Genomic DNA, 51,659 nt, shown 5'->3' with positions numbered 1-51,659 from the left:
AGACGTGAGCGACGAAGCGGCAGCGCGGCACACGGCGGCACTGGCGGAACGCGAAGTTGCAGAGCGGGAAACCGCGGAACGCGAAACCGCGGAACGCGATGCGGCGGCGCGGGAAGTCGCGCAACGCGTGGCAGCGGAGCGCGAAGCGGAAATTCGCGCGGCGGCTGAGCGGGAAGCGGCGGAACGTGAGGTTGCGGAGAGAGAAATCGCAGAGCGCGCAGCGGCAGAGCGAGCTGCGCCAGAAACCGCAGCAACGCAGCAAGTTGCTGCCGAGCGTGTGCATGCAGAACGCTCAGCGGTAGACGAAGCAGCGCGGGAGCCTGCGGCTGCAGAACCTGCCGCCGAACACGCTGCGGAACAACGCGAAGTCGCCGAGCATCAGCTGCACACGGCCCTGCCCGTACTCGACCTCAACACGCCTCAGCACGCCTCGCACGAAGGCCACGCGCCGGCATCTTTCGAATCTGCGCAACCGAACGCGGACACCTTAACGGCTGCCCAAAGCGGGACCACGTCGGAGCCGCTTCCCGCCGCTCATCACGAAAACCTCGACGGAGCTACCACGGCGGCGAGCCTTGCAGCCGCTGGGGAACTCGGTGCCGACGCGTTGCCGCTGACGTCGCTTGAACCGGTCGATGAGACCTTCCAGCAGGAGGTGCCGCCGCACCGTCTGCAATGGGACGACGAACCGGCGCCGATCGCGGCCACCGAACCGCTGGCACAACAAGACACTACCCACGTTGAACCGACGCATCAGCCGTTTGATGAGTCGCAACCGCATCCGGAATCACATCAGCAAGCCGACACCGCTACGCCAGATGGCGCATCGGAATTCGAGCCGGCACCCATCGCGCAAACTCACCCCGCGCTGTCCGTTCCGACCGAGTTCCCGCGCGACGCCGTCGATGCATTCAGCAGTCTGGACATGCCATTGCCGCCGCGAGTCGAATCGACCGACACAGCGGTGAGCCCCCTCGCATCACTGTCGACACAACCGGTTGCATCCCCGGAAACCATCGCGCAGCAAGCCGTAGCGCCGCACGATCCGGATGACGCTCCGCACATCGCCGATGAAATCTCCGCCGGCACCGCGGGCCATGCAGCCGTCGCGGGCCTGGGCGCGGTCGGCTTCGGTGCGCTGAAGCTCGATTTCGACCTCGAGTTGCCGCCGAGTCCGGCTCAGCCGCTGCCCGCCTTCACGCAGGCCGATCTCACCCGCATCGCCCGCAACAAGCTCGATCTGGCCGCCGAATATATCGACCTCGGCGATCTGTCCGGCGCGCGCGTGCTCATCAACGAAGTGATCGAAGCGAACGATCCGGCCACGCGCACCGAGGCCCGCGCGCTGCTCTCGACGCTCGCACCGTTGTCGTGAAGCGTATTGCGCTAGGCGTCCAGTACGACGGTTCGGCATTCTGCGGCTGGCAGTCGCAGCCGCACGGCAAGACCGTGCAGGACGAGCTCGAACGGGCGTTGCGCGAGTTCGCGCAAACGCCCGTGCAAACCGTTGTGGCTGGCCGTACGGATACCGGCGTGCACGGCCTCGGCCAGGTCGTGCACTTCGACACCGAACTCGATCGCACGGACTTTTCGTGGGTTCGCGGCACCAACGCCTTTCTGCCGAAGACGATCGCCGTGCAATGGGCCAAGCCGATGCCCGACGCGTTCCACGCGCGTTTTTCGGCGTTCGAGCGGACTTATTACTACGTCCTGTACGTCCATCCGTTCCGCTCGCCGATGCAGGCAACGCGGGCCGGCTGGGTGCACACGCCGCTCGACGTCGACGCGATGCGGGCTGCCGCCGCTCACCTGATCGGCGAGCACGATTTTTCGGCGTTCCGTTCGTCGCAATGCCAGGCGAAGACGCCGGTCAAGCATCTGTATCAGATCGACATGCGGCAACAGGGCGACTTCATTCATTTCCGCTTTCGGGCGAACGCGTTCCTGCACCATATGGTGCGCAACCTGATGGGTTGTCTCGTCGATATCGGCCGGGGACGCCATCCGGCCGAATGGATGGCCGAGGTTCTCGCCAGCCGCGATCGCGACTGTGCCGCGCCGACTTTCATGCCTGACGGCCTGTACCTGGCCCAGGTGGGCTATCCTGAGCAATTCGCCGTGCCCGCGCCGCAGACAGGCAGCGTGCCGTGGAATACCGTATGGACCGAGCAAGTGCAAACATGAAAGCAACCGAAAACCTGGCAGCCGAAGCTCACGCAGACGCATCGCAGCACGCCGCGCCGCATCGCACGCGTATCAAGCTGTGCGGCCTGTCGAAGCCAGAAGACGTGACGCAGGCGATCGACCTCGGCGCCGACGCGATCGGCCTCGTGTTCTATCCCCCGAGCCCGCGTTCGGTGAGCGTCGCGCGGGCCGTCGAGCTAGTGCATGACGTGCCGCCGTTCGTGTCGGTGGTCGGCTTGTTCGTCAACGCAACGCAGGACTGGATTCGCGAAGTCGTCTGCAATGTCGGCCTCACGCTGCTGCAGTTCCACGGCGACGAAACTGCGGAGCAGTGCGAATCCCTCGCCGGCGTTGCGGGTTTGCCTTGGTTGCGCGCCTTGCGAGTCGCAGCGGATACTCAGCCGGCAGATTTGGTAAAATCAGCGCTTAACTATTCAGCAGCCAGCGCCCTCCTGTTCGACACCCATGTCGAAGGCTATGGCGGCGGCGGGAAGGTTTTCGATTGGTCACTTATTCCAGCAGAGCTCGCGCGTCGGGCCGTTTTGAGTGGTGGGTTGAACGCGCAAAACGTCAGTGATGCGATCCATCGCGTGCGCCCGTACGCGGTCGATGTCTCGAGCGGCATCGAAGTGCCGGGCGCCAGGGGCGTGAAAGATCACGCCCGGATGGCAGCGTTCGTACGCGCAGTGCGTGCAGCGGACGCTGAATGATTCAGGCGGTGCGGTTTTCTCATATGAAAACCGTGCGCCACACTGAGAAGAGTGATCACCATGTATAACTTGCCTGACGAAAGAGGCCATTTCGGCCAATATGGCGGCGTGTTCGTCGCCGAAACGCTGGTTCACGCACTCGACGAGCTGCGTGCCGCGTACGAGAAATATCAGAAAGACCCGGAATTCGTCGCTGAATACGAGCGCGAACTGAAGCATTTCGTGGGTCGTCCGTCCCCGATTTATCACGCACAGCGCTGGAGCGAAATGCTCGGCGGCGCGCAGGTTTTCTTCAAGCGTGAAGACCTGAATCACACCGGCGCTCACAAGATCAATAACGTGATCGGCCAGGCGCTGCTCGCGAAGCGCATGGGCAAGCCGCGGGTGATCGCGGAAACCGGCGCGGGTCAGCACGGCGTGGCGACCGCGACCATCGCGGCGCGCTTCGGCATGGAATGCGTGGTCTACATGGGCGAGGAAGACGTGCGCCGCCAGGCTGCGAACGTGTATCGGATGAAGCTGCTTGGCGCGACCGTCGTGCCCGTGGTGTCCGGCTCGCGCACGCTGAAGGACGCGCTCAATGAAGCGATGCGCGACTGGGTGACCAACGTCGAAAACACGTTCTACATCATCGGCACGGTGGCGGGACCGCATCCGTACCCGATGATGGTGCGCGACTTCCAGCGCGTGATCGGCGACGAGTGCAAGGTGCAGATGCCCGAGCTGGTCGGTCGCCAGCCGGATGTCGTGATCGCGTGCGTTGGCGGTGGTTCGAATGCAATGGGTATCTTTTACCCGTACATTGAAGACGCTTCGGTGCAACTGATCGGCGTCGAAGCAGCGGGCGACGGGATCGAATCTGGCCGTCACGCGGCTTCGCTGATCGGCGGCAGCCCGGGCGTGCTGCACGGCAACCGCACGTATCTCCTGCAAGACGAAAACGGTCAGATCATCGAGACACATTCGATCTCGGCGGGTCTGGACTACCCGGGCGTCGGCCCTGAGCATGCGTGGCTAAAAGACACCAATCGTGCGCAATATGTCGGCATCACCGACGAAGAAGCGCTCAAGGCGTTCCACGATTGCTGTCGCATCGAAGGCATTATTCCGGCGCTGGAATCCAGCCACGCGCTGGCCTATGCCGCGAAGCTCGCGCCGACGCTGCCCAAGGACAAGATCCTTCTGGTCAATCTGTCGGGCCGCGGCGACAAGGACATGCACACGGTCGCTGAGCGATCGGGTATCCAGTTCTGAGCGCCGCGACGATGCGCGACGAGTTCGACGAGCCGCAACCGGCGCTTGAAACCGCCCCGGTCGCCGAGGTAGTGGCGGCCGAGGCGCCTGCACCCTTGTTACCGCAGGTGCCCGCCGGTATCCGGCTGTTGAACCGCGATTTTCTGACCGATGTGGCGAACATCCCCGACGGGTCGATCGACCTGATCCTTTGCGATCCGCCTTATGGGCTCGGCAAGGATTATGGCAACGACTCCGACATGCGCTCCGGCGATGATTTCCTCACCTGGACGCGTGGCTGGCTCGAACTAGCTATTCCGAAGCTCAAGCCGTCGGGTTCGCTGTATATCTTCTGCACGTGGCAGTACGCGCCGGAAATCTTCAGCTTCCTGAAGACAAAACTTACGATGATCAACGAGATCATCTGGGACCGGCGTGTGCCGAGCATGGGCGGAACCGTGCGCCGTTTCACTTCGGTGCACGACAACATCGGCTTTTTCGCGGTGTCGAAAGATTATTTCTTCGATCTCGATCCCGTCCGCATCCCGTACGATGCAGTCACGAAGAAGGCGCGTTCGCGTAAATTGTTCGAAGGCAGTAAGTGGCTGGAGCTTGGCTATAATCCGAAGGACGTCTGGTCGGTATCTCGGCTGCATCGGCAACACGCCGAACGCGTCGATCATCCGACCCAGAAGCCTCTGGAAATTGTCGAGCGGATGGTGCTGGCAAGTTGTCCGAAGGGCGGGCGCGTGCTCGACCCGTTCATGGGCAGCGGCACCACCGCAGTCGCTTGCGCCCGGCAGCAGCGCGAATTCGTCGGCTATGAGATCAATGAAAGTTACTGCGCAATAGCGCGCGAACGCGTTAGCGCTGCCGCGTCGGTGCCTGTCGCTCGCAAAACCCGCAAGGCTGCGGCCAAAGCTGAACAGCAAACCGAGGCGCAATAAGCGCGCAGTAGCTCAAAAATCCGAGAATATTCCATGTCCCGTATCAAGAACACGTTTGCCGCGTTGTCCGCCCAGGGTAAGAAAGGCCTGATTCCGTTCATGACGGCCGGCGACCCGGATCCGGCGCGCACGGTCGAATTCATGCACGCGCTCGCCGCCGGCGGCGCCGATGTGATCGAACTCGGCGTGCCGTTTTCCGACCCGATGGCCGACGGCCCGGTGATCCAGCAGTCGTCCGAACGCGCGTTGGCGCATGGCGTGTCGCTGCGCCATGTACTGGCCGACGTGAAGCGTTTCCGCGAAACCGACGACAAGACGCCGGTAGTGCTGATGGGCTACGCCAATCCGATCGAGCGCATGGGCACCGAAGCATTTGCCAAGGCGGCGAAAGACGCTGGGGTGGACGGCGTGCTGGTTGTCGACTACCCACCGGAAGAGTGCGTTAACTTCGCTGAACAGATGCGATCTGCTGGCATCGATCCGATATTTTTGCTGGCGCCTACCTCGACGGATGAGCGCATCGCGGAAGTCGGCAAAATCGCTAGCGGCTACGTCTATTATGTGTCGTTGAAAGGCGTGACCGGCGCGGCAAATCTGGACGTTTCCAGCATCGCGAGTAAAATCCCGGCCATCAAGTCGCGCGTACCCCTGCCGGTGGGCGTCGGTTTTGGCATCCGTGACGCGCAAACGGCGCGTTCGGTGGCGGAAGTTTCCGATGCCGTCGTGATCGGCAGCCGTATCGTGCAATTGCTCGAACAAGCGGCTCCCGAAACCGCTGCCGAGACGCTTATGCGCTTCATCGCTGAAGTGCGCGAGGCGCTCGATAGCGTCGCGACTGCCCGATAACAGTTATTTTTGTCGTCTGTAGTGTGAACGGCGGGTTCGTCCCGCCGTTTGCGCAACCGCTGACCCCAGAAGGATTCAATATGAGCTGGCTCGATAAGCTGCTGCCGCCGAAAATCAAACAAACCGACCCGAAGAACCGCAAGGGGATTCCGGAAGGCCTGTGGATCAAGTGCCCGTCGTGCGAAGCCGTGCTGTACCGCAATGACGTCGAGGCCAATCTGCATGTTTGCCCGAAGTGCGACCATCACATGCGCATCGGCGCGCGTGAGCGGCTCGACGGCCTGCTCGATCCGGAAGGCCGCTACGAAATCGGTCAGGAAATCGTACCGGTCGACGCGCTCAAGTTCAAAGACAGCCGCAAGTACCCGGAACGCCTTAAAGAGGCGATGGACGACACCGACGAAACCGACGCAATGGTCGTGATGGGCGGTGCAATCCACACGCTGCCGGTGGTGGTCGCGTGCTTCGAGTTCTCGTTTATGGGCGGCTCGATGGGTTCGGTGGTCGGCGAACGTTTCGTGCGCGGCGCGCAGAACGCGCTCGAACAGAAAGTGCCGTTTATCTGCTTCACCGCTTCGGGCGGCGCGCGGATGCAGGAAAGCTTGCTCTCGCTGATGCAGATGGCGAAGACCACGGCCATGCTGACCAAACTCGCTGAAGCGAAGCTGCCGTTCATTTCCGTGCTGACCGATCCGACCATGGGCGGCGTGTCGGCGAGTTTCGCGTTCCTGGGCGACGTGGTGATCGCCGAGCCGAAGGCACTGATCGGTTTTGCCGGCCCGCGCGTGATCGAACAAACCGTGCGTGAAAAGCTGCCGGAAGGCTTCCAGCGCGCCGAGTTCCTGCTGACGAAGGGCGCGGTCGACATGATCGTCGACCGTCGTAAGCTGCGTGAAGAGATCGCGCAATTGATGGCGCTCTTGAGCCATCAGCCGGCTGACGCAGTCGCGTAAGCCTTCGCATCGATGCCGCGGCGCGCCTGAAAGCGCGTGGCCGTTGTCAGAAAGCAGTCAAAAAAATAGCGCGCCGCGAGAGTCATCAAGCGGCGCGCTGTCATTTCCGGGATAATCACGGTCTCGCAACGCAGCACAGATTCACTCGATGACCACATTCCCCACCCTCGACGCGTGGCTCACGCACCTTGAATCCGCGCATCCGGTCGGCATCGACATGGGTTTGGACCGTATCTCGCAGGTACGTGACGCGATGCAGTTGTCGTTCGCGTGCCCGATCATCACGGTCGGCGGCACGAACGGCAAGGGTTCGACCTGTGCGATCCTCGAATCGATTTTGCTGCGCGCGGGCTTCACGGTCGGCTGCCACACGTCGCCGCATCTGCTGTCGTTCAACGAACGGGCGCGCGTGAACGGCGAAATGGCGAGCGACGCAGACCTGCTGCCGCATTTCGAAGCCGTCGAAGCCGCGCGCCTGAGCCTCGCCGAACCGGTCACGCTGACCTACTTCGAATTCACGACGCTGGCGATCATGAGCCTGTTTGCATCGCGCGGACTGGACGCAGTGATCTTCGAAGTCGGCCTGGGCGGCCGCCTCGACGCGGTCAACATCCTCGACGCGGACTGCGCGATCATCACCAGCATCGATATCGATCACACCGAGTATCTCGGCGACACGCGCGAGAAAATCGCTTTCGAAAAAGCCGGCATTTTCCGCCCGGGTAAGCCGGCGATCTGCGCCGATCCGGTGCCGCCGCAAACATTGATCGATCACGCCGAAAAGATCGGCGCCCAATTGTGGCTATTCGGCCGCGATTTCCGCTACGAAGGGCAGGCAGGCAGCGAGCGCCAGCAATGGAGCTACGTGGGCCCGACGATGCGCCGTCCCGCGCCCGCCTATCCGGCGTTGCGCGGCGCGAATCAGTTGATCAACACGTCGGCGGCACTTGCCGGTCTTGAAGCGCTGCGCGACCGGTTGCCCGTGTCGGCGCAGGACATCCGGCTCGGCCTCGCCAACGTCGAATTGCCGGGGCGCTTCCAGGTGTTGCCCGGCAAGCCGGCCATCGTGCTCGACGTCGGCCACAATCCGCACGCCGCGGCGGTGTTGGCGCAAAACCTCGGCAACATGGGCTTTTTCCCGTACACCTACGCCGTGTTCGGCGCAATGCGCGACAAGGACATTGCGAGCGTGCTGGCGCACCTGAAAGGCGAAATCGACCACTGGTGCGTGACCGATCTGCCGACCCCGCGTGCGGCTTCGGCGCAAGAACTCGAAGCGGCTTTGCGCGAGCAGGGCGTGAGCGACGGCAATGACAGCAGCGTGACGCGCTACGCAACACCGGCAGAGGCTTTCCAAGACGCGCTAAAACGAGCGTCAGAGAATGATAGAATCGTGGTTTTCGGCAGTTTCTATACGGTAGCAGGCGTGATGGCCTACCGTAAATCGCAGCAACACTGAACGGGCGCCAGGCTCGAACCAAGCGATTCATGGGAATTTTCTCGTTCGGCAAGAAAGACGGCGCGCCTACCCGGCGTGGCGCAAATACCAGTTCCACTCGGGCCGCTCGTGGCGAGCGTGTGGAGCGGCGAACCCGCCGCACGGAGCGCACCGTGGATGCCGATGCGATGCTGCTCGACCCTACGTTGCCTGAAAAGCAGCGTGCGCGGCGCAGACTCGTCGGCGCGGTCGCGCTGGTCGTCGCAGCGGTAGTGATCCTGCCCATGGTGCTGGATTCACATCCGAAGCCCGTCACGGACGACATCTCCATCGACATTCCAAGCCGTCCCGCGCCGAAGGTCGCCAAGACCGACGAAGACACGCAGGCCGGCGTCGCACCGGATAACCCAGCGCCTGACGCGGCACTTGCCGCTTCCGGCCTTGCGCCGACAACGGCAGCCACGCAAGGCCAGTCCGGCGCCGCTAAACAGCCGAGCGCAGCGCCCGCAGCCAAGCCGGCTGTGAAACCGCAAGCGCCCGCCGTCGCCGCCAATATGGCACCCGCGGCACCTGCAGCGCCCGCCAAACCGGCCAAACCGACCAACGCGCCCGCCACGCAAAGCGCGGCGAACACGCCAGCACCGAGCGAAGACAGCGCGACTACCGCCGCCGCAGGCGCGGACGCCAATTCCGGCACGCCGGCATCGCCGCCGGGCAGCCGTTTCGCCGTCCAGCTAGGCGCATTTGCGAACGACGCCAACGCGCGTAGTTGGGCCGCCAAGTTGAAAGCGGGCGGAGTGCCCGCATATACCGAACATCGGAAGCAGGCCGACGGCTCGATGCTCACGCTATTGCGAGCCGGTCCGTTCGCCGACCGTGCAGCGGCGACCGCCGCGATTGCGAAGGTTCGTGAGGCCGGCTTGACGTCGGGCACGAACAGCGGCGCTGCACAGTAAGCGAGCGATGTTCACTGCCTTCGACTACGCTGTAATTGCGGTGATCGGTTTGTCGGCCTTGCGCGGCACATGGCGCGGCTTTTTGTCTGAGATATTCGGGCTGATCGGCTGGATCGCGGCGTTTTTCATTGCTTGCCGCTTTGTCGGTTATGTCGTGCCGTTTATCCCTGCCACGTGGCCGGGCGGCGCGCTGACCCAGTGGCTTCTGGCGTTCGCGCTGGTGGCGATCGGCGTGGTGCTGGTGGCAAGCGTGCTGAACGCGTTGCTGAGCCGCATTGTGCAGGCAACCGGCTTGAGCGGTGTGGACCGTTCGCTCGGTTTGATGTTCGGCCTCGTGCGCGGGGTCGTTCTGGTGCTGGTTCTGGTCGCCCTCGCAGGCTTGACCGAACTGCCCCAACAGGAATTCTGGCGCAACGCCTTGCTTCGACCCTATGCGGTCGAGGGCGTGCACGTAATGAAACCGCTGCTTCCCGAGACGCTCGCTGCCTACGTCCGCGTGTGACGATCAGGCGGGCGACCACGGGAAGTTCGCAGGACTCCGGCGCAATCCGGTTGCCTCTATGCACCGTCGCGTACCCTCGCGCAGCATCTTTGGCACCGGCCGTCGTTACGAATTTCGTACCTTTGAAGGACATGCCATGTGCGGCATCGTAGGCGTAGTTTCCCATTCTCCGGTCAATCAGCTGATATATGACAGCCTGCTGCTTCTGCAGCACCGCGGTCAGGACGCCGCCGGCATCGCGACAGCGAACGGCAGCAACTTCCACATGCACAAGGCCAACGGCATGGTGCGCGACGTGTTCCGCACGCGCAACATGCGCAGCCTGCCCGGCAATACCGGCATCGGCCAGGTCCGTTATCCGACCGCCGGTTCCGCGTCGAGCGAAGAAGAAGCCCAGCCGTTCTACGTGAACGCGCCGTTCGGCATCATCCTCGCGCACAACGGCAATCTGACCAACTGGCAGCAGCTGAAAGACGAGATGTTCCGCATCGATCGCCGCCACATCAATACCAATTCCGACACCGAAGTGATGCTCAACGTGCTCGCGCACGAATTGCAGCTGTCCAGTTCGAGCCTGCAACTCGATCCGGCTGCGCTGTTCAACGCCGTGTCGGGTGTGCATCGCCGGGTGCGGGGTTCGTACGCGATCGTTTCGTTGATCGCCGGCTACGGTCTGCTTGCTTTCCGCGACCCGTTCGGCATCCGTCCGCTGTGCCTCGGCAAGCAGGAAACGGCGGAAGGCGTCGAGTGGATCCTGGCATCGGAATCGGTCGCGATCGAAGGTATCGGTTTCGAGTTCGTGCGCGATGTGGCGCCGGGCGAAGCGATTTTCATCGACCTCGAAGGCAATTTGCACTCGCAGCAATGTGCGACGAATCCGAGCCTGAACCCGTGCATTTTCGAACTCGTGTACCTCGCGCGTCCGGACTCGGTGCTCGACGGCGTGCCGGTCTACAACGTGCGTCTGCGCATGGGCGATTACCTCGCCGAGAAGATCAAGCGTGAATTGCCCGACGTCCCAATCGACGTCGTGATGCCGATTCCCGATTCGTCCCGTCCGGCTGCGATGCAGGTCGCGAAGAAGCTGGGCGTCGAGTATCGCGAGGGCTTCTTCAAGAACCGTTACGTGGGCCGCACCTTCATCATGCCGGGCCAGGCGATGCGCAAGAAGTCGGTGCGCCAGAAGCTGAACGCGATGGGTATCGAGTTCAAAGGCAAGAACGTGCTGATCGTCGACGATTCGATCGTGCGCGGCACCACCTCGCATGAAATCGTGCAGATGGCGCGTGACGCGGGCGCGAACAAGGTGATCTTCGCCTCGGCGGCGCCGCCGGTGAAGTACCCGAACGTCTACGGTATCGATATGCCGACGCGCGGTGAGCTCGTCGCCCATGGCCGCACAGACGAAGAAGTCGCGCGCATGATCGGCGCGGACCATCTCGTTTATCAGGATGTCGACGCCTTGAAGCAGGCGGTGCGCGATATCAACCCTGCGCTGAAGGAATTCGAAGCCTCGTGCTTTGACGGTAATTACGTCACGGGCGATGTCACCACCGAATACCTCGACCGCATTGAAACCGCGCGGCTCGCACCGTCCTCGCAATCGGACCGCGACGCCGCGAGCGACGCGATCGACGGCGCAGGCGCGCCGGCGCGTTCGCAACTGCATCTGCAATTGTCGGTCGGTTGAGTGATAGCGCTCACGGCGTGGCCCGCTGCACGCCACGCCGTGAGCGTGTTAGCATGATGGCTTGCGTCGATTTGATCTCAGCTTGCGGACGCGGGGCAACCCAAAACAGCTAAAGCGAAGGGTGGAAAAGCCGCAGTCATCCGCCTCCGCTCCAGCTTTCCCCCGCACATGAAGCCCGCTTATGCCGACGCAAAAGCGGGCTTTTTTGTTGCTGCCGTTTGGCGTGATGCGCTCCTCTCACTTGAGCCGTTGATGCTGAACCCAGCCATGGAACATTGGAAACCAGAACTAACATGGACGACTCCCTGAACTTCGATACGCTGGCAGTCCGCTCGGGCACAGTGCGCAGCGACTTCAACGAACATTCGGAAGCGATTTTCCTGACCTCGAGTTTCGTCTTCGCGAGTGCCGCGGACGCCGCCGAAAAATTCAAGAATTCCGAAGACAACTACACCTATTCGCGCTTCACGAACCCGACCGTCACGATGTTCCAGGACCGTCTGGCCGCGCTCGAAGGCGGCGAAGCGTGCATGGCCACGGCTTCAGGGATGGCCGCGATCATGTCGGTGGTGATGTCCACGCTGCAGGCCGGCGACCATCTGGTCAGCTCGCAGGCGCTGTTCGGTTCGACGCTCGGCATGTTCTCGCAGATCTTCAGCAAGTTCGGCATTACGACGACCTTCGTCGATCCGACCGATCTGGACGCGTGGAAAAACGCCGTGCGCCCGGAGACGAAGATGTTCTTCCTCGAAACGCCGTCGAACCCGCTGACCGAAGTCGCCGATATCGAAGCGATCAGCAAGATCGCGGAGGCGGCCAATGCGATCTTCGTGGTCGACAACTGTTTCTGTAGCCCGGCGTTGCAACAGCCGCTGAAGCTCGGCGCGGATGTCGTGATGCATTCGGCCACCAAGTTCCTCGACGGCCAAGGGCGTGTGCTCGGCGGCGCGCTGGTCGGCTCGAAGAAGTTCATCATGGAAAAGGTGTTCCCGTTCGTGCGCAGTGCCGGGCCGACGCTGTCCGCGTTCAATGCATGGGTGCTGCTCAAGGGCATGGAAACGCTTTCACTGCGCGTCGAAAAGCAGTCGGAGAACGCGCTCGAAATCGCTCGCTGGCTGGAAACGCATCCGGCCGTGAACCGCGTGTTCTACCCGGGTCTTGAATCGCATCCGCAGCACGCGCTGGCGATGCGTCAGCAGAAGGCGGGCGGCGCGATCCTGTCGTTCGAACTGAAGGGAGATACGCCTGAGCAGATGCGCGCGAATGCCTGGCGCGTGATCGACAACACGAAGATCTGCTCGATCACCGGCAACCTCGGCGATACGCGTACCACCATCACGCATCCGGCTACGACTACGCATGCTCGAGTAACGCCTGAGGCGCGTGCGGCGGCGGGGATCAGCGAAGGCTTGATCCGTCTCGCAGTGGGTCTGGAAAACGCCGGCGATATCCGCGGCGATCTGGAGCGCGGTCTGGCGGGTTGATCACACCAGGCACTAACAGCAGGAAACGCGAGCCGCCTGTTCAGGTGGCTCGCGAGTTGCACAAACGGGTTGTACAAACTCAATGGCGCAGCGCCCGCCATTGACCGGGCGCCAGCCCGAAACGCCGCGTGAAAGCGTGGGTGTAGGCGCTCTGATCGCCAAAGCCGATTTCCAACGCGATATCGCTGAGCGATAAGCGTGGATCGGACAGCAAACCAAGAGACGTATCGAGCCGCAGACGCTGCAAATAGCGATGTGGCGTTTCGCCGAAGGCGTCGATAAAAAGCTGATGAAAGCGCCGCATGCCGAAGCCGCAGTGCGCGGCAAGGTCGGCGATACGCAGCGGCTCCGACAGATGCGCGCGCAGCCAGCGGTCGATGCGCGCGAAGTCGAGGCGGGCGCCAGATGCCTGCGCCTCGGCAACCGTGCCGGTATCGGCCACCAACGCAGCACCCAATCGTGCGGCTGCATCCCATTGAAAACGCCGGGTGTCCAGATCGTCGGCCTGCGCGCCGCCTGTGGCGTGCGCCGCAATCCGATGCACGAGTTGCGTGAGCGAGGCATCTACCGTCACTGCCCGCGCGCGGTCGAACAGACGCTCCGGCACGGCCAGCGAGGCGGCCGGCAGATCCAGCACCAATTGCCGGTTCTCGCCGACGCCCGCGTAATCGTGCCGCGCCCCGGCCGGGATGAGCCAGGCGGAGCGGGCGTCGATCTGATGCGCGACGCCGTCTACCGCCATCACCATCGCGCCGTCGAGTCCGAGCACGACTTGGTGAAAGTCGTGCACGTCCGATGCCTCGACCGCGCCATAACGGCGCAGCGAAACGCTAGGTGCGGTGACGGCGGAGTGGTCCATTGGCGAAGCCCGATTACAAAATGCAAAACAGCGCAGCGAAAAACTTAGACGCCGAGCAGTTCGACTTCGAACACGAGCGTTGCATTCGGCGGAATCACGCCGCCTGCGCCACGCACGCCGTAGCCGAGTTGCGGCGGAATCGTCAGCTTGCGCGTGCCGCCGACCTTCATGCCTTGCACGCCTTCGTCCCAGCCCTTGATGACCATGCCGCCGCCCAGCACAAACGCGAACGGGTCGTTGCGGTCCTTGCTCGAGTCGAACTTCTGGCCGTCGGTCAGCCAGCCCGTGTAGTGCACGCTGACGGTCTTGCCGGCCACCGCTTCGGCGCCGCTGCCTTCAACGATATCTTCGTATTTCAGGCCGGATTCGGTAGTCACAGTCGACATGTTTCGCTCCTTAGGTCAAAACGTAAAAACCGACATTGTAGGCGTCTTGGCGTCGCATCGCCGAGGATTGCCGCGTGGCATGCGGTTTGCGCCCACGTTGGCCGTCCGGCCAGGCTGGCTGCGCTGGGCGGCATGCCTATAATGGGACTTCTTTTAACATTTTATGCACCGCCTGAGAGGGCTCGATCGTGACAACGTCTTCCGCCGGGACCGCCGGCGCGCAGCCGGTTCTTTCCGGCTTTGCCGTCTCCGAACGCACTGCATATCTGCGCGCGGAGACCGCGCTGTTCATGCGCGACCACGTGCTGTCGCTGGTGTCGCATGATCTGCGTGGTCCGCTGAACGCCATCCATAGCTGGGCGTACGTACTCGAGCGCAAGCTCGATGCGAACGACCCCAACTCGCAGCGCGCCGTCACCGGGATTCGTAACGGCGTGGACCAGCAGGTGAAGTTGCTGGAGACGATCGTCGACGCCACGCGCGCCGAGACCAAATCGCTGCCGTTAGCTTTTGCCCCGTTTCCGCTGCATCCGCTACTCGATGAAACCGTTGAAGAAGTCGGCTCCGGATTGGCCCGCGCGCGCGGCGTCGAGGTCGCGGTTGAGTCGCAACTCGCGACCGAGCAGCTCAATGGCGACCGTGAACGCCTCGCCGCCGCGCTGTGGGTGATGCTCACGTTTGCCGTCGAAGCGAGCACGGCGGGCGCCGTAGTCACGCTGGCCGCGTACGCGGATGCCACCAGGTGGCACGCCACCGTCACCTTCAATCAGAACGCCGCTGCACTGGACGATCCTTCGCTGCCTCATTTGCTGGAAGCTTTTGCCCGCAAACAGGCGCGCGAACCGCGCGAAGCCAAACGGGTCGCGTGGGTGTTCGCGCTGTGCAAGCGCGTCGCGGAAGCGCACGGCGGCAGTTTCGAGCAAAACAACGCACCTGAAAGCGAAACGGTTACGCTCGCGCTGCATGTGCCGCTGAGTGCGACGACAGCAACGTGAGCGGCGGCTGTTGGCGCACGTTCCTGTTCGCGATTGACTTTCGGCTTGCTTTCACCCTCTATACTGACAACTTTTGTTGCCGGAGCTCTTCGCTTTGATCCAGGTTGTCGCCCTTATCGGTGCGTTGTTTCTCGTTGCCCTCAACGGTTTTTTTGTCGCCGCCGAATTCGGTCTGGTGAAGCTGCGGCAGACGCGCGTGCAGAGCCTCGCGGCCAGGCATGGCATGCGCGGGCGTTTGCTGGCGAAGGTGCACGGACGGCTCGACGCGTATCTGTCCGCCTGTCAGCTCGGCATAACGCTGGCGTCGCTCGGGCTCGGCTGGATCGGTGAGCCGGCGTTCGCGGAACTGCTCACGCCGGTTTTCAGCCTGCTTGGCGTGGAATCGGAGAAGCTGATTCACGGCATCTCGCTGTTCTTCGCGTTCTCGTGTATTTCGTTCCTGCATATCGTGGTGGGCGAGTTGGCACCGAAGTCGCTGGCGATTCGCGAAGCGGAGAAGGTCTCGTTGTGGGCCGCCACGCCGCTGTACGGTTTCTACTGGGCGATGTATCCGGCGATCTGGGTGCTCAACACGAGCGCCAACGCGGTGCTGAAGCTCGCGGGCCTCGACGCGGACCACGGCCACGATTCGCATTACTCGACAGACGAACTCAAGCTGATCCTCCGCGGCCGCCACGCCAGTGTCGCGACTGAGCTCGGCTCGCCGGATGGCGCATACAGCCAGGACGAGTGGAACACGATTGCGCATTCGCTGGATTTTTCGCGCATGACCGTCTCGGATCTGATGCGACCGTCCTATGAAATGGTCGGCCTGCGGCGCGATTTGCCGTTGCGCGAAAACATGCAGGTGGTGGCGCGGCACCGCTTCAGCCGCTATCCGTTGTTCGAGGACGCGTCGGGCGAGCGCGTGGCCGGCATGATCCATTTGAAGGATTTGCTGTTGGCGCGGCACGCGGGCAGCACGCTCGACGATCTCTCCAAATATGCGCGGCCCGTGCAGTATGTGAAGCCGGACATGCCGGCACTCGAACTGTTTCGCCGCTTCCGCAAGGGCGCGCCGCACTTGGCGCTGGTTGGCCATAAGAACTCGAAGCCGATCGGCTTTCTGACGCTGGACAATCTGCTCGGCGCACTGGTTGGGCAGATCCACGACGAATTCCGCCAGGGCGACGCCGACTGGACGCGCATGGACGATGGCACATTGATGGGCAAGGGCAGCTTGCCGGTGGTGTCGTTGGAACGCGCGCTCGGGATCGACATCGACGAAGGCAAGGCTGAATCGGTCGGCGGCATTGTGATCCAGGCGCTCAACGATCTGCCTACCGAAGGGCAGCGCGTTGAGTTCGATCGCTTCGACGTGGTGGTCAAGAAGATGAAGGGGCCGCGCATTGTGCTCGTGCGCGTTTATCCGAAAATCTTCGACGATGAAGGCGGTTGAATGGCTTATTTGCTGAGTCCGTCTAAGGTCCACTGAAACATCGCTCTGTATGCGATCTTCAAAAGATCTTCTAAAAATCGCGGATCAACTGCGTGGCACGCCGTCCTCCACCAACACCGCGATAGGCATCGCGCCCAACGCATCGCGCAGATACAGCAAGCCGTTGTCATCGACCTTAGGCGCCGCCGGACTCAACCAGTCGAACAGCGCCCGCGCGGCCAGATCCGCAGGCATTTCGATTGCCGTATCGCCCCATTTATCCGGATCGATCATCGGCAAATCGCCGTCTTGGCCAAGCAAGCCGGCAGCAAGCCGGCTCGCCACCACCACAGCCCACGCATTCCCATGCCGCCGTGCAAACGCGATCACATTCGACGCATGCGCACCGCGCACCTCGAGCGGCAGATATGCGCTCTGACTCAGCAACTCCGGCAAATGCGCACGCAACGCCAGCACGCGTTGCACCACCGCGAGCTTCACCCGACCATCGCGCCAGCTCGCCAGAAACTCCGAAGGCGGTGTGTGTGTCAGCCACGCCTCACGTTTGGCGAAATCGACGGGCCGGCGATTGTCCGGATCGACCAGACTGAAGTCCCACAACTCAGTGCCCTGATAAAGATCGGGAATCCCAGGCGACGCCAGCCGCAACACCGTCTGCTGCAAACTATTGAGAGCACCCGCGCGCCCAACCCGCGCCACGAACGTGGACAACTCGCGCAAGAACCCATCGCGCCGCTGCGGCGCCAGGATATCGAACAGGAAATCGCGGCAGCCGGCCTCATAGGCTTCGTCGGGTGCGAGCCAGTTGGTCTGCAGCTTCGCTTCCCGCAGCGCCTTCAATTGCCATTGCGCGACGCGCTCGGCCAGTGCCTTGACGCCGGCTTCATCGTCCGGCTTTAAGTCCGGTGGCCAGCAGCCCACCAGCGTCTGATACAGCATCGCTTCGGCGGCGGGGCCTGGCGCCCAATCGTAGCTTGTGTCGTGGCTGACGCTGCTGATCGGCTTACCGTCGACGGCGCGGCGATGCGGCGCATTCAACGTCGACCACGCGCGTAACCTGGTACTCCACTCGTCAGCGATTTCGCTCAACACCGCAAGCCGCGCGCGCACGTCTTCGCCACGCTTGTGATCGTGCGTGGCCGTGGCGAGCATCGCGTGAGGAAAGCGCTGCGAGCGCTCCAGATTCGCCGCATGGAATTGCCCGACCGACAAAGCAAACTCGCCCGGGTCCGAGCCGACTTCGTTGCGTGACAGCAAACGCCCATAGCGATAGCACGCCGTATCTTCGATCGCTTTCGCGGCGACCGGCGCGGTCAATTGCGAAAACAGCGTCTGCGCGGTGCGTCGTGCCGAACCTGCATGACTCGGCGGTGCGCCATTCGGCCCCTGCTGCTGCGATTGCGCATTGCCGCGTGCGTTCGGCACCTCTTCGGCGCTGCCGCCAAGCCACGCGTTCACGCGGTCGAGCACCACATAGGCCGCGCGCGAAAGCGTTTGTCTCGCGCCCGCCAGCGCCTGCTCGAAATACACGTTATCGGCCGCGCTGCGCAGCCCGTTCTGTGGATAGATCCGATACACAGGAAAGTGCACGACCAGTTCGGTCAGCACGCGCCGCAGCGCGGTGAAGGTGAAATCGCGCGTCGTCAGCGAATCGCGGGCAATGCGATGCAACGCACGCGCTGCACGGTCTAGTTCCGCCGAGAGGTTCTCCGCGACAATCTTGCGTCGCGCGGCCAAGGCCTCGTCGGTGAAACGCGGGCTGCGGCCGGTGAGTTCGGCCCACGTCTGCGCGAGCGGCTCGGCGCCGGCCGGGTCGTGCAGCAGTGCGCCCACGTCGTTCATGAAATCGTAGCCGGTCGTGCCGTCCACGGGCCAATCGTCGCGCAGTGGTTCGCCGCGGCCGAGAATTTTCTCGACGACCACATACGGCGCGGTGTCGCGCAATTCGGTGAGGCGCTGCCGCAGACGCTGACAGTACTCACGCGGTTCAGCCAGACCGTCCACGTGGTCGATCCGCAAACCGTCCACCACGCCCTCCTGATACAGACGGAAAACCAGCGCATGCACGGCCTCGAACACTTCGGGCCGCTCCACGCGCACGCCCGCCAGCGCCGATATGTCGAAGAAACGCCGCCAGTTCACTTCGTCCGAAGCGGTGCGCCACCACGCGAGACGGAAGTGCTGCCGTTCGATCAATCGATGCAACCGGTCACGCGTCACCGGATCTTCGGGCGCATACGCTTCCAGCACGAACTCGATAGCCGAGGCGCCGTTTTGCGCGACGAACTCGCGCAGCATGTCGCGTCCTTCGGCGGCGCGCGGCTGATCGGCCGGCTGCGTCGTCAGGCCCTGGAAACGTTCGGCCAGTGCGCTGAGATCGGCGCGGTCGGCGCTTTGCAGAATCGCCGCGTAGTCGGTTGGGCACACCGGAAACATATGTGGCCCATAGCCGATATAAAAGCGCCCACTGTCGGCCGCAAAATGCAGCGCAATCCGGCCTGCCGCGAGTTCTTCGCCGTACGGCGCGCCGAGTGTCGGCGCCAGCACTTTGCCGCGCAAGGCCGGATCGGGCGAATGCCAGTCGACATCGAAATGGCGCGCGTACGCGCTGTGCCGGCCCCATTCGAGGATATCGAGCCACCATGCGTTGCTCGAGCCGCCGACGCCCATATGGTTCGGCACCACGTCGACGATCAGCCCCATGTTGTGCGCGTGCAGTTTATCGACGAGGCGTTTCAGGCCCGCCTCGCCGCCGCATTCGGCGTTGACCTGGGTGTAGTCGACCGTATCGTAGCCGTGCGTCGAGCCCGGCTCAGCGGTGGTGATGGGCGACGCGTACACGTGACTGATGCCGAGCGCGGCGAAGTAGTCGACATGCTTCGCGGCATCGTCGAAGGTAAAGCCTCGATGGAACTGGAGGCGAAGCGTGGAGCGCGGGACGGTCATGGCGTATCAGGCTCCGAAGAAGCATTGGAAGAAGAAGCAGGAACCGTTGCGCCGCGGCGCGCGCGGTCGACGGCCAGCAGGCGATCGCTGAAGGTGTCGTCCTCGAACAACTCGTCGACGGGCAAGCTCACGCGGCGGCGCCAGTTCGGATGCTCGTCGATCGAGCCGGGCAGATTCGGCTGCTCGACGAGCGCGAGCAAATCTTCAAGCGGGAAAATGACGAGCGGCCCGGGCGTAGCGGCGACGAAGGCGAGCGCTTCATCCACGGGCGCCTCGTCGGGCGGCGGCGCTTCCACGTCTGGCACGGCGACGCCGGCTTGCTGGAACGCGCGCCATAACAGAGCGCGATCGGCGGCGCGTTCTTCCTGCGCCACTTGCTCCGCGTCGCGGCCATCGGCGCGTGCCATCGTCTGACCAATCCTGTTGCGCCACGTAATGTCGCTGCCGCGCCACCAGCCCGCCACGGTCGGCAAATCATGGGTGGTCGTGGTGCCGACAGCGTTGCGGTCCCACGCGTGCGGCGGCTTGAAGCCCTTGCCGCCCTCCGCGCCTTCGAACCACAGCACGCGAATGCCGGCGAGACCATGCTCGTTGAGCCGCTCGCGAAAACCGGGCGGCACGGTGCCGAGGTCTTCGCCGATCACGATCGCACGATGCCGCCACGATTCGAGCGCGATCAGCCGCAGCAAGTCTTCGAGCGGATAGCGCAGATAGGCGCCGTTACGCGCGCTCTCGCCTTCGGGCACGAGCCATAGGCGCCGCAAGCCGAGAATGTGGTCGATGCGGATGCCGCCCGCATGCGCGAACGCTGCGCGCAGCATGTCGATAAATGCGGAGAAGCCCAGCGCGCGCATCGCGCGCGGCGAGAAGGTGGTGAGTCCCCACGCCTGGCCGGCCTGGTTGAACAGATCGGGCGGTGCGCCTACTGAAATGCCTTGCAGCATGTCGTCGCGGTACGACCATGCATGGCTACCGGCACTATCGCACCCAACGGCCAAGTCGGCGATCAGGCCGACGGCCATGCCGGCATCGGTCGCTGCATGCTGCGCGTGCGACAGACCCTTGGCGGCGAGCCATTGCAGAAACAGATGAAAATCGACCTCATGCCGATGCGCTTCGGCAAAGGCTTCAACTTCCGGGCTGCGCGGATCGCGCAACGCCTCAGGCCAGTTGCGCCAGTGGCCATTGCCGCCCGCTTGAGCCAACTGCACCGCCCGCAGCGCTTCGAAACGCGCGTGATCTTCGAGCGCGCGGCCGGCACGTTCGCAGAAGCCATGAAATTCGAGCGCGCGCGGCGTGTCGTGCGCGCGTTCCTGGGCGCAGAAGTTCTCGTACAGCACGCGTAAAACCTTCAGCTTCAGCACGACCGCGTTCGGCCAGTCGATCAGCGGCAAGTCTTCGAGTGCCGACCATGCATCGGTGGCTTGCGCGGCCTCGAGCGCGGCGCGCGCGGCGTCCGCGCCGAACACCGCAGCAGGATCGATATGCGTGACGTTCAGCCACAAACGCGACGACGGCGAATACGGACTGAAACGATTCGGCTCGGCGCTGAACATCGCGTGCGTCGGACTGACGGCGAGCGCATGCGCGCCACGCTTCGCACTTTCAATAGCCATCTGCGCGAGGGCCGTATAGTCGCCGATGCCGCCATCGCCCGAGCGGCGCAAGCCGTACAACTGCGCGGCAATGCCCCACAGCGGCGGCGTTTGCGCCGTGGCGCCGTCGTGCAGCGTGCGCCATGCATCCGCGACGGTATAGCAGCGTGACGGCGCCACGGCCAATGTCATGTGTTGCTCGTTGATCACCAGCGTGTGATAGCCGGGCTCGTCGATCGGTGAGAGCAACGCTTCCTCGCCCTTAGGCGCCGTGAAGCGGCCGTCGATGATCGAGCCGCTTTCGAGTTCGATCCGATAGTGACTGCCGGATTTGATCGCCGCGGCAGGCAGCGCGATGCCGCGCTCGACCTCCGCGGTCATCAGTGGCGGCAGTTTGCGGCCGGACAGTTCGGCTTCGAGCGCGGCCGCGCTGTGCCGGATTTGCGTGGCGTTACCGCATGGCAAACCCATCCGTTCGAGCAGCACGGCGAGCGTGCTCTCCGGCACATGCTGCGTCGTATGGTGCGCATCCCGCCACTCGACCTCGAAGCCGGCGCGCGTGGCAAGGGTAACGATCGTATCGTTTGAACGGCGGGTAGCACTCACGCGTGGCGCTCCTGTTGGCTCACGATGCGAGCATCGTGGCCGATGGCATAGTCGCAGACGTCGCCGGTCATCCACGCGACAAACGCATACGACGGCAACATCTTGGCGTCGACCTGCTCGCGCACGCGCGGCGGCGTTTCGAAAATCACTTTGCCGGCGGGCAGATCGGGGAACGCCACGTTCTCCTTCGAGAGATTCAACGCGATCGACAAGGTTTCGCCGTCGCAGAGTTTCCAGCGGGCGATCAGCGCATTGGCGTCGTCGCCGTTTGCGGCGCTCAGTACGGTCGAGCCGAGCGCTTTGGAATGTTTCAGGCGCGGTGTAATCAGCTTCGCCCGCACCGCGAGCGCGGATTTGTAGAAGTGCATCCAGTCGAGGCGGTCTTTCGCGTTGTCATCCGCAGCGGAGCCTTGAACAGGCTCTGGCGGTGAGGAGGCCGCAAAGGTTTTCACGTCGTTCGGATCGGGAATCTGCGCGCGACGCTGTTCGTCGCTGAACGCCGAAAAGCGTGCGAATTCGCGGCGCCGTCCTTCGCGCACGGCGTCGGCGAGCTCGCCGGTGTAGTCGGTGAAGAAAAGGAACGGCTGGGTCGAGCCGTATTCCTCGTCCATGAACAGCATGGGGATTTGCGGCGACAGCAGCAACAAACCGGTGGCGGCACGCAAGGCATCGTCCGACGTCAGCTTGCGCAGGCGCTCGCCGAATGCGCGATTGCCGATCTGATCGTGATTCTGCAAGAACATCACGAACGAGGCGGGCGGCAGATGCTTGCTCGATTCGCCACGCGGCTCGCCGTCGTGAATCGGCGACGGGTCGCCCTGATACGCGAAGCCTTCCGACAACACGCGCGCGAGGCGGCGGATCGGCTGATCTTCATAGGCGTGGTAATAGCCTTCGGTTTCGCCCGTCAGCAGAACATGCAGCGTGTTATGCGCGTCGTCGTTCCATTGCGCGTCGAAATGCGTTTCCAGCAGGCTCGCACTGTTGTGCTCGTTTTCCAGCACCAGATGCACATGCCGCCCGTGCTGCACTTTCGCGCGGATATGGTCGGACAATTCGCGCAGCCACGCATGATTGTCGATGGCATGCACCGCATCGAAACGCAGGCCGTCGATGCGATATTCGTTAATCCAGTAGATGGCGTTGTCGATGAAGAAGTCACTCACTTCACTGCGGTCGAAATCGATCGCGGGGCCCCACGGCGTGTGCGTGCCTTCACGGAAAAACGAGCGGGCGTATTCGTGCAGATAATTGCCGTCCGGTCCGAAGTGGTTGTAGACCACGTCGAGAAATACCATCAGGCCGAGGCCGTGCGCGGCGTCGATCAGCGCTTTCAGTTCTTCGGGGCGACCGTACGCGGAATCGGGCGCATACGGCAGCACGCCGTCGTAGCCCCAATTGTGCTTGCCGGGAAAGTCGTTCAACGGCATCAATTCGATGGCCGTCACGCCGAGTGCGACCAGCGCGGGCAGACGTTTCTGTACGCCCGCATAACCGCCCATCGCGCCGACGTGCAACTCGTACAACACCGTTTCTTCCCACGGGCGGCCGTGCCAGTTCGTATGTTCCCAGCGATACGCGCGCGGGTCGATCACTTCGCTCGGGCCGTGCACGTCTTGCGGCTGGAAGCGCGACGCAGGATCGGGCACCGCCTGCTCGCCATCGAGCCGGAAGCGATACAGCGTGCCCGCGCCGCCGTCGACGGTTGTTTCGAACCAGCCGTTGCCGGTGGACGTCATGTCGTGCGCGCCTTGGGCCGGTCCGTTTTCGATTTCCACCTGTACTGTCTTGCACGAAGGCGCCCAGAAACGGAACCGGGTGCGCGGCTTCGCGCCCGTAGCGCCCAGCAACTGCGCGCTGAACGGCAGGCAATGCGCGTGATGATGCGCGTGGGGATCAATCGGACTTTCGGACATGATTCATCACCATTCGGTTTTGCTTCTCGCCTACGTGGTCGGCGACGTATCGCCGCTCGGCGGATGCGCACCCGGATCGGGCGGCAGCGCGGTCAACAGCCGCGGCCCGTGCTGCGCGCCGGCCTTCCAGCCCGCCTGCCAATCCGCTTCGCCGACGGGTTGCGCCGCCAGTATCACGAGACTATGCGCGGCCACTTCGACCTCTGGCACCGCCAACCGGTGCGACGCGCTTTCCGGCTCAGCAGTGTCTAGCAGAACATGCCATTCCAGGTGTGGCGCGGGCGGCGCGAAACGCAGCATTTCCTCCGCGGCGTTGAGCATCATCAACAATACTTCCGTTTCGCCATTCAAGCCTGGGCCCGCACGACGCAGCGTGAACGCGCGGCCTTCAGGATCCTGCCAGGCTTCGATGGTAAGCGGATCGCCGTGTTCATCGAACCAGCCGACATCGAACAGGCCCGGCAGCACTTCGCGGTCGCCGAACAGAAAACGCGTTTCGCGAAGCAGCGGATGCTGTTTGCGCAGCGCGATCACGCGCGCGACGAAGGCGGTCATCTGTCGGGCGTCGAGCGACTCCGCGCGCTCCCAGTCGAGCCATGATAGTTCGTTATCCTGGCAGTACGCATTGTTGTTGCCATTCTGCGTGCGCAGCGATTCGTCGCCAGCCAGCATCATGGGCGTGCCGAGCGCCATCAGCAGCGTGGCGATCAGCGAGCGGGCCACGCGCTTGCGGGTTTCGAGGATGACCGGATCGTCGGTCGGGCCTTCTACGCCCCAATTGCGACTGCAGTTTTCATTGTGACCGTCATTGTTGTCTTCTTGATTGGCCTCGTTATGCTTGTGCTCGTACGCGGCGACATCGGCAAGCGTAAAGCCGTCATGCGACGTGACAAAGTTGACCGATGCCCACGGTTTCCTGAAACGCCGGTTGAACAGATCGGCGGAACCGGTCAGACGCGCGGCGAGATCGGGGCGCAGGCCCGCGTCACCACGCCAGAAGCGGCGTACCGTGTCGCGGAAACGGTCGTTCCATTCGGCGAACCCTGGCGGATGATTGCCGAGTTGGTAACCGCCTGGGCCGATGTCCCATGGCTCGGAAATCAGCTTGCGTTGCGACAGGATCGGGTCCTGGCGCAATGCGTCGAAGAAACCGGAGCCGGGATCGAAACCGTGTTGCTCGCGGCCGAGCGTTACGCCGAGATCGAAACGGAAGCCGTCGATATTGAACTTCGTCGACCAGTAACGCAGCGAATCCGTCACCATCTGCAGTACACGCGGATGCGGCAGGTTCACAGTATTGCCGCAGCCGGTGTCGTTGATATGGTGGCGTTCGTCGCCGGGAATCAGGCGGTAGTAGCTCGCATTGTCGAGGCCGCGCCACGAGACGGTTGGCCCCATCTCGTTGCCCTCGCAGGTGTGGTTGTAGACCACGTCGAGAATCACTTCGATGCCGGCTGCGTGCAACTGACGCACGGCGATACGCATTTCGTCGAGCCGGTGCGTGCTCAGATACGACGGATCCGGTGCAAAAAATGCCGCGGTGTTGTAACCCCAGTAATTGCGCAAGCCGCGCTCCACCAGAAAGCGGTCGTTCAGAAACGCATGCACGGGCAGCAATTCGACGGCGGTCACGCCGAGCTTCAGCAAATGCTCGATGAATTCCGGTGAGGTCAGCGCAGCGAACGTGCCGCGTTCGTGCTGGCGCAAATCGGGGCGCAACATCGACACGCCGCGCACATGCGCCTCGTAGATGATGGTTTCGCCCCACGGCACATTCGGGCGCTTGTCGTGCGACCAGTCGAAGGCTTCGTCGATCACGACGCACTTCGGCATGGCCGGCGCCGAATCGCGGCGGTCGATCGAAAGATCGGCACGATTCGAATGCACGCGATAGCCGAACAGCGCGTCGGACCAGCGAAACTGCCCGACCAGTTTGCGTGCATACGGATCGAGCAACAGCTTGTGCGGATTGAAGCGATGCCCATGCTGCGGCTGATACGGCCCATGCGCACGAAAGCCGTACGCCGTGCCGGGGTGCGCGTTGGGCAAATAGCCGTGCCAGACTTCGTCCGTGCATTCGGGCAGCGTGAAGCGCCTGAGTTCCTTGCGACCGGTGGGATCGAACAAGCAAAGCTCGATTTTCTGCGCATTCGCCGAGAACACCGCAAAATTGACGCCGAGGCCATCCCAGCTGGCGCCGAGCGGATAGGGCGAACCGGGCAGAAGCCGGTCGGGCATTGCATGCGACATGATTCCCCTTCCTTGTTCTGTTTTATGAACGCTATCGTGGGACTTCATGCGACGAGCGCGCGGCCTTCTGGCCGCGCGCTCGCCTTACAACCCATCCCTCAATCCGCGCGTAAAACGATCGTCGCCAAAGGCGGCAACGTCAGCGCAGCGGAATTCGGCCAGCCGTGGCTTGGGATGTTGTCGGTATGGATCAGCCCGCCGTTGCCCATGTTCGAGCCGCCGTATACGCCGGCATCCGTATTCAGCACTTCCACCCAGCGGCCGCCGCGCGGCATGCCGATCCGGTATCCGACCCGAGGCACCGGCGTCATATTGCACACGACGACGAGTTCGCGGCCCTCGCCATCGGTGCGGCGGTAGGCGTACACGCTGTTGCCGCTGTCGTCGCCGACCAGCCATTGGAAGCCGCCCGGCTCGCTGTCGAGCCGATGTAGCGCAGGCTCCTCGTTGTACAGATGGTTCAGGTCGCGCACGAGCTTCTGCACGCCGTGATGGTTCGGATCGTCGAGCAGATGCCAGTGTGGTGACGTGTCGTGGTTGAACTCGGCCATCTGGCCGAATTCGCCGCCCATGAACAGCAGCTTCTTGCCGGGATGCGTCCACATGAAGCCGAAGTACGCGCGAAGGTTGGCGAACTTCTGCCACCGGTCGCCGGGCATCTTGCCGAGCAGCGAGCCTTTGCCGTGCACCACCTCGTCGTGCGAGAGCGGCAGCACGAAGCGTTCGGAATACGCGTACACCATCCCAAACGTCATCATGTGGTGGTGGTATTGGCGGTGGATCGGGTCCTCTTCCATGTAGTGCAGCGTGTCGTGCATCCAGCCCATGTTCCACTTGAACTGGAAGCCGAGGCCGCCGTCTTCGACCCGCGCCGTCACGCCTGGCCACGCGGTCGATTCTTCTGCGATCGTGATCGCGCCCGGTACGCCCGGCACATAGCCGACTTCATGATTCAGCCGCTTCAGAAACGCGATCGATTCAAGATTTTCGCGCCCGCCGTAGATATTCGGCACCCACTCACCGGGCTCGCGCGAATAGTCGCGATACAGCATCGAGGCGACCGCATCCACGCGCAGGCCGTCGACGTGATAGCGCTTCAACCATGCGAGGCCCGATGCCACCAGGAACGCGCTCACCTCGTTGCGGCCGAGGTTGTAGATCATCGTGTTCCAGTCCTGGTGATAGCCTTCGCGCGGATCGGCATGCTCGTAGAGCGGCGTGCCGTCGAAGTCGACCAGGCCATGCGCGTCGTTCGGAAAGTGCGCCGGCACCCAGTCGAGAATCACGCCGAGGCCGGCCTCGTGCGCCTTGTCGACGAACATGGCGAATTGTTCGGGCTTGCCGAAGCGCGCGGATGGCGCGAACTGTCCGAGCGGCTGATAGCCCCACGAACCGCCGAACGGATGCTCGGCAATCGGCATGAATTCGACGTGCGTGAAGCCCATGCTTTTCACGTAAGGAATCAGCCGCTCGGCGAGTTCTTCCCAGGTGAGGCCGCGCTGACCTTCTTCGGCGACACGCAGCCACGATTCGGCATGCACTTCGTAGATCGAGATCGGTGCGCGCGGGGTTTGTTTGGCGGCGCGCGACTGAATCCAGTCGTGGTCGGTCCACGCAAACTGCTCGATCTCGTCGACATGCGCGACCACCGACGCAGTGCCTGGCGGCTTTTCCGTTTGCATGGCGCACGGATCGGCTTTTAGCGGCAGCGGATGGCCGTCACGGGCAAGCATTTCGTACTTGTAGCGCGTGCCCGGGCCGACGCGCGGCACAAACAATTCCCATACACCGGCCTGATGACGCAGCCGCATCGGATGGCGGCGCCCGTCCCACGAATTGAAGTCACCGACCACCGACACGCGCCGCGCGTTCGGCGCCCATACGGCAAAGCGCACGCCTGGCACGCCGGCCACTTCCATCGGGCGCGAGCCGAGGCATTCGAGCACCGCGTATGGGTCGCCGCCGGCGAGACGTCCCAACGGCTCGTCGCCGAGAATGGGGCCGAACGAATACGTGTCCTCGATTTCCTGCACCGTGCCGTGCCAATCGATGCGCAGGCGATAGGGCGCCACCGACGTGACGCGACCGGCAAACAGCCCCTGCCTGAGTTGTTCTAGTTCGCCGAGCGTGGAGCCATCCGCGCGGGAAATCACAGTGACATGCGAGGCGTTGGGCAACAGCGCGCGCACCACCGGACCCGTATCCGTCTGATGCATGCCGAGCTGTGAGAAAGGATCGGGATGACGCGCTTCAATGAGCGCGTCGATATCCAGCGGTTGGAGGCCTGCGGCCGGATCATGCTCACTCATAGTCGCCCTCGGCCGGATCAGGCGATGCGTGGGTTGATGGATCGTGCTGCGAGTGGCCGGTGTCGCCAAGCAGCCGGCTGGTGAGCGCGGCGAGGCCGCGTACCGGCAAACTGAGCCACGTCGGACGATTGGCCGCTTCGTAACGGATTTCGTAGGCGGCTTTCTCGATCAGGAACAGATCGAGCAAGGCCTGTTCGGCTTCGGGCGCCACCAGCGGCGTCGGCGAATCCGCGACGGCTGCGCGGTATTCCTTCAGGAACGCATCGGTCGCGTGCGCGCGGAAACGCTCGAAGAGCGTGCGCTTGCGATCGGCGGTCTGCGGCGGCGCGCTTTCCATCGTGGACTGCGCCGCGGCGCTCGCATAGGACAGTGAGCGCATCAAACCGGCCACGTCGCGCAACGGGCTCGATTTCTGGCGCCGCTCCTCCAACGTGCGTGCGGGCTCGCCTTCGAAGTCGATCAGATACGCGTCGCCCTGCGCGACCAGCACCTGGCCCAGATGGAAGTCACCGTGAATGCGCGTGCGCAACGCCCCCGCGTCGCCGGAGACCAGCTTGTTGACGGCTTTAACGAGCGCGGCGCGGCGGTCGATCAGGCTTTGCGCCAATGCCTGGGTGTCCGGGTCGCTCATCTGCTCGATGCGCGGCGCGAGCAGATCGAGCGCGCTGGCGAGCATCGATTGCGTGCCGTCGACCCACGCCTTCACCTGTTTGGCGCTGGCGGGTTCCGGCGCGAACGCCGGGTCGTCGGAGGGCGACGCGAGCGCCACGTGCAATTCACCCAACCGCTTGCCGATGGTGCCGGCCAACGCGCTGTAGCCTTCCATGAGAATCGCTTCGTCGTCGCGGTCCGCCGCTTGCGCTTCCGTATCGACGGCGATGGCGAGTTCGTCCACCGAGCGGCGCAGATAGTCGAGCGACCAGTTCCAGGCGTCTCCCTGATTGTCGATATAGCCTTGCAAGATTGCGAGTGTATGCGGCACGCCTTCGGGATCGACGCGCACCACTTCACCATACAGCGGCGCAGTGTTCGCGTAGCCGAGCTGGGTCAAATAACGGCTGATTTCCGCTTCCGGATGAATGCCGCTCACCAGACGCCGCACGAGTTTGAGCACCGCGGCATCGGCAATGATCAGCGAGCTGTTGCTTTGCTCGGCCGCCAGCCAGCGGACCTCGGGCCGCTCACCGAGATCATCGAGTTCGGAGAAACGTTCGGTCGGTATGAACCTGATTTCGCTCTTCTGTACGGTCGGAAAAACAGCGCGTTCGCGCAGCTTGCGCAATACGCCATGCGCGAAGATCGGCAGTGCAAACGCGTCGGTCAAGTGGCCGACGTTGCGGCCACGGCGCACGCGCGCGAGTGCCAGTTGCATAAACAGCGGCGTCGTGGTTTCGCCGCCCCACGTGATTGCGATTGGCACGACGTACCGTTCAGTATGATCGCCCACGTCCGCTTCGATCTCGGTGAACGCGAAGCCGCCGTTGGGGATCGTCGTCAACGCGGCGAGGCGCACTGCATGCATCTTCTGATCCTTCGAGGCAAACCAGCGGCGCCGGCTTAACCACGACGGCAGCACTTCGGATTCGAGCAGGCGCACGTTCTCCGGTGTCGGGCCGACCTGGCCCTCGCGGATCACGATGGTGACGAATTCCGGTAGCGGCTCCGAATGCGCCTGCGCCCATGTCGGACGCTGGCTGCCCGGGCACAACATGAACCACAGGAAGCCGTACGGCGGGAAGGTCAGCAGGTAAGTGAGCTGGCCGATCGCCGGAAACACGGAATCCGCGGTCATTTCGATCGGCACCGTTCCGTTGAACTCAGACAGATCGAGTTCAACCGCTTGCGGTGCGCGCGACAGATTTGCCACGCACAGGATCGGCGGCTCGTCCGGCATTTCGCGTAGATACGCGAGAATCTTGCGGTTTTCCGGCTTCAAGAAACGGATCGTGCCGCGTCCGAAGGTTTGTTTCGCGCGGCGCGTGGCGAGCATGCGCCGGGTCCAGTTCAACAGCGAGTGCGGGTCGCGGCTTTGCGCTTCGACATTGACGGCGTCGAAGCCGTACAACGAACCCATCACCGGCGGCAGCACCAGTTGTTCAGGATCGGCGCGCGAAAACCCGCCGTTGCGATCCGACGACCATTGCATCGGCGTGCGTACGCCGTCGCGGTCGCCGAGGTGGATGTTGTCGCCCATGCCGAGCTCGTCGCCGTAATAGATCACAGGCGTGCCGGGCATCGACAGCAGCAGCGAATTGATCAGCTCGATGCGGCGGCGGTCGCGCTCCATCAGCGGTGCGAGGCGGCGGCGAATGCCGAGATTGAGCCGCGCACGTCGATCGCTCGCATAGGTGTTCCAAAGATAATCGCGCTCGGAATCCGTCACCATTTCGAGCGTCAGTTCGTCGTGATTGCGCAGGAAAATCGCCCACTGGTTCGTTTCCGCGAGGTCCGGCGTCTGCCGCATGATGTCGGTGATCGGAAAGCGATCCTCGCTCGCGATCGACATATAGATGCGCGGCATCAGCGGGAAGTGGAACGCCATGTGGCATTCGTCTTCGTCGCCGAAATATTCCTTCACGTCTTCCGGCCACTGGTTCGCTTCGGCGAGCAGCATGCGGTTCGGATACTCGGCGTCGATGGTCGCGCGGATCTTCTTCAGCACCGCGTGCGTTTCCGGCAGGTTCTCGTTGTTGGTGCCTTCGCGTTCGACCAGATACGGCACCGCGTCGAGCCGCAGCCCGTCGATGCCCATATCGAGCCAGAAGCGCATCACTTGCAGCACTTCTTTCAGCACGGCCGGATTGTCGAAGTTCAGATCGGGCTGATGCGAATAGAAGCGGTGCCAGAAGTAAGCGCCCGCGACCGGATCATGGGTCCAGTTCGACGGTTCCGAATCGATAAAGATGATCCGCGTTTCCTGGTACTTCTGATCGGTATCCGACCACACATAGTAGTTGCGATGATTCGACCCCGGCTTCGCGCGACGGGCGCGCTGAAACCACGGGTGCTGATCCGACGTGTGGTTGATCACCAGCTCCGTAATCACGCGGATGCCGCGTGCGTGCGCTTCCTGAATGAAGCGCTTCACGTCGGAAAGCTGACCGTAGTCCGGATGCACATTGCGATAGTCGGCAATGTCGTAGCCGTCGTCGCGGCGCGGCGACGGATAGAACGGCAGCAGCCAGATCGCATTCACGCCGAGTTCGGCGATGTAATCGAGCTTCGCGATCAAGCCGGGAAAATCGCCCACGCCGTCGTTGTTCGCGTCGAAGAACGACTTGATGTGCACCTGATAAATGATCGCGTCTTTGTACCAGAGCGGATCGTCGCTGAGCGCGGCGGGTCTGCCGCGCCGCGACGTCCGCGCTTTCGCCGCGCCGCCGGCGGTTGTGCTCGCATGGGCCTGCGACGTGCTTTGGGCCGGATCGTCACGCTTCATGTCGCACCTTCCAAAAAGGTTAGGTTGCCAGCGTCGTCTGCGTGATCGTCGCTGTCGGCATCATCCGGGCGTTCAGCGGGCAAGCCGCCGAGCGGCGCGATGCGCCAGATCGAAAACGGCTGGCCCGAGCCGAGCCGGATGTGCTGCCAGCGGCCGTGCCATTCGAAACGCGCACCGGTCATCTGATCGGTCACTTCCAGCGCGCCATGGTCGTGCAGATTCCATCGATGGAAAGTGTCCCACGACAATTCGATATCCGCGCCTTGTTCGTTGAACGGGTCGAGATTGATCGCCACCAGGATGACGTTGTCTCGTGCTTCGGTCGCCTTTTCGAAGAATAGGATGTTGTCGTTGTGCGCGGTGAGGAACGTGAGACCGAGATGCGTTTGCAGCGCCGGGTTCGCGCGGCGAATCCGGTTCAACGCACTGATCTCGCCGACAATGTTGCCGGGCCGGTGCCAGTCCCACGCGCGCAGTTGATACTTTTCGGAGTCGAGATATTCCTCGCTGTTCGGCAGCGCGGCGGCCTCGCACAATTCGAAACCGCTATACACGCCCCACAAACCGGCGAGAGTGGACGCGAGCGCCGCCCGAATCAGAAAGCCCGAACGTCCTGACGACTGCAAATGCCGCGGGTTGATGTCCGGCGTATTGACAAAGAAATTCGGCCGGTAGAAATCACGCGCGTTGGTTTGTGTGAGCTCGGTCAGGTACTCGATGAAATCGCGCTTCGACTCGCGCCACGTGAAATACGTGTACGACTGCGAGAAGCCGATCTTGCCGAGGCGGTTCATCATGCGTGGCCGCGTGAAGGCTTCGGCGAGGAAGATCGTGTCGGGATAGCGCGAGCGCACATCGTCGATCACCCATTCCCAGAACGGCAGCGGCTTGGTGTGCGGATTGTCCACGCGGAAAATGCGCACGCCGGCTTCGATCCAGAACAGGAATACGTCGCGTAGCGCGAGCCACAAATCGGGCTTGGCGTCGTGCGCATAGAAGTCGGGATTGACGATGTCCTGATACTTCTTCGGCGGATTTTCCGCGTAACGCAGCGTGCCGTCGGGGCGCCAGGCGAACCACGTCGGATGCTCCTTCAGCCACGGGTGATCCGGCGAGCACTGGATCGCGAAGTCGAGTGCGATCTCGAGGCCGTGCGCGTGGGCGGCAGCCAGCATCTGCTTGAAGTCGTCGAGCGTGCCGAGTTCGGGATGCACGGCGGTGTGACCGCCTTCGGCCGCGCCGATCGCATACGGGCTGCCTACATCTCCCGGTTGCGCGTTCAGTGTGTTGTTGCGGCCTTTGCGGTTCGCCATGCCGATCGGGTGGATCGGCGGGAAGTACAGCACGTCGAAACCCATGTCGCGGATGCGCGGCAGCTTTGTGATGACGTCAGCGAAGGTGCCGTGACGCGATTCATCGTCGCTCATCGAACGCGGGAAGATCTCGTACCAGCTGGCGAAACGCGCGGCGGTCCGTTCGGCGTCGATCTTGTAGACGATTGGATCGCGGCTCAGGAACGGGCGATGGCGCGCGGCGGTTATCGCCTCCGCGGTGGCCGGCTCGAGTAGCAGCGCGAGCTTCGTTTCGGCGTCGGCCTTGGTGAAGCGCTTGACGATATGGTCGAGCGGCTCGGTCACGGCGCCGTCCGCGGTTTCCACCTCGGCGAGCACCAGCGCGAACAGATGCGCGGCTTCCTCGAGTTCGAGTTCGACGGTTTGGCCCGCTTTCAGCTTCTTCTGGATATGCTCGACTAGCGACGCGAAATCGTCGCGCCATGCGATAACCGTGAACTCGTGACGGCCGAGGCGCTCCAGCGGAATGCGCGCTTTCCAGATATCGAGGCCGGCCGGTTGTGCCGGGCTCATCGGCACTTCGTGCCACGCGGTTTCGTCGGCGGCGCGCCAGATGACGGCGGCGGCGATCTTGTCGTGACCTTCCGCGAAGATCGCGGCGGTGATTTCGGCGCGCTCGCCCACCGAGCGCTTGGCGGGAAAGCGTCCGTTATCGACCGAGGGCGTCACGCTTTCGATCGCCACGCGCGGCGCGTTGATCGCTTCGAGCACGGTCTTGTGGCCGCTGTGCTTGCCGCTCGCCTTGTCGATCGGCGGCGCGAGACGGATCGGTTCATCGGCGACCCCGCGGAACAAACTGACTGCGCCGGGCGCGAGCGTGAACGGCGTCAGCGTGGCGGGCGCGGCATGCCCTGGCGCGTCGAGCTGGACGAAGCGCGTGAAGTTGCCCGGTACGCCCGTGAGGAAGCGGGCGGGATCGACGCGCACAGGCGCACCGAGTTCAGGATTGATGGCGATCAGGATCGCTTCGCCGGCATCGCGCAGATCGGGTGTGTCGGCGCGCAGCAACACCGCTGCGGGCGCGCCGGGCCCGCTTAGCGGGCGCAATTCGCCGTTGGCGTGCAGCGTCTTGGTATTGCGAACCATCTCGTTCGCGTGGCTGATCCGTTCCGAGAGATCGAATGGCTTCGACCGGCAGGCGAGGGCGAACTGCGCAGCGTCGCCGCGTGTCTGCGACATCGGCTCGGCGATGCCGTATTCGAAGCCCATCGGCATCATCCAGCCGGTGCCGGTCGAGGCCGACGCGAACAGTGCGCGCCGGTAGGCCCGCTCGACGATGGCGGCGTCATGCGCATCGCTGAGATCGGCGGCGAGGCGGGTGCCGTAAGGCGCTTCGGGAAAGGCGATGGGTGCGGCAACGCGGGCGAGGGCGGCATGCTCTTCCACCATCCAGCTGGCGCGGAAGTCCCACCAGCGCACCGACGAGAACACGCTGTCGAAGCCCGCGCCTTCGAGGCCGAGCAGATCGCCACGGGCGAGACCCGGCGTCGCGGCGAGGAAACGCACTTCAGGATGCTGCGCGCGAACCGCGTCGCCGAGTTGCCGCCAAACGGCGGCCGGCACGCGATGCGGAGAATCGAACCGGAAGCCGCCGACCCCCGCGTCGGCCAACGCCAGCAGTTGCTGCGTCCACCAGGCGACTAGCGCAGCGCGGCTGGCGGCGTCGTTGAAGTTGGCATACGCGACGTTGTCCTCGTGATGCACGTGGCGCGGATCGAGCCGCGCCTCTTCAGACTCGAATGGGTGGAACCAGCCGGCATGTTCGGCGTACAGCACGCCATCGGCGGCCATCCGGTCGATCACCAGATCGACCAGCAAGGCCAGACCGTTCTGGCGGGCGGCGTGCGCGAGCGTGCGGAGCGCTGCCGTGGCAGGTTGCTGAGTCTCGAACACCGGATGCAGCCGGCCGTGGTTGCCCACCACCTGTCCGTGACCCGCCCGGCCCGGCTCGAAAATGCCGCCGATCAGCGCGTGATCGAAGCCGAGTCCGGCTGCGTGAGCGAACTGCGCAGGCCATGCATCGAGCGGCCCGACGAGAAGTGAATGGAAAAAGTAAATCCGCGGCGCGTACCCGTTTGGAGATTCCATCGGTCTTTTCCAGATTCGTCCTGCTGCGGTGTGGATGCAATTGACATGCGATCACAGCGCTCATTGGGCTTCCAGAGCCGGATACCGCGCGATGCGTGAAGCGAGGGCGCGTACTGGTCAATGTAGTGCAAAGATCGTCACGCCGCTGGCCAGTAGGGGGTGCTTTGACGCCAGGCGCGGATGGCACGGGGGCCGGCCAGAACTATTCGCAAAATGCAGCAAACGTTGTGCCAGTGCACTTTGGACTGAAGCGAAGGGGGACCCGTGCCCTGTGGGAAGGGCGGAGGGATGGCCGCCAGGGGCGGAGTTGCCCGTGGGGGCGGACGGCCCGCGTGTAAAACGGGCGGGCGTCGCCCGGGTTTTACACGGCTAGGAGCCGAGCAGGCCCGCTGCGATGTTCACGCACAAGCCGAGCACGGCGACGTTGAAGTAGAACGAGAGGATCGACTGCGCGAGCGCTGCGCGACGAATCGTGCGGGAGCGCAGTACGACGTCCGAGGTTTGCGAGGCGACCGCCATGGTGAACGAGAAGTACAGGAAGTCCCAGTAGTTCGGTTGGAGCTTGTGGTCGGGAAACAGCAGCGCAGTCTCCGTTGCATCCTCGTCGTAGTAAAGCCGTGCGTAGTGCATGGTGAAAATGGTCGGGATCAGGAACCACGCGCCGAACATCGTGAGGCCGGTCAACAGGTAGTGCCACAGCGTCGACGCGCCGGCCGTGCCCTTCGCCGAGGCCAGTTCGAGCACGATTGCGGCAATACTGGCGATCGTTGCGACGCAGATCACGACCAGCACCACACCCGCGTTTTCATCGTCGCGCCGCGAGAATTCGCGGACCCGGCCTTCGTCGGCGGCGGCCATGTGCACCCAGATCAGCGCGAGATAGCTCCACACCGCAGCGTCCCAGCCGACCAGTACACGGACCATGGGGCGAGCGTGTTCGGGGAGCACCAGCGCGGCCACGAGGCCGACGGCGAGGCCAATCAGCATGCGTGGTCGATTGCGAAGAACCTGCGGATAATATTTTGTGAGCATGGGATCAAGAGTGGAGGGCCGTCTGTGTCGCGGATTCTACTCGCGCTTCGGGCACCATTTGTCGAACGGGTGAATCACAGGCTATAGTCTTTCGCAACGGCCTTGCGCGCCGCTTTCAGTTGAAAGGCGATTGGCAGGCGGTACGCTTTTCGCCTTGCACGCCGCACACTGAAGCTGTTTCACAAGGCTGTCATCAGCACAACGTAATGCGGCTCGCATCGGAATCATGCAGCCACACAAGACCGCTTAAGCGGCGCCAGACTAGGTTTGGGGTAGAGAAATCGACGTAACGCGCGACGCAACGCGCAAGCGGCATCACGCCACGGCCGCGTTGCCCGTTGAGAATGACTCACGATCGACTCACCATCTGGAGCCCCCATGACAGATGTTCTTGAGAATAAGGATGCGCACCACGAAGTGACGCATTCGGCCGGGTTTTCGTCGTTAACTTCGCCTTCGCTGCCTTCTTCATTACCTTCTTCGGTGAGGTCGTCGCAGTCGCCTTCGCTTCAATCCTTTCGTTCGTTTTCGTTCTCGGCTTCACGCAGGGTATGGGTGCTGGGCGCATGCGCCGCTGCCGCCGCGCTCGCGTTTGCGGGCGCGGGCCGCTCGCTCTCGTGGATCGCTCCGGCGTTCGCCGATGCGCCCGCCGGCGGCGGACTCGATGCCTTCCTCGCGCTCTCGCAACGTCTCACCGGTCGCACGGGCTTCGACGCCGTGCTCGGCAAACGTGTCTACGACGCCCTCGCCAAATCCGACAGCCAGTTCTCCCAGAACGTCGCCGCGCTCAACACGTGGCTGCAAGGTCATGGCGGTGTGCCGTCCGATACCGTCACGCAGGCATTGCAGGCCGATCAGCCGGCGCTCGCCAAGTCCGTGAGCGCGATCATGCGTGCGTGGTATCTCGGTCTCGTGGGTGACATGCCGCATGTCGACGTGGTCGCTTATGAAAAAGCGCTGATGTTCGAGCCGGTCAAGGACGTGCTGACAATTCCGTCCTATTGCCGCGACGTGCCGTTCTACTGGACGCAGAAGCCGGTGACCGCCTGAACGAGGTTTCCTCTCGCGCGTGCCGTAAAGCCGTAGCGTCGTAGCGCCCGATTGAGTCGTTCGACGAAACGCCGGCACGCGAGCCCAGCAAGCAACGATAAGCCGGCACAACCATCGTGCATGGGACCAGAGTTGGCGCTTTAGCGCCAACTCTGGTCGACACATAAGAGGGCAACAATGGCAAACTCAAATTCCGCCGACATCGTGGTGGTCGGGTCGGGCGTGGCAGGTGGGCTGGTTGCACATCAGATGGCGTTGGCCGGTGCATCGGTGATTCTGCTCGAAGCCGGGCCGCGTATTCCGCGCTGGCAGATCGTCGAGAACTTTCGCAACTCGCCGGTCAAGTCCGACTTCGCGACGCCGTATCCCTCCACGGCGTACGCGCCGCATCCCGAGTACGCGCCCGCGAACAATTACCTGATCCAGAAGGGCGACTATCCGTACAACTCACAGTATGTGCGGCTGGTCGGCGGCACGACCTGGCACTGGGCGGCCGCTGCGTGGCGGCTGTTGCCGTCGGACTTCCAGTTGCACAAGCTGTATGGCGTGGGACGTGATTGGCCTTATCCGTATGAAACGCTGGAGCCGTGGTATTTGGCGGCTGAAATGCAATTGGGCGTTTCCGGGCCGGACAGCACGATCGATCTCGGTTCGCCGCGCTCCAAGCCCTATCCGATGAGCGCGTTGCCGCTGTCGTACATGGATCAGCGCTTTAGCGACGTGCTCAACGCACAGGGCTTCAAGGTGGTACCCGAACCGGTCGCGCGTAACAGCCGTCCGTACGACGCGCGGCCCACCTGCTGCGGCAATAACAACTGCATGCCGATTTGCCCGATCGCGGCGATGTACAACGGCGTGGTGCATGCGGAGAAGGCCGAACAGGCCGGCGCGAAGCTGATTCCCGAGGCGGTCGTGTACCGCGTCGAAGCGGACAACAAAGGGCTCATCACGGCAGTCCACTACAGGGACCCGAACGGCAACAGCACACGCGTGACCGGCAAGCTGTTCGTGCTCGCCGCGAACGGCATCGAAACGCCGAAGCTGATGCTGATGTCGACTACCGACAAATTCCCGCACGGCATCGGCAACAGCTCCGATCAGGTGGGCCGTAACCTGATGGACCATCCGGGCACGGGTGTCATCTTCCTCGCCAATGAACCGCTTTGGCCCGGACGCGGGCCGATGGAGATGACCTCGATCGTCAACTTCCGCGACGGCGCGTTCCGCTCCGATTACGCGGCGAAAAAGCTGCATCTGTCGAATGGCGTGCCGACCATGAGCGTGACCGCCGATCTGCTGAAACAAGGCCTCACCGGCGCCGAGCTCGACCGGCAGATTCGCGACCGCGTGTCGCGCACGCTGAATATCAACAGCTTTCACGAGCATCTCCCGGAGCCGCAGAACCGCGTGGTGCCCTCGGCGGATCACAAGGACGCGCTCGGCATTCCGCAGCCCGAGATCTACTACTCGATCAACGACTACGTGAAGAAGAGCGCGGCGAACACGCATGAACTGTATGCGCAGATCGCCTCGCTGTTCCGCGGCGCCGAGGTTTCGTTCGACGATACGTTCGCGCCGAACAACCACATCATGGGTACCACCATCATGGGCAGCGATCCTGGGGATTCGGTCGTCGACGCCGACTGCCGCACGCACGATCACTCGAATCTGTTCATCGCCAGCAGCGGCGTGATGCCGACTGCTGCCTCCGTGAATTGCACGCTGACGATCGCTGCCTTGTCGCTGAAACTGGCCGACAAGCTCAAGCGTGAAATCTGAGTCCTGAACGGAGAGCCACAATGACGAAGAATATCTCTCACGTGCAGCCGGCCGATGCGCTGGTCCAGAACACACGTCCTCGTCGCTTCCGGGTGGCGACGCTGGCGACCGTCTTTTCGCTGTTCGCGCTGTATGTCGCCTGGCACGAAGTGCATGGTCCCGCTGCGCGACATAACGACGAGCTGCCGATCACGCAGGCCCGCGCGGACGACGCCTCGCAACCGGCCGATGCGGCGGCCACACCGACGGCGGTGGCCAGCAGCGATCTCGTGAAACGCGGTGAATATCTTGCGCGCGTCGGCGACTGCGCCGCCTGCCACACGGCTGACAAAGCACGCCCGTTTGCGGGCGGCCTGCCGATCAACACGCCGGTTGGCACGATCGTGACACCCAACATCACGCCCGATCCAGACACCGGCATCGGGCAATGGAGCGACGCCGATTTTCTGCGCGCGATGCATGAGGGCGTCGGCAAGAGCGGCGAGCGGCTGTATCCGGCCTTCCCGTACGTGGAGTACACCAAGGTCACTGATCAGGACGTGCTGGCGATTCGCGCGTATCTGAACACGCTGACGCCGATCCACTATGCACCGCCGAGCAATACCCTGAAATTCCCCTTCAACCTGCGCTGGCTGATGGTGTTCTGGAATCTGTTCAATTTCGACGAAGGCCGCTTCGTCCCCGACCCGAAGCAAAGCGCCGAGTTGAATCGCGGCGCGTATCTGGTCCAAGGTCTCGCGCATTGCGAGGAATGCCATACGCCGCGCAATTTCATGCAGGGTTTGAAGATGAGTTCGCGCTTTTCCGGCGCGGTGCAGGCCGGCTGGCATGCGTACAACATTACGCCGGACAAGAACAGCGGCGTGGGCAACTGGAGCGATGACGAACTGGCGGCGTATCTGTCGACCGGCGCGGCGCCCGGCCGCGCCAATGCGGCGGGCCCAATGGCCGAGGTGGTGACTGACAGCACGCAGTATCTGACGCGCGAGGACGTCGGCTCGATCGTCACGTATCTGCACTCGGTTCCGCCGATCAACGGCGGAGAATCGCGGCCGCGCGACCAGTGGGGCAATCCCGCCGTCGACGACGTCACCGCGTTGCGCGGCACCACGATCAATGCGGTGAACGGTGCGCAACTGTTCATCGCCAATTGCGCGACGTGCCATAACTGGACCGGTCAGGGCGTCGGCGCAAGCGAGCCGGGCGCGTATCCATCGCTGATCCACAATTCGGCGGTCGGCGCGAGCGACGCCAACAATCTGGCGATGGTGATCCTGCACGGCGTCAGTCGTACGACGAAACAGGCTGACGTGCTGATGCCCGCGTTCGGCACCCAGCTCACCGACGATCAGGTGGCGGCTATCACCAACTACGTGACCAAACAGTTCGGCAATCCTCAGTCCACGGTGACAGTGGATCAGGTGGCCAAACTGCGCGCACAGCAATAAATACTGCGCGGACGGTGCGTTTTCCGGTAAGTTCTGCCGGGGACGCGCCGTTTTTGCGTCGTTTCTACGTCATTTCGATGACGCGGGGCACCACGAAAAGATGGGCAACGCGCATACGCACTTGCGCATGCCGCACTATCATGAGCGCATGGCTTCCGTACTCGTCAACCCCGTGCAGCATCATTCGGCCAATCCGAGCGGCCGCGACTTTGTCGTGGGCGATTTGCATGGCTGTGTCGATGCATTGCGCTATCTGCTGCGCGACATCGCGTTCGACCCGGCGCGCGACCGGCTCTTTTCGGTCGGCGATCTGGTGGACCGCGGCGAACATTCCGAGCAGGCTTTGACCCTGCTCGACAAGCCGTGGTTTTACGCGGTGCTCGGCAATCACGAAGACACCTTGTGCGCTGTCGCCGATGGGCGCTTGCGGCGCCAGTGGTGGTATGGAATCGGCGGGATATGGGCGGCGAATGTATCCGACGAACGCTTGCAGCAGTACGCCGAACTGCTGCGGCCACTGCCGCTCGTGCGAGTGGTTGGCAGCGGTAAGGAGCGCTTCAATATTCTGCATGCAGAATTTTTCGGCTCGGATGCCGAACTCGACGCCGGGAATTTTTCCGCCGAAACGCGCCAGCAATTGCTGTGGGGGCGCGATCTGGCCTTGGGCAACGGCGATCCGCAGCGGCAGCGCGGCCTTTCGCTGACTTATTGCGGCCATACACCGATGCGCGACATCCAGCAGATCGGCTCACAGGTGTTCATCGACACCGGCGCATTCGGGCCCGGCGGCAAGCTGACGATTGTCGAGCCTCAGGCATTGCGGCGCTGGTCGATCTCGGTCGAGGCGGCGCGGGAGAGCGGGGCGGCGGCGCTGGCTTTGCCTTGATTGTTTCGAGCTTGTTTCGAGTCTTCTAGCCCACCTGATTGAGCTCGAACACCAGATCGATGCGCGTGCCGTTCCAGTTGTATTCCAGATACGCCGCGTGATGGCAGTCGCGCAGCAGCGTGGTTCTGAACGCAGCGAGGCACTCGCCTTCATCATCTCGCACCGATGGATACACGATGCCCGGCGCACCGGCCTCGCGCACGGTACGGCCGAGCGATTGTCCGGCGAGATAGTCGTCGGGCGACAGGACCGCCAGATCGAGCGATTCGTCGCTGCGGATATCGACCACGTTGCCTTGCGCCACCACGGTGTAGAGGCGCATCTGCTGCCGCATGGGTGGCTCGGCGGTCGCCTCCAGAAATTTCCCCGTGTGATAGCGCGTCTCGGCGATCGCAGTAGCCCGCGAGCGGGCGCAATAGAACACGCCATACGTGCCGTCCGAGAAGCGGCTGCCGAGCGGATTCAAGTGCGTCAGTGCGGCCATGATCGGTCCGTATCCCGGGCCGAAACGGCGCTCTTCGCGTGGTATGAGATCGAGTTCGCCGACTTCGGTGCGTAAGCGGTCGTTGGTCATCGCTTCGAGCGCGTAGAGGGCGTCGAAATCTTCCGGCGATGCGACCCGGTCGAACAGATTGACGGCCGGAAAGCGCGTCGGAATCACGCGATACGCGGGCGACCAGTCGAGCGGCGCGCTGCGCCAGCGGTCCTGCCAATGCGGTTGTGTCACGCCCAGCCGCCTCGCATTGCGTCGAGATACTGGCGCACGGCCACGAGATCGCTAATATTGCCGGCCAGCATGCGGTCCAGCGCGCGGCGGCCGCCGAACGGCGGCGCGCTGTTGGGGCGCTTGATCCAGGTGTCGGCGGCGCTGGGCTGTGGCAGCAGGATTTGCAGCGCCTTATAGATGCCAAGCAGCAGCGACAGGCGTTCCAGCGTGTCGCGCCCCAGCCGTGCTGTCTGCGGTGCGGATTTCCATTTGAAGTAGGTGGAGCGGCCCGGCGAGCCGAGCAAGACAATCTGCTCTTCGGCGCTCAAGTCCCAGTCTCGCGCGATGTTGAAGAACGCGCGCAGGCCTGCCGCCGACATTTCCGTGAGCGTGGGTTCCGAAACCGGCCGGCGGATTGGCGGTTCGGGCTGAGTGGCGCGGGCAGCGTGAGCCATGAGTGGGTAAGTCCTTATCTGTACTTGAAATTGATATTAGTCTAAAAATGGATTTTTGCAAGAGAATATAATCCCGGCTCGTTATGAAGCCGAATATCAGGAGAAGCAGGAGATGTGGGTTCGAGCAGTAGCAACGGCAGTTGCAGTGTGGTGTGTGTCCGGTGCGGCAATGGCTGCGGGTTATGCGGAAGTGTGGAATCCGCCCGAGTCGATCGGGCATGCGGCGAAGCACGCAAAGAAAACGGCGGGTGCCGCCAAGGTTAAGTCTACCGCCGGCGCGAAGGCAGGTTTGAAGCACGCGGCGAGCGGTCAGCATGGCGCGCAGCGGGTTGCGTCGGCGTCGAAGAACGGTGCCCGGCCGGCAGTGCACGGCGGCGTGAAGAAGGTCGCGGCAGCGCATGGCGACGTGAAGAAGGTTGCGGCTAAGAATGTTAGCCACGGCGGCGTGGTCAAGAGCGCTGGCAAGCCTAAGTCGAAGCCAGCCCCAGCCGTAGTGGCGCAGGTTAAAAAGCCGCACGCACAAATTGCTCAGGCGAAACCGGGTCAAGGCAGGATCATGCACGCCAACCTGGTTCAAGGCCATACAGCGCATGCCCATGTGGTCAAGGTGGCGGCGAAAACCGGCGCGGCCAAACCGGCTGTCGTCCACACGAGCGCGCCTGCCAAGGCCGCAAACGTAACGGCGAGTCCCGCGGCCGCAACCGCTAATCAGGCTACCGCCAGCAGCGGCTCGTTGCCGCCGATCCTCCACTGACCTCCGGTTCAGGCGGCGCGCACTTTGGGGTGGTAAGCCTCACGCAGCCTTTCGCGGACGGCCACCTTTCTTGCCGTTCTCGCGGGCAGCCGCCGATTTCGCCTCGGATTTCACGCTACCGCCGCTGCGGCCGATATCGCGCATCCATGCTTTCGAGCCGAATACACCGTCGATAAGGCCATGCACCGACACCACGACGTCGAGCGCCGGAAAAACGAGCGCCGAACCGAGACCGAAAATCTCAATCGAGCGCAAATCCGCTGCCGACGCGTTGTGCAAACCCTCGATATAGGCGACTGGCACCAGCAGCGAAATGTCATTGGTCAGTGTGATTTCGAGCCGCTTAGTGCGCGGCTTATAACATGCGCTGCGCGCGGCGGGACGCTTGGCGGTTTCGGCGCCGCGTTCCCGCGCGAGCCGCCATTCTTCGCTGCTGCTCATGAGTGGATTCCTTTCCATGCGGAGCACAGGAACGGCACCATTTCGTTAATGCGTTTTGCCAGTCGGCGCGCTTCGCGTTCTGAATACCCTCGAGCCTCGCGGATGGAAACCGGGCCGTCGGGACAATTCAAGATAAAGATAATCTCACCATCCGGACCGAGAACATGAACATGAGGCGGAGCGTGATCGTGAGGGTAGATGACCACGATCAGCCCGTCGATCCGGGCAATGATGGGCATAGCGGCCATTATATACCGTAGCCGCTTAGGTTTTTATGGCGAAGCGTCCTAATGTCTCAACCGCTTGCCAACCCGTTCGTCACCAACCGTAATGTCTCCACCGACCGCTTATCCCTCACCCGCGAATGCAAGGTCACGCGCGATTCCGGCAGCGGCGGCAAACCCAGCCGCGCGCCGACATCGACCAACCCTCGCGGCGCCACTCTGCGCGCCAACGGCGACACCGCCAGACCGGCCGCGACCGCGGCGCCGACCGCCGCCACACCGCCGCCGACGAACACTTCCTGCCATGCAACCCCCGCCTCATTCAGCGCGTGCAGCGCGACGTCGCGCACATTGCATGGCGGACTTAGCAGCGCCAACGCCAACGGCTCGCCGATGCGCGGCAGCCATTCCGGCGTGGCGAGCCAGCCAAGCGGCTCGCTGAAAAGCACCTGTGCGTCGTCACGCGGCGATTCATCGGCGCCATAGCGAACGACCACCGCGTCGAGGCGCCGTTCATCGAATTGCGCGAGCAGCGCTGCCGACGTGCCCATATGTAATTCGACCACCAGACCCGGATCGTGCGCGTTGAGCCGCGCAAGCAACTGCGGCAAGTTCGCTCCCGCGACATGCTCGCTCAGCCCCAGCGTGAGCCGCCGACGCTCCACCGACAGCGAGCCCAGCGCCCGCTCGTGCGCGCTCAGCAGATCGCGGGCCGCGCCAAGGAACGCATTGCCGTCCGCGGAAAGACGCACGACGCGCGGCGTGCGCTCCACCAACTGCTTGCCGAGGTGCGCCTCCAGCCGCTTGAGCTTCAGGCTGACGGCCGATTGCGTGGTGTCGAGCGCGTCGGCGGCCCGCGTGAAGCTGTGCAGATCGGCGACCAGCACGAAGGCGCGCACCGCATCGAGATCGAGGACTTTCATTTCAGTTGAATATGGATGAAATAACCAATGATATCTGTTAATTATGACTGAGCCCGCCTAAGCTGTGTTTACCCAATCAAAGCAACCAAGGAGTTTCACCATGCCGCTCACACGAATTGCATTGCGCGCCGGCAAGCCGGCCGAATACCGGAAGGCGCTGACGGACAGCATTCAGCGTTCGCTGGTGGACACGTTCAATGTGCCGAAAGACGACATCTTCATGCTCATCACCGAGCACGAAGCCGCCAATTTTGTGTACGACAAGCAATATCTGAACGTGCAGCGCAGCGACGATCTGGTGCTGATTCAGATCACGCTGAACAACACCCGCACGCTCGAGCAGAAAAAGGCGTTGTACAAGCGCATGGCGGATGAACTGGCAGAGTCGCCGGGACTGCGACGAGAGGATGTGTTCATCAATCTCGTCGAGGTGCTGAAAGAGAATTGGTCGTTCGGAAATGGGATCGCACAGTACGCGGTTTGAGCGACTGACGAATGCGATGGGGGGCGCTGCGTCGCTATAATGGTTCGCTGTCCTTTCCTAACCCACCGCCCCCCCTGCCGCCATGACATCCGACCGCACCGATCCGCCTCACGAAGCCCTTGAACTCGGCGGCTCCGTCTGGTTTCAGGCCGGCGCGCAAACGCTCGGCGGCGCGTCGCGGATTGGGCTGCTCGCGGCGATCGGCGAGACCGGTTCGATCACCAGCGCGGCGAAAGCCGTCGGCATGAGCTACAAAGGCGCGTGGGACGCCGTCGACACGATGAACAACCTCGCCGGCGAGCCGCTCGTCGTGCGCTCGACCGGCGGCAAAGGCGGTGGCGGCACGACGCTCACGCCTCGCGCGGTGAAGCTGATCGATACGTTTCGGGCGGTCGAACGCGAACATCGGCGTTTTCTCGAACGCGCGGGCGCGGCGATCGAAGGCTTTGCCACGGATTGGGATCTGATCGGCCGCATCGGCGTGAAAACGAGCGCGCGTAATCAGCTTTATGGAACGGTGTCGGCGATCACGCGTGGGACGGTCAACGATGAAGTGTCGCTGGCGCTGCCAGGCGGCCATACGATCGTCGCGGTGCTCACGCATGAAAGTACCGAGACGCTGGGGCTCGTGAAGGGGGTGGCGGCGTTCGCGTTGATCAAGGCGTCGTGGGTGGTGCTGCTCGTGGAGAACGAAAGCGGCGCGCCGCTGAAACTGTCCGCGCGTAATCAGTTGCGCGGCACCGTGCAGAGCGTGAAGCGCGGGGCTGTTAATGCGGAGGTGTCGTTGGTGCTGGACGGCGGCGCGGTGATTACCGCGGTCGTCACGAATGAAAGCGTCGATACGCTCGGCCTTGTGGAAGGCGGGATCGCGGTCGCGGCGTTCAAGGCGTCGAGTGTGATTCTTGGGGTGAAGGATTGAGTACTTTACGGCTATAGGGCTGCGAGAACTGTGAAGGTTCTGAGGGTTTCGAGGACCCTGAAGGCGCGCGCTGACGTTATGGCACGCTGCGCTCGTACCCGGCGAACGCATGGTTCTCACGCACACAACCATCGCTGACCTGCACGACCTGATCGCCGAAGGCGGCGACATCGTCGGGGTCGTGCGTGATCAACACCATCGGAATATCGAGCCGCGTCTGCAGGTCCGACAGCTCGCGCCGCATGCGCTCACGCAGCGCGCTATCGAGCGCGGAAAACGGTTCGTCTAGCAACAGCAAGCGAGACTTAGCGACCAGCGCTCGCGCCAACGCCACGCGCTGCTTCTGTCCACCCGAAAGCTGCGCCGGATGATTCCCCGCGACGCTTTTCAACTCGAGCGCATCGAGCCAGTAGTCGACTTGCGGGTGCGAGATTCGCGCGCGCGGATTGAGCCAACCCGGCTGCAAGCCGAAGCCAATGTTCTGCCGCACGTTCAGATGAGGAAACAGCGCGTAGTCCTGGAACAGATACGCGATCTTGCGCGCTTGCGGTTTCAGATCGATGCCCTGCGTGCTATCGAATAGCGCGTTGCCATGCAACGCAATCGTGCCCTCGTCGGCACGCAGCAGGCCGGCGATGGCTTGCAAGGTCAGACTCTTTCCCGCACCGGACGGCCCGAACAGCACGACGCGCTGCGTGGTCGCCTTGAACGAGACGTCGAGCGTGAAGCGGCGTTCGGCGCTCTGGAAGGTCTTGCGGATGTCGACGGCGAGCGGCATGTCAGCGGGACGCCAAAATCGTGTGCTGCGGCACCAGACGGCCCGCGAGCAACAGAATCACGACGCACGTCACCGAAGTCACGAGCACGAGGAGCGTGGCGGTGCTGTCGTCACCGGCTTGCACCGCTGAGTAGACCGCCACCGAAAGCGTTTGGGTGCGCCCCGGCAAGTTGCCCGCGATCATCAGCGTCGCGCCGAATTCGCCCAGGGCGCGCGCGAACGCCAGCAGACCACCGGCCAGGATGCCGCGCGCCGCGAGCGGCAGCGTCACGCGAAAAAACACCGCCGTCTCGCTGACGCCCAGCGTGCGCGCGGCACGCTCCAGTTGAGGATCCACCGCTTCAAAGGCGGCGCGCGCCGACTTTAGGACGAGCGGAAACGCCACCACCGTCGACGCGATCACGGCACCCTGCCAGGTGAACACCAACTGGATATCGACGCGGTCGAGCCAGGCGCCGATCACACCGCGCCGTCCAAGCAGCACGAGCAGGTAGTAGCCGAGCACCGTGGGCGGCATCACGAGCGGCAACATGAGCAGCGAATCGATCACGTCGCGCGCGCCCGAGCGCCAGCGCGACAAACCGAAACCGGCCGCGACGCCGAACACCAGATTGAGCGCGGTGGCCCAGCCCGCCACTTTCAGCGACAGCAGGAGCGGAATCCAGGCCTGTTGCATGAGCGTGCGGTAGCTAAGTTAATGCGCGGGCTTGAAACCGTACTTCGCGAGCACGGCCTGGCCGGCCGGCGAGAGCACGAAGTTCATGAAGGCCTGCGCGTCGGCCGCGTGACGGCTGCCTTCGACCTGCGCGATCGGATAGGTGATCGGCGTCTGCGTCGGCACGTTCATCGCGACCTTGACCTTGTCCGGCATGACCGCGGTGTCGGTGCTGAACACGAAGCCGGCGTCGACTTCGCCACGCGACACGTAGTCCAGGCTCTGGCGTACGTTCGATGCCAGCACGGCCTTCGCGTTGACCGCGTCCCACACGCCGGCGGCTTGCAGCGCGCCTTGCGCGTAGCGGCCGATCGGCACGGAAGCCGGATCACCGTAAGCCACACGCTTCACATTCGCCGACGCCAGATCGTTCAGCGAGGCCGGCGCGAAATGGCTGTCGGCCGGCACGATCAGCACCAGCGAATTGGCGGCGAAGTCGCGGCGCGTGGCCGGCACGATCACTTTTTCCGCGGTGGCCTTGTCCATCGCTTTCTGATCCGCGGAGGCGAACACGTCGGCGGGCGCACCCTTGGCGATTTGCTGCATCAGCACGTCGGACGCGCCGAAGTTCAGCAGGACCTTGGTGCCGGGGTGCTGCTGTTCGAAGACCTCGCTAACTGCTTTGAAGGCGTTGGTCAGGCTGGCGGCGGAGACCACGAGTTCGTCGGCACGTGCGTTGGCGCTGGCGGCAACGGAGATGGCGCTAGCGATCAACAGCGCATGTTTCACAAGGCGGCGAGACAGTGTCATGAAGGCTTGGATGTCCGGCATGGGCCGGAGCGGCGGGTTAAAACGCTATCGTAATATATGAAAGGTTATAACGATACCCATGACGATTATTCAGTTGCGCGCATAAGGCGGCGCGCGGATCGACGAGCGAGGGCTTCAGTTGCCGAACGAGCAATCGGTTGGGTGTGCTTCAGATGTCGGAGGAGTGCGGCGGCGTAAGCGTGTTGAGCGTCTGCGACAGCGGCGCCGTGGCGGGACGTACGTCACGCACGGACCTCCACTTGGCGCGGATGAACGGTCGCTCGTGACCGGACACCTTCAGCGCGATATGCGTGACCCAGCGTTGCGTCGGCACGTGCACGCCGTGCATCAGCACCGCGAGGATCATCAGACTAGCGGTGACGGGCAACACCGACAATCGGCCCGGCTCAAGATTCCACGCCATGCGCACGAAGACCAGCGCCGCCAGCGCGCCGACCAGGCAGCCGGTGACGGCTTCAGACGGCGAGTGAGCGCTCAGCACGACGCGCGACAAGCCGACCGCGATGCCCGCGGCCAGGCCCAGTATGACGCCAAGCAGACGAATTGCCGGACGCGCTGGCAGCAACATCAGGAACAGCGCGACCGGATAGACGGCGGTAGACAGCATGGCGTGACCGCTCACGCCGGTGAAATCCAGTTCGCGCACGCCGACGCCCCAGCCGAGGAAGGCCAGCTTGGTCACGGTCACTACGCCGATAGCCGCGCCAAGCAGCAGCAACCAGCCGGCAGCCATGCGCCACGTGTAGCCGACCGCCAGCCAAAGTGCGATGGCGAACGCGAGCGGCAGCGTCATGCCGGCGCCGCCGAGGCTGGTAATCGAATACCACAGATGGACAGGTAAATCGGGCATGGCAAAAGTGCGACCAAGGCCGCGTAGAATCGGGTTGGTAATGGTTTAACGCGCGAACAGCGTGAGTCGCCGACGCCGCAAAGGCGTATTCCGAAATTATTTACCCGCCAGTATAGACGGGTGCTTCGGGCCAGACTTGCCACGCGCCAGGCTTTTTGCGACGGGACGTTGGCTGGCGAACAAGCTTTGCAAAGATTTGACGTTGTTGTTGCTGCAAGGTTCGCCGTGCGGAAAATTCGGTGCTCGACAGTGGTTCGGGCTTCCAGCATCGCATGAGGATTGGTGTTATTGTGCATTGCACAACAAAGCGTCGTTCTATCGAACGACACCTGTCCCTTTTTGCGAGGTTATCCGCCGATGGCAAAAAGTCTATCGAAAATCTGGTTGCGCGGTCTCAAGCGGCTGCTCGCCATTCAAACCGAGCCTGCCCACACCACCAAGCGCGCCGCCACGCGGCCGGCACGCGCTGCCACCAGCAAGCCTTCGGCCAAGGTCCGTCCTGTCAATCCGGCGGCCGCGCTACGCGCATCCGCAAAACGCGAGGCGCCGCGCGCTGCCCCACGGGAATCGCGGGTTCGTCCGCGTGCTTCGGCATGGGCGAGCGGTTCATGGACGCGCTCGTTCCATTCGGCGCCCGCCGCGCCCGGGCGGCTCGTCAACCATCTTCAGTACGGTTTGTATATCCCGTCCGGCCATGCGCACGAGGCGATGCCGCTGGTGGTGATGCTGCACGGCTGCACCCAGTCGATTGACGAATTCGCGGCAGGCACGCGGATGAACGTGCTCGCGGACCGGTTCGGCTTCGCCGTGGTTTATCCGGAACAGTCGAAGCACGTTCATTCGCATCGCTGCTGGCATTGGTACGACGCCAGCGACAGCGCCGGCGGCGCTGAGACGCGCGCGGTCGTCTCGCTGGTGGATTCGCTGGTTGCCGAGCATGGCTTCGACAGCGAGCGCGTGTATGTCGCCGGAATCTCCGCCGGCGCCGGCCTGACGGCGCTTCTGGCCGCCAACTATCCGGAGCATTTCGCGGCGGTCGCGTTGCATTCCGGCCCCGCTTTCGGGGAGGCTCGCTCCGGCATTACGGCGATGGACGTGATGCGACGCGGCGCGCGCCGCGAGCCGGCCGAGCTGGTCGACGAACTCGTTAATGTGGCGGAATACCCCGGCATGCCGGCCATCATTCTCCACGGCGACACCGACCACGTGGTCGCGCCGGTCAATGCGGACCAGTTGGCGGTGCAGTTTTCCCGCCTGAACCGGATCGTCGACAAGAACGGGGCGCGCAAATCCGGTGAAGTCAAGGAAGAGCGCAAGGGGGGCGTGGTGACGCGCGACTACATGCGAGGCGGGCGGCGCGTGGTGCGGCTGTGCCGTGTGCAAGGGCTCGCGCACGCCTGGAGCGGCGGCGACGACACCGTACCGTTTCATTCCGCCAAAGGTCCAGACGCGAGCGCCATGGTGTGGGAATTTTTCAGGCATCAGCGCCGCACGGGCGCCGGCCGTATCGCTGAAAGCACCGCCACAGAAGCCTCGGCGGACGCACGATGAGGTTGGAGCAACACTTCGAAATGAGTATTGGCGCAATTCTAGGGTTTTCCCTATAATTGGGGTTATCCCTTAGGCGTTAACGCCTAAACTCATTGTCGAGGTTGACCATGTATCTGCTTAGCCGCCTGTTTCTGTTCCTGACCAAATCGCCCGATCAACTCGCGAAAGAACGCGCTGACGCCTTCCTCGCAGAAGCAACCGATCTGTACGATCTGGAATTCCGTATGCGCAAGCTGGACCGTGAGGCGACCACCCGCCATCCGTCGTGGATGAGCCAGCACTAAGCTGCGCGAGTTTGAAGCATCGGCGCGTATTGAAGGACGCCGGTGTTTGGGTGAGGCACCCAAGTTGTGCAGGCCGAAAAGCGGCTACATCCAGGCTGCGCTGAACAGCAGTTGAGCTGCCCATCAGACGATCGCGGCACTCAGGCCGTCGCGTTTGCAAGCGCGCCAGGCGGCAATCGCCATCAGTACATAAAGCACCGACCACGCCGGCGGAAATACCCAGTTCGGTGGTTTGAACGCAGGCCTTTGCAGTGCCGCGTACCAGGCATCGGGCAGAAACCGGCTCGCGACGAACGCTGCAGTCAGCGTTAGCCCGACTTTCGCTATTCGCGCCTGAAAGCCACCGTTTTTCGCCATTTCCTGACCCGACCGCAGTCGTAAGTCCTTGATTTGTTGTGTGGTGGTGCGCGGGGGACGGCGAAAATCGCTTGTAGTGAAGACCTTGGTCCTTGGCGTTGCGGCAGCGTGTTCCTACACTGTGCGCATG

General features: G+C 63.2%; 43 protein-coding genes. 23 read left to right on the top strand and 20 right to left on the bottom strand.

All coding sequences use genetic code 11. The annotated features are described in order from the left end of the window. From GNZ13_RS01295 to GNZ13_RS01240, 12 genes are all read left to right on the top strand, one after another. Positions 1-1,375, top strand: a 1,375-nt coding sequence (locus GNZ13_RS01295; protein WP_328807158.1) for a FimV/HubP family polar landmark protein, incomplete at its 5' end; no start/stop codon positions are given. Then, positions 1,372-2,184 (top strand): tRNA pseudouridine(38-40) synthase TruA, encoded by an 813-nt coding sequence (gene truA / locus GNZ13_RS01290; RefSeq protein ID WP_172159778.1) that lies wholly within the window; start codon positions 1,372-1,374, stop codon positions 2,182-2,184. The genes GNZ13_RS01295 and truA, both read left to right, overlap by 4 nt. After that, positions 2,181-2,894, top strand: a complete 714-nt coding sequence (locus tag GNZ13_RS01285; protein WP_172159776.1) for a phosphoribosylanthranilate isomerase — start codon at positions 2,181-2,183, stop codon at positions 2,892-2,894. The genes truA and GNZ13_RS01285 overlap by 4 nt, the downstream gene beginning before the upstream one ends. Before the next feature lie 60 nt (positions 2,895-2,954). Next, positions 2,955-4,148: a tryptophan synthase subunit beta gene (gene trpB, locus GNZ13_RS01280; protein WP_172159774.1), complete on the top strand. Its 1,194-nt coding sequence runs from the start codon at positions 2,955-2,957 to the stop codon at positions 4,146-4,148. 11 nt (positions 4,149-4,159) lie between these two features. After that, on the top strand, positions 4,160-5,074 hold the full coding sequence (locus GNZ13_RS01275) for a DNA-methyltransferase (RefSeq protein ID WP_172159772.1): 915 nt from the start codon (positions 4,160-4,162) through the stop codon (positions 5,072-5,074). A gap of 33 nt (positions 5,075-5,107) precedes the next feature. After that, positions 5,108-5,920 (top strand): tryptophan synthase subunit alpha, encoded by an 813-nt coding sequence (trpA, locus tag GNZ13_RS01270; RefSeq protein ID WP_172159770.1) that lies wholly within the window; start codon positions 5,108-5,110, stop codon positions 5,918-5,920. Positions 5,921-6,000: 80 nt separating this feature from the next. Then, complete coding sequence (accD, locus tag GNZ13_RS01265) at positions 6,001-6,873, top strand: acetyl-CoA carboxylase, carboxyltransferase subunit beta (protein WP_172159768.1); 873 nt, start codon at positions 6,001-6,003, stop codon at positions 6,871-6,873. Between the two features lie 148 nt (positions 6,874-7,021). Then, entirely contained in the window at positions 7,022-8,332 is a 1,311-nt protein-coding gene (folC, locus tag GNZ13_RS01260; protein ID WP_172159766.1) for a bifunctional tetrahydrofolate synthase/dihydrofolate synthase, read from the top strand. A gap of 29 nt (positions 8,333-8,361) precedes the next feature. Then, on the top strand, positions 8,362-9,267 hold the full coding sequence (locus GNZ13_RS01255) for an SPOR domain-containing protein (RefSeq protein ID WP_172159764.1): 906 nt from the start codon (positions 8,362-8,364) through the stop codon (positions 9,265-9,267). 7 nt (positions 9,268-9,274) lie between these two features. Continuing rightward, complete coding sequence (locus GNZ13_RS01250; RefSeq protein WP_172159762.1) at positions 9,275-9,769, top strand: CvpA family protein; 495 nt, start codon at positions 9,275-9,277, stop codon at positions 9,767-9,769. Positions 9,770-9,905: 136 nt separating this feature from the next. Continuing rightward, positions 9,906-11,459, top strand: coding sequence for an amidophosphoribosyltransferase (purF, locus tag GNZ13_RS01245; protein ID WP_172159760.1), 1,554 nt, complete (start codon positions 9,906-9,908; stop codon positions 11,457-11,459). Positions 11,460-11,752: 293 nt separating this feature from the next. Continuing rightward, the gene (locus GNZ13_RS01240; RefSeq protein ID WP_172159758.1) at positions 11,753-12,943 is read left to right on the top strand and encodes an O-succinylhomoserine sulfhydrylase; all 1,191 of its coding nucleotides are present in this window, start codon (positions 11,753-11,755) and stop codon (positions 12,941-12,943) included. A gap of 79 nt (positions 12,944-13,022) precedes the next feature. Here GNZ13_RS01240 and GNZ13_RS01235 read toward each other — a convergent pair whose 3' ends face one another. Further along, the gene (locus tag GNZ13_RS01235) at positions 13,023-13,802 is read right to left on the bottom strand and encodes an AraC family transcriptional regulator (protein ID WP_172159756.1); all 780 of its coding nucleotides are present in this window, start codon (positions 13,800-13,802) and stop codon (positions 13,023-13,025) included. A 44-nt stretch (positions 13,803-13,846) separates the two neighbouring features. After that, positions 13,847-14,188, bottom strand: a complete 342-nt coding sequence (locus GNZ13_RS01230) for an FKBP-type peptidyl-prolyl cis-trans isomerase (RefSeq protein WP_115778996.1) — start codon at positions 14,186-14,188, stop codon at positions 13,847-13,849. Between the two features lie 188 nt (positions 14,189-14,376). On the opposite strand from GNZ13_RS01230, the gene GNZ13_RS01225 reads away from it, so the two are divergent. After that, a complete protein-coding gene (locus GNZ13_RS01225) occupies positions 14,377-15,183 on the top strand; it encodes a sensor histidine kinase (RefSeq protein ID WP_172159754.1) in 807 nt (268 codons plus the stop codon). 94 nt (positions 15,184-15,277) lie between these two features. Next, entirely contained in the window at positions 15,278-16,621 is a 1,344-nt protein-coding gene (locus GNZ13_RS01220) for a hemolysin family protein (RefSeq protein WP_172159752.1), read from the top strand. An 84-nt stretch (positions 16,622-16,705) separates the two neighbouring features. Here the strand turns inward: GNZ13_RS01220 and treY are convergent, their stop codons facing one another. The 8 genes from treY to GNZ13_RS01180 all read right to left on the bottom strand — a co-directional run bounded on the left by treY (position 16,706) and on the right by GNZ13_RS01180 (position 36,154). Next, the gene (treY, locus tag GNZ13_RS01215; protein ID WP_172159750.1) at positions 16,706-19,567 is read right to left on the bottom strand and encodes a malto-oligosyltrehalose synthase; all 2,862 of its coding nucleotides are present in this window, start codon (positions 19,565-19,567) and stop codon (positions 16,706-16,708) included. After that, on the bottom strand, positions 19,564-21,768 hold the full coding sequence (gene malQ, locus GNZ13_RS01210) for a 4-alpha-glucanotransferase (protein WP_172159748.1): 2,205 nt from the start codon (positions 21,766-21,768) through the stop codon (positions 19,564-19,566). Before malQ ends, treY begins: the two co-directional genes overlap by 4 nt. Continuing rightward, positions 21,765-23,684 carry a malto-oligosyltrehalose trehalohydrolase gene (gene treZ / locus GNZ13_RS01205; RefSeq protein ID WP_172159746.1) on the bottom strand — a complete coding sequence of 640 codons (1,920 nt, stop codon included), beginning with the start codon at positions 23,682-23,684 and terminating at the stop codon, positions 21,765-21,767. Before treZ ends, malQ begins: the two co-directional genes overlap by 4 nt. Before the next feature lie 30 nt (positions 23,685-23,714). Continuing rightward, a complete protein-coding gene (glgX, locus tag GNZ13_RS01200) occupies positions 23,715-25,934 on the bottom strand; it encodes a glycogen debranching protein GlgX (protein WP_172159744.1) in 2,220 nt (739 codons plus the stop codon). Positions 25,935-26,032: 98 nt separating this feature from the next. Further along, positions 26,033-28,243, bottom strand: a complete 2,211-nt coding sequence (glgB, locus tag GNZ13_RS01195) for a 1,4-alpha-glucan branching protein GlgB (protein WP_172159742.1) — start codon at positions 28,241-28,243, stop codon at positions 26,033-26,035. Next, positions 28,236-31,682 carry a maltose alpha-D-glucosyltransferase gene (gene treS / locus GNZ13_RS01190; protein WP_172159740.1) on the bottom strand — a complete coding sequence of 1,149 codons (3,447 nt, stop codon included), beginning with the start codon at positions 31,680-31,682 and terminating at the stop codon, positions 28,236-28,238. The genes glgB and treS overlap by 8 nt, the downstream gene beginning before the upstream one ends. Next, positions 31,679-35,122 (bottom strand): maltotransferase domain-containing protein, encoded by a 3,444-nt coding sequence (locus tag GNZ13_RS01185; protein WP_172159738.1) that lies wholly within the window; start codon positions 35,120-35,122, stop codon positions 31,679-31,681. Before GNZ13_RS01185 ends, treS begins: the two co-directional genes overlap by 4 nt. Positions 35,123-35,491: 369 nt before the next feature. Beyond that, complete coding sequence (locus GNZ13_RS01180; protein WP_172159736.1) at positions 35,492-36,154, bottom strand: DUF1345 domain-containing protein; 663 nt, start codon at positions 36,152-36,154, stop codon at positions 35,492-35,494. A gap of 378 nt (positions 36,155-36,532) precedes the next feature. On the opposite strand from GNZ13_RS01180, the gene GNZ13_RS01175 reads away from it, so the two are divergent. The 4 genes from GNZ13_RS01175 (at position 36,533) to GNZ13_RS01160 (ending at position 41,317) form a co-directional block, all read left to right on the top strand. Then, entirely contained in the window at positions 36,533-37,204 is a 672-nt protein-coding gene (locus GNZ13_RS01175) for a sugar dehydrogenase complex small subunit (protein WP_172159734.1), read from the top strand. Positions 37,205-37,381: 177 nt separating this feature from the next. Further along, positions 37,382-38,983, top strand: a complete 1,602-nt coding sequence (locus tag GNZ13_RS01170) for a GMC family oxidoreductase (protein WP_172159732.1) — start codon at positions 37,382-37,384, stop codon at positions 38,981-38,983. Positions 38,984-39,003: 20 nt separating this feature from the next. Next, positions 39,004-40,431: a cytochrome c gene (locus GNZ13_RS01165; RefSeq protein ID WP_172159731.1), complete on the top strand. Its 1,428-nt coding sequence runs from the start codon at positions 39,004-39,006 to the stop codon at positions 40,429-40,431. Between the two features lie 148 nt (positions 40,432-40,579). Further along, positions 40,580-41,317 carry a metallophosphoesterase gene (locus GNZ13_RS01160; RefSeq protein WP_172159730.1) on the top strand — a complete coding sequence of 246 codons (738 nt, stop codon included), beginning with the start codon at positions 40,580-40,582 and terminating at the stop codon, positions 41,315-41,317. A gap of 25 nt (positions 41,318-41,342) precedes the next feature. Here GNZ13_RS01160 and GNZ13_RS01155 read toward each other — a convergent pair whose 3' ends face one another. Continuing rightward, entirely contained in the window at positions 41,343-42,044 is a 702-nt protein-coding gene (locus tag GNZ13_RS01155; protein WP_172159729.1) for an RES family NAD+ phosphorylase, read from the bottom strand. Further along, complete coding sequence (locus GNZ13_RS01150; RefSeq protein WP_172159728.1) at positions 42,041-42,478, bottom strand: MbcA/ParS/Xre antitoxin family protein; 438 nt, start codon at positions 42,476-42,478, stop codon at positions 42,041-42,043. The genes GNZ13_RS01155 and GNZ13_RS01150 overlap by 4 nt, the downstream gene beginning before the upstream one ends. Before the next feature lie 112 nt (positions 42,479-42,590). On the opposite strand from GNZ13_RS01150, the gene GNZ13_RS01145 reads away from it, so the two are divergent. Further along, positions 42,591-43,232, top strand: coding sequence for a hypothetical protein (locus GNZ13_RS01145; protein ID WP_172159727.1), 642 nt, complete (start codon positions 42,591-42,593; stop codon positions 43,230-43,232). Between the two features lie 39 nt (positions 43,233-43,271). On the opposite strand, the gene GNZ13_RS01140 is transcribed toward GNZ13_RS01145, so the two are convergent. Genes GNZ13_RS01140 through GNZ13_RS01130 form a run of 3 tightly spaced genes read right to left on the bottom strand, consistent with a single transcriptional unit; the run spans position 43,272 to position 44,820 of the window. Then, positions 43,272-43,673 (bottom strand): DUF2442 domain-containing protein, encoded by a 402-nt coding sequence (locus GNZ13_RS01140; protein ID WP_172159726.1) that lies wholly within the window; start codon positions 43,671-43,673, stop codon positions 43,272-43,274. Then, positions 43,670-43,912: a DUF4160 domain-containing protein gene (locus GNZ13_RS01135; RefSeq protein ID WP_172159725.1), complete on the bottom strand. Its 243-nt coding sequence runs from the start codon at positions 43,910-43,912 to the stop codon at positions 43,670-43,672. Before GNZ13_RS01135 ends, GNZ13_RS01140 begins: the two co-directional genes overlap by 4 nt. A 56-nt stretch (positions 43,913-43,968) precedes the next feature. Beyond that, entirely contained in the window at positions 43,969-44,820 is an 852-nt protein-coding gene (locus GNZ13_RS01130; protein WP_172159724.1) for a LysR family transcriptional regulator, read from the bottom strand. A gap of 100 nt (positions 44,821-44,920) precedes the next feature. Here GNZ13_RS01130 and GNZ13_RS01125 point away from each other — a divergent pair, with 100 nt between their 5' ends. After that, positions 44,921-45,304: a tautomerase family protein gene (locus tag GNZ13_RS01125; RefSeq protein ID WP_172159722.1), complete on the top strand. Its 384-nt coding sequence runs from the start codon at positions 44,921-44,923 to the stop codon at positions 45,302-45,304. An 82-nt stretch (positions 45,305-45,386) separates the two neighbouring features. After that, complete coding sequence (locus tag GNZ13_RS01120) at positions 45,387-46,223, top strand: TOBE domain-containing protein (RefSeq protein WP_172159720.1); 837 nt, start codon at positions 45,387-45,389, stop codon at positions 46,221-46,223. A gap of 76 nt (positions 46,224-46,299) precedes the next feature. On the opposite strand, the gene GNZ13_RS01115 is transcribed toward GNZ13_RS01120, so the two are convergent. The 4 genes from GNZ13_RS01115 to GNZ13_RS01100 form a co-directional block, all read right to left on the bottom strand. Next, entirely contained in the window at positions 46,300-47,001 is a 702-nt protein-coding gene (locus GNZ13_RS01115) for an ATP-binding cassette domain-containing protein (RefSeq protein WP_172159718.1), read from the bottom strand. Position 47,002: 1 nt separating this feature from the next. Beyond that, positions 47,003-47,677, bottom strand: a complete 675-nt coding sequence (modB, locus tag GNZ13_RS01110) for a molybdate ABC transporter permease subunit (RefSeq protein ID WP_172159716.1) — start codon at positions 47,675-47,677, stop codon at positions 47,003-47,005. An 18-nt stretch (positions 47,678-47,695) separates the two neighbouring features. Continuing rightward, on the bottom strand, positions 47,696-48,466 hold the full coding sequence (modA, locus tag GNZ13_RS01105) for a molybdate ABC transporter substrate-binding protein (RefSeq protein ID WP_172159714.1): 771 nt from the start codon (positions 48,464-48,466) through the stop codon (positions 47,696-47,698). A 169-nt stretch (positions 48,467-48,635) separates the two neighbouring features. Further along, positions 48,636-49,337, bottom strand: a complete 702-nt coding sequence (locus GNZ13_RS01100) for a phosphatase PAP2 family protein (protein WP_172159712.1) — start codon at positions 49,335-49,337, stop codon at positions 48,636-48,638. Positions 49,338-49,694: 357 nt separating this feature from the next. On the opposite strand from GNZ13_RS01100, the gene GNZ13_RS01095 reads away from it, so the two are divergent. Next, the gene (locus GNZ13_RS01095; protein ID WP_172159710.1) at positions 49,695-50,888 is read left to right on the top strand and encodes an extracellular catalytic domain type 1 short-chain-length polyhydroxyalkanoate depolymerase; all 1,194 of its coding nucleotides are present in this window, start codon (positions 49,695-49,697) and stop codon (positions 50,886-50,888) included. Positions 50,889-50,995: 107 nt separating this feature from the next. Next, a complete protein-coding gene (locus GNZ13_RS01090) occupies positions 50,996-51,172 on the top strand; it encodes a DUF3563 family protein (RefSeq protein WP_081833034.1) in 177 nt (58 codons plus the stop codon). Between the two features lie 123 nt (positions 51,173-51,295). Here GNZ13_RS01090 and GNZ13_RS01085 read toward each other — a convergent pair whose 3' ends face one another. Then, positions 51,296-51,529, bottom strand: coding sequence for a TspO/MBR family protein (locus GNZ13_RS01085; RefSeq protein ID WP_236001757.1), 234 nt, complete (start codon positions 51,527-51,529; stop codon positions 51,296-51,298). Between the last annotated feature and the right edge of the window lie 130 nt (positions 51,530-51,659).

Origin of the sequence: Paraburkholderia elongata (assembly GCF_013177735.1) — a bacterium.
In the GTDB taxonomy this organism is placed as follows: domain Bacteria; phylum Pseudomonadota; class Gammaproteobacteria; order Burkholderiales; family Burkholderiaceae; genus Paraburkholderia; species Paraburkholderia elongata.
Note: the sequence above shows the minus strand (reverse complement) of the source record. Positions and strands in the feature narration are given on the sequence as shown.

What these genes read in the sequence shown, in the direction of transcription:
- GNZ13_RS01100 (WP_172159712.1), bottom strand. Translation starts at nt 49,337, where the DNA reads ATGCCCGATTTACCTGTCCATCTGTGGTATTCGATTACCAGCCTCGGC.
- treZ (WP_172159746.1), bottom strand. Translation starts at nt 23,684, where the DNA reads ATGTCCGAAAGTCCGATTGATCCCCACGCGCATCATCACGCGCATTGC.
- GNZ13_RS01175 (WP_172159734.1), top strand. Translation starts at nt 36,533, where the DNA reads ATGACAGATGTTCTTGAGAATAAGGATGCGCACCACGAAGTGACGCAT.
- GNZ13_RS01185 (WP_172159738.1), bottom strand. Translation starts at nt 35,122, where the DNA reads ATGGAATCTCCAAACGGGTACGCGCCGCGGATTTACTTTTTCCATTCA.
- modA (WP_172159714.1), bottom strand. Translation starts at nt 48,466, where the DNA reads ATGACACTGTCTCGCCGCCTTGTGAAACATGCGCTGTTGATCGCTAGC.
- glgB (WP_172159742.1), bottom strand. Translation starts at nt 28,243, where the DNA reads ATGAGTGAGCATGATCCGGCCGCAGGCCTCCAACCGCTGGATATCGAC.
- GNZ13_RS01085 (WP_236001757.1), bottom strand. Translation starts at nt 51,529, where the DNA reads ATGGCGAAAAACGGTGGCTTTCAGGCGCGAATAGCGAAAGTCGGGCTA.
- GNZ13_RS01230 (WP_115778996.1), bottom strand. Translation starts at nt 14,188, where the DNA reads ATGTCGACTGTGACTACCGAATCCGGCCTGAAATACGAAGATATCGTT.
- GNZ13_RS01275 (WP_172159772.1), top strand. Translation starts at nt 4,160, where the DNA reads ATGCGCGACGAGTTCGACGAGCCGCAACCGGCGCTTGAAACCGCCCCG.
- GNZ13_RS01095 (WP_172159710.1), top strand. Translation starts at nt 49,695, where the DNA reads ATGGCAAAAAGTCTATCGAAAATCTGGTTGCGCGGTCTCAAGCGGCTG.
- GNZ13_RS01235 (WP_172159756.1), bottom strand. Translation starts at nt 13,802, where the DNA reads ATGGACCACTCCGCCGTCACCGCACCTAGCGTTTCGCTGCGCCGTTAT.
- GNZ13_RS01150 (WP_172159728.1), bottom strand. Translation starts at nt 42,478, where the DNA reads ATGGCTCACGCTGCCCGCGCCACTCAGCCCGAACCGCCAATCCGCCGG.
- GNZ13_RS01115 (WP_172159718.1), bottom strand. Translation starts at nt 47,001, where the DNA reads ATGCCGCTCGCCGTCGACATCCGCAAGACCTTCCAGAGCGCCGAACGC.
- GNZ13_RS01125 (WP_172159722.1), top strand. Translation starts at nt 44,921, where the DNA reads ATGCCGCTCACACGAATTGCATTGCGCGCCGGCAAGCCGGCCGAATAC.
- GNZ13_RS01140 (WP_172159726.1), bottom strand. Translation starts at nt 43,673, where the DNA reads ATGAGCAGCAGCGAAGAATGGCGGCTCGCGCGGGAACGCGGCGCCGAA.
- modB (WP_172159716.1), bottom strand. Translation starts at nt 47,677, where the DNA reads ATGCAACAGGCCTGGATTCCGCTCCTGCTGTCGCTGAAAGTGGCGGGC.
- GNZ13_RS01285 (WP_172159776.1), top strand. Translation starts at nt 2,181, where the DNA reads ATGAAAGCAACCGAAAACCTGGCAGCCGAAGCTCACGCAGACGCATCG.
- purF (WP_172159760.1), top strand. Translation starts at nt 9,906, where the DNA reads ATGTGCGGCATCGTAGGCGTAGTTTCCCATTCTCCGGTCAATCAGCTG.
- GNZ13_RS01160 (WP_172159730.1), top strand. Translation starts at nt 40,580, where the DNA reads ATGGCTTCCGTACTCGTCAACCCCGTGCAGCATCATTCGGCCAATCCG.
- glgX (WP_172159744.1), bottom strand. Translation starts at nt 25,934, where the DNA reads ATGTCGCATGCAATGCCCGACCGGCTTCTGCCCGGTTCGCCCTATCCG.
- GNZ13_RS01170 (WP_172159732.1), top strand. Translation starts at nt 37,382, where the DNA reads ATGGCAAACTCAAATTCCGCCGACATCGTGGTGGTCGGGTCGGGCGTG.
- GNZ13_RS01145 (WP_172159727.1), top strand. Translation starts at nt 42,591, where the DNA reads ATGTGGGTTCGAGCAGTAGCAACGGCAGTTGCAGTGTGGTGTGTGTCC.
- GNZ13_RS01255 (WP_172159764.1), top strand. Translation starts at nt 8,362, where the DNA reads ATGGGAATTTTCTCGTTCGGCAAGAAAGACGGCGCGCCTACCCGGCGT.
- trpB (WP_172159774.1), top strand. Translation starts at nt 2,955, where the DNA reads ATGTATAACTTGCCTGACGAAAGAGGCCATTTCGGCCAATATGGCGGC.
- GNZ13_RS01240 (WP_172159758.1), top strand. Translation starts at nt 11,753, where the DNA reads ATGGACGACTCCCTGAACTTCGATACGCTGGCAGTCCGCTCGGGCACA.
- GNZ13_RS01130 (WP_172159724.1), bottom strand. Translation starts at nt 44,820, where the DNA reads ATGAAAGTCCTCGATCTCGATGCGGTGCGCGCCTTCGTGCTGGTCGCC.
- treY (WP_172159750.1), bottom strand. Translation starts at nt 19,567, where the DNA reads ATGACCGTCCCGCGCTCCACGCTTCGCCTCCAGTTCCATCGAGGCTTT.
- GNZ13_RS01165 (WP_172159731.1), top strand. Translation starts at nt 39,004, where the DNA reads ATGACGAAGAATATCTCTCACGTGCAGCCGGCCGATGCGCTGGTCCAG.
- folC (WP_172159766.1), top strand. Translation starts at nt 7,022, where the DNA reads ATGACCACATTCCCCACCCTCGACGCGTGGCTCACGCACCTTGAATCC.
- accD (WP_172159768.1), top strand. Translation starts at nt 6,001, where the DNA reads ATGAGCTGGCTCGATAAGCTGCTGCCGCCGAAAATCAAACAAACCGAC.
- GNZ13_RS01250 (WP_172159762.1), top strand. Translation starts at nt 9,275, where the DNA reads ATGTTCACTGCCTTCGACTACGCTGTAATTGCGGTGATCGGTTTGTCG.
- GNZ13_RS01120 (WP_172159720.1), top strand. Translation starts at nt 45,387, where the DNA reads ATGACATCCGACCGCACCGATCCGCCTCACGAAGCCCTTGAACTCGGC.
- treS (WP_172159740.1), bottom strand. Translation starts at nt 31,682, where the DNA reads ATGAAGCGTGACGATCCGGCCCAAAGCACGTCGCAGGCCCATGCGAGC.
- GNZ13_RS01135 (WP_172159725.1), bottom strand. Translation starts at nt 43,912, where the DNA reads ATGCCCATCATTGCCCGGATCGACGGGCTGATCGTGGTCATCTACCCT.
- GNZ13_RS01180 (WP_172159736.1), bottom strand. Translation starts at nt 36,154, where the DNA reads ATGCTCACAAAATATTATCCGCAGGTTCTTCGCAATCGACCACGCATG.
- trpA (WP_172159770.1), top strand. Translation starts at nt 5,108, where the DNA reads ATGTCCCGTATCAAGAACACGTTTGCCGCGTTGTCCGCCCAGGGTAAG.
- GNZ13_RS01090 (WP_081833034.1), top strand. Translation starts at nt 50,996, where the DNA reads ATGTATCTGCTTAGCCGCCTGTTTCTGTTCCTGACCAAATCGCCCGAT.